This window comes from Clostridium subterminale (genome assembly GCF_039521425.1).
GTDB classification, from domain to species: domain Bacteria; phylum Bacillota; class Clostridia; order Clostridiales; family Clostridiaceae; genus Clostridium_J; species Clostridium_J subterminale.
The window spans coordinates 115,343-173,013 of sequence record NZ_BAAACI010000005.1; the positions used below are offsets into that span (position 1 = coordinate 115,343).

Genomic DNA, 57,671 nt, shown 5'->3' on the forward strand with positions numbered 1-57,671 from the left:
ATATTAGGTTGCCAATAATCACAATGAATGGGGCAGCTATATATAATTTTAGTGAGAAGAGTTATGTTTACTATAAAGGAATAAATCATGAAATAGCTCAAAGAATTTTAAACATATGTGATGAATTATCTATAAACACCTTTATTCATACTATAATTAATGATGTTATGCATATTTATTATGGTGATTTTACTAATGAAGAAGAAAAAAGATTTTATAATTTAGAAAAAGTTCTTCCATTAAAAAATTATATATATAGTAAATTACCACAAGGAAAAGATGTAATTTGTTTTATGGTTATTAATAAAATAGATAAAATAGAACTACTATATAATAGGCTTAAAGGCTGTAGCGACACTGAGAACATAAAGGTTATATATGAAAAATATAATGAAGATTACTTTATTTTAAAAGTGTATAGTAGTAAAACATCTAGAGGAAGTGCCTTAGTTAAATTAAGAGAGATGATTGAAAGTGAGAAGGTAGTTGTATTTGCTGGTGTAGAAGAGGATAGTTCTATGCTTGAAGTAGCAGATGAAGGGTATGTAGTAGAAAATGCATCTAATAAAGTTAAAGAAAATGCAACACAAATCATAGGAGATAGTGAAAGTGATTCTGTAGTAAAAACTATTAAAAAAATATTTTATTCAAAAGTAATTATCAGGTAAAAAATATATTAAATTTAAAACTTCATTATTTTTATTTATCTATAAAAGAAAAACACAGTAAATTACTAAAAGATTAGAAATTTTACTGTGTTTTTCTTTTCATATAGGGGACTTTGACTTTATATTCTATAGTTACAATTAAATTGGTTAATTATATATTTTAAGTTAAATTATTTAGTGTAAAAATTCTTGAATAATCATCTAATTATTACTATGAATTTTAATCAAATTAAATATAAGAAGTAGTATTACACAGATACCTAAAAATGCAGTTGTAGTAGGGTCAGATTTTTTTATTAATCTAGGTACTGAAAATAAGAAAATCATTATAGCTATAATTGAAGCTATTAAATCTATTTTTAAATCTTCCCTTATAGATTTCATCAAAAGCACCTCTCGATAAAAGATTTAAGTATAAGTTTAGTATGAAATTAATATAGAGGGGTTTTATATATTAATGAAAGGGAATTTATATTATCATTTCTATTAATAATTTACTGGTGTTGTAAGTAAACCACCTCTATATAAGTGTGTTATCCATATATGATTATAACTGAAAAGAATCTTATAGTGTGGTTTTTGGAACGAAAGGTCAAATATCGAACATGTAAGTTAAATGCTAATGTAAAATTAAGTTTTAATGTGAAAAATAAGTTTTAATGAGTAAAATAAGTAATTTCAGGTATGGAATAAGTAATTTCATGAAAATTCAAAATAAAACATGTGAAAATGGTGTATAATTTTGTTAAAACTTGAATCTAAGAAGGGGTTTTATGATTAGTATTATAGTAAAAAAGATTATGAATTTTATAGCCACAGAATCTAATATAGGAGATATATATTATCTTGATAGAATTAGATATGGGTTAGAGGTTTTTATAAGTGAGGGGATCAAATTAATCATAATACTTTTAATATCTCTTATACTTAATAGATTACCTGAATTTCTCATTATCACAGTATTAATTTTAGGGGTTAGAACTAAACTTGGAGGTGGGCATTGCAAAAGCTTTGCAAGATGCTTTATAAAAACTATAGGGATATATTTAATTATGTATTTTTTATCTTCTATAATAATAATAATACCGAGATTCATAAGAATTTTAATATTAGTATCTGTTATAGCTACAATTTTTACAGCTAAATATAGAACTAGGATTAAAGAGATAGAGGCTCCCAATGTAATTTTAAAGTTAAAATTAAGGACGAGCTTCATATATTTATTCACATATACTTTAGTAAGAGTAATAAATAATTCCGTATACATAAATCTTGTATTATTATTTGGAACATATATGATTTATGAATATTATATGAATAACAGGGGGAAAACTATAATGAAAAATTTAACAAAAAAATTCGATTTAAGAAAACTTATGAGTGGTATATTAACTACTGCTAGTATAGGAGTAGGGGATGCAGCATTAAAGGCGTCTTCTATATTCTTTTGGGGAGAAGTTGAATTACCATTAGAAATAAGAGAAAAAAGCAAATAATAATTATGTAAAATGTGCTATAATTGTTAGGGGTGATGAAGATGCAATTATTGTTAATAGAAGATGATATTATTCAAAGTGATAATTTGTCTAATCTAATTAAAGAAAGCTATAATAATGTGGAGCTCCTAAAGGCACATTCTGTTAATGAATCATTAAAAATCATTAGTGAAAAAAGTATTGACTTATTCTTTATTGATATCAATCTACCAGATGGTTCTGGAATAGATTTAGCTAAAAACATTAGATCCATGGAAGGTTATGAATTAAGAGGAATAGTATTTATAACAAGTCAAGGCTTTCAGATGGTAGATGCATTTAAAAACATACACTGTTATGATTTTTTAATAAAGCCTTATAGTAAGGAAGATATTATAAGAATCATAGATGTGTTTACGAAAGAAAATGTTAAGAAGAATGACAATCGAAAGTATAGCATTATATCCATAGAAAATAAGATAACATATAAACTATATCATGACGATATAGTTTTTGTTGAGTATATACCGAGGAAGTGCAAAATTGTGACAGCTAAGAATGGAGTAATTTACGCAAAATTATCCCTAGCAAAACTTTTAAGTATGATAGAATCAAATAGTATAGTGCAATGTCATAAATCCTTTATTGTAAATACTAAATACATAAAAAAAATAGACAAGCTATACACTAAACTATGGAAAATATATTTTATTAACATTAGTGAAGTTATTGACTTATCCATAAGTTATAGTGATAAAGTGTTTGAAATTTTAGGGTATGAAAATGAGTATAAATAATTTTTTAGAATTGTTTACGTTAGGTATGATTTGCAATATTTTATTTGATAAAATTAATGTTAAAAATATTTTAGTTTCTATTGTATTAGCATATGTTTTTGGTATTATTATAAAAATACCAGTGGTTACTATAGGAGCTTTAACTATAATATATGCACTTATAAATAAATTTTTATATAATGATACTTTTTACAAAGCTATAATAAAGATAACTATATCTTTATTAGTTTTGATGATAGCAGAAAGTATTGTTGGAATTATAGTAGGTATATTAAATATTAATCCAGACAGTATGAATTTAACCATAGTATTATTAGGTGTATTTAGTATTACATTAGTTTTTGTATATTATTTTACTAAATATATAAAGGTGAATATTTCAACTATACCTAAGCTTAATACCAAAATTATAATAATAGGGATAGTAAATTTATTTCTAATATTAACTATATTAATATTTATAAATGATAGTCATTTCATAGGTAATGGATTAAGAATTGGGTTATTTTCAGCCTTATTAGTATTTATTATAATAACTATGATTTTATGTAAGGATATATATAAAATAATGAAGGAAAATGAGATATTAGAAATTCAAAATAAATATAATTTAATTTTAAATGAGTATATTGAGAAGTTAAGAGCTAGTGAACATGAATATAAAAATCATTTAGATGTAATATACTCTACCCTTCAAGTAGGAGATTATAGTGAAGTTAATAAAGTCATAAAGAAGTATATAGAAGATATAACTTATAAGGATACTTTAACAAAACTAATGACTATAGATAATATAATTTTAAGAGCTCTTATTTATAGTAAAATTTGTGAAGCAGAAAAAGCAGATGTAAATATAAGGTACAATATTAATAATAGCTTGAATGATATAAAGATTAGTCAATCTGATATGGTAATTATCCTGACCAATTTATTAAATAATGCTATAGAATCAGCTAAGGAGAGTTCAAGTAAATCAGTCGAGATATATATAGATGAAGATTACTCAACTAATGGTAAGTATATTATTACTGTAAAAAACACTGTGAAGGATATGAATGAGATAAATATATCTTCAATGTTTAAAGAAGGATATTCAACGAAGAGTTCAGGTAGAGGATATGGACTACATAATGTGCAAAAAATAGTGAGTAGTAATAAAGGTAATATTTTAATAGATACAGACAATGATATGCTTTCTGTTGAAGTACATATTTAAATATTTATGAAAAATAGATATCAATAAATTTTGATATCTATTTTTTATATAAGCTATTAAATTTGTGTGATATAACATTAAAAATATGTATAAATATTAAGGTAGTCATTAAAATAAGTTTCAAACTTAACTTAGTTATGGGGGAGATATAATCATGGAATTATGGGATGTTTATGATAAATATAGGTATAAAGTTGGAAGAATACATGAAAGAGGTAATCCTATGAAAGAAGGGGATTATCATATGGTAGTTCATGTTTGGATTATCAATGACAAAGGAGAGATACTAATCCAAAGAAGGCAATCCTTTAAAGCTGGATGGCCTAATATGTGGGATGCTGCAGCAGCTGGCTCTGCAATAAAAGGAGACGATAGTATATCTGCCGCTACAAGAGAAACTAAGGAAGAGTTAGGAATTGATTTAGATGTAGATAGAGCAGAACACTTATTTACAGTTAAGTTTTCTTGTGGATTTGATGATGTTTGGTTTGTTAAACAAAATGTTAATATAAGTGATTTAAAGCTTCAACATGAAGAGGTAGCAGAAGCTAAGTGGGCTACTTTTAAAGAGATAGAAGAAATGGTAAGAAAGGGAGAGTTTATAGACTATAAGTATTTAGACAAGTTACTCCAATTAATAGATTCAAATATTTCCCTTAAGAAGGCAACTAAAGATGATGCTGAAGAGTTATTAGCTATGCAAAAAAAGGTTTTTATGCCTTTATATAAAAAATATGAAGATCATGAGATAAGTCCAGTGATGCAAACTTTAGATAGGTTCCTAAAAAGATTTTACATAGGAGATTTCTATAAGATTTTTTACAAAGGAAGTCTAGCTGGTAGTGTATTTGTCTATGAGAAAAAGCCTGGGCTAATGAGATTTCATATTATAAATATACTTGAAGATTATCAGAATATAGGAATTGCTCAGATAGTTATGGAGAGACTTGAACTTATGTATCCGCAGGCAGAAGGATGGGAACTAGATACCATAAAAGCTGAGAGTAGAAATTGTCATCTCTATGAAAAGATGGGCTATGTGAAAGTAGGAGAAGAAAAGAAGATTAATGATAAACTAACTCTTGTATCTTATAGGAAAAATGATAATATAGCTAGGCTTGAAGGTGTATAGAGGAAAGGGTTTTATATCTGTTTGAAGGTATAAAATCCTTTAATTTTTATATGATACCTAACAATTGTAATCAGTTAAAACTCTATTAAGTAGAAATAACAGCACTATGATCCGAGATAAATAAAATTTAACTAAATTTTAATGAAAGATCAAATTATCTTAGAAATTTTATATGATAAAAACTATTTAAATAAAGGCTTTAAAATGTTTTATAAAATGATATAATTAAATGGAGAATCATTATTACTTAATAAAATTATTATTCAATAGGGGTTAGATAAAACATAAGATTTTTAAGAAAAGTCTTATTTAAAAGCTACTAATCCAGGAGGTATAATGTTATGGATTATAATAGAGCTATAGAAATGGTAAAGAGAAATCCAATTATTATAAAAACTATAAAAGACCCATCAGAAGAAATGAAGCTTTTAGCTGTAGAGAAGGATGGTATGGCTTTACAGTATATAAAAAATCCAACAGAAGAAATGAAAGAAAAGGCACTTAGAAGTAGTGTAAATGCTATTGAATTTATAGATGAACCTACTCTACAGATGAAGGAGTACGTAGTTAAAGAAAGCTGGAATACATTAAAATTTATAGATAATCCTAGTGAGGCATTAGTAAGTTTAGGTATTGACCAAAAGGGCTGGGCTATTCAGTATTTAAAGAATCCTAGCTGTAAGATTCAGATGTTAGCTATAGAAAAAAACTATGATTCTATCAAATATATAGAGAATCCTTGTGAAGAAGTACAGGAAGTGGCTGTAAATATTAGCTATGATGCTTTAAGATATATGAATAATCCTAGTGAGAGAGCTGAAATTTCTGCAATTAGAAATAATGAGGCAGCTATTAAGTTTATTTCTAATTTAAGTAAGGAAAAAATGATAAGGTTTTTAAAAGAAAATATATTAGTAATTAAGTATCTGATAAAAGAAATATCTCTAGAAGAGCTTGAAGGAGTATTAAAAGAAAGATTATCAAGTGAAGATATAGAAGATAGCTATGTAAGAAATTTTATTAATTGTGAAAGCATAAATAAGAAATATAATAATATTTCCATAGATAAGATTATATTTATTCATAAGTATGGAAGTAGTAGAGCAAAGAGAATTGCTATAGATGAAAAGCTAAAGATGATGTAGGGGGATATGATAAATGAACTTTAATGATACATTAAAAAGCGTAGAGCTAGTAATAGAAACTAATGAAGTACCTCTTATTGTAGGAGAGAGTGGAATAGGTAAAACTGCTCTTGCTAAGGCTCTAGCAAGAAAGCATGAGTGGAGCCTTGTTGTTATAGATGGAAACCTTTTAAAGGAAGGTGAAATAGGGGGATTACCCACTGTTGAAGAATATAGTATTAAAGATAATGATGGAAGACTTATTAATAAAAAAGCAACTATATATGCTATTCATACCAAGCTTAGAGAAATAGATAATCTTATCTTAGAGGGTAAGGAAGTACTTTTATTTATAGATGAAATAAATCGTTGCGAGCATAGTGTACAACAAGAGCTTATGAACTTAATATTAAATAGGGAGATAAACGGATATAAGCTTCATGATAAAGTTAAAATATTAGCTGCAATGAACCCATCTAGTAAATATGGATCAGACTTTGATTATCAAGTAGTAGATATGGATGCTGCTCAGGAGAATAGATTTGTGTGGCTTAATATGGAAAGCGATGCAAGGGGCTGGATTAAATGGGCCACAGAAAATGAAGTTGATAGAAAAATTATAGAATTTATATCTACTTTTCCAGAGCATCTCCATAGTATTAATGAGGATGATATAAGAGCCACACCAAGAAGTTTTGAAAGAGTGTCTAAAAGTTACAAGTTGTATAAAGAAAATAAGGACAGTATACCAAGAAGAGTATTTTTAAATGTTTTGAAAGGAAATCTTGGAAGAATTATTGCAGAGCAGCTTATGGATTTCATAGAGTCAGACAAGACAGCTTTAATTTCTCCAGAAGAAGTATTTGAAAAAGCAAATTTATCAGAAGAGATTAAGACAAAAATATCAAAGGAAAGTCATACCAGATTATATTTAACAGCAAATAATATGATAAATTACATTAATAGAAAAAGCCAAGAGGCAGAAGGCAAAGATGTAAGCAAAGTTATAGATAGATTTGTTGAGTTTTTAAACTTATATCCAATAGATTTAATGATTGGAATCATGCAAGATATGAGGGAAAGTCAAAAAAATGTATATAACTTTGTATTAAAAAATGAAGACTTTGTAGAGGCTTATTTTGCTGCTTATACAGAGATAAAGGAATAGATAATCATGATCAAGAATTTTGAACAGTTAAGGGTTAATCTTTATAATAGAGTAACTAATATAGTAAATAGTGGAGAGATGTTTAAAGCTAAAAGAGATGGTAAAAAATTTGAAGTTGATATGCCAGAAGATTTAACGATAGAGTTTTATAAATTAGTGGATAAGGTAAACTTAGCCCTTATGGAGGATAAAGAAAATTTTTATGGATACTTTTTATTTCAAGTTGGACGAGAAATAAGATATGATATAGCTACACCTACAGCTATAAATTTTAAAGGTGCTAAATATGTAATTTATTTTAATCCTCTTATATTTTTACAACTTAATATAAGTCAGATGCAAGGAAGTATAAAACATGAAATTCACCATGTTTTAGCACTACATTTAATAAGATCAAAAGAGTTAAAAAGAAGGTATAGTACCTTAGCTGTTAATATGGCTATGGATATAGTTGCTAACCAATATATAGAGCATTTGCCATCCTATGCAACCACCTTAGAGTGTGTAAATACAAAGTATAATTTAAAGCTAGAACCATATAACTCTATGAATTACTATGTGAGAGAAATTCAAGGAGAGTTAGATTTGTTAGAAGAAGATAAAGAGGGAGAAGAGGACGATTATAAAGGAGATATAAAGGATGAATATGATCCTAAGGAGACTCATGATACTTGGGATGAATCTGATGATATAGACGATAAAACCATGAAGTCTTTTACAGAAAAGTTTGCAGAGTTATCTAGTAAAGGAAAGATTCCAATACAGGTAGAATCTATGTTAAAAACTTTAAGAGGTAACGAGAATGAAATTCCATGGAATGTATATTTGAAAAAATTAATGGGAATTTTAGAGAGTAGTAAGAAGAAAACTGTTACAAGGAGAAGTAGAAGACAGCCTAATAGATTAGATTTAAAAGGTGAATTAAGAGGTCATAGAGCTAAAATTGCTGTAGCTATTGATATAAGTGGAAGTATAAGCGATGCTGAGTTTAAGCAGGCCATGAAAGAAGTACTTTCTATAGTGAAAAATTATAATAGCGAAGTAACTATAATAGAATGTGATAGTAATATTAAGAGAGCATATAAGGTTAAGTCTATAAAGGATATAAGGGAAAGAGTAGCTACAGGGGGAGGAACGCAGTTTACTCCTGTATTCGAATACATCAATAATAGTGATACTAACTTACTTATATACTTTACTGATGGTAAAGGTGAAGATAAATTAAAGGTTACTCCTAAGGGTTATAGAATTCTATGGGTAATATCAGGTAGGGGAGATAAATTATCTCTAAAAGAGCCTTATGGAATAGTAAAGAGACTTAAAGCTATAGACGAGAAGGATGAGTTTATAGATATACATGACGTAAGAAATGATGGATGGTCAATGAATAATGTTGAACCTACTATATAGAAAATTATATAATATACTAATAAATTTAAATAACTCTTTAAATAAGCACTTATGGATAGTATGTGCTTATTTTTTATAGCTAATAATATATTAATGTTTTTTTATGTGTATACATAATATATGCTCATTTAGACCAACATATAAAGGATATAAGAATAACATTTCATATGTTACTTAGCTTTATGTTTACTAAATGGATTTTATAAAGCTATGAGAGTTTATTATGGCATTAGACATCTGTCTAAATATTGTCATCATTAATATATTCAAACTGTAAGAAAAGAGGTAATAAAATGAGAAAAATGAAGACTATGGATGGTAATACAGCAGCAGCGCATATATCCTACGCCTTTACAGAAGTAGCTGCTATATTCCCAATTACACCATCTACACCTATGGCTGAACTTGTAGATGAATGGTCTGCTAAGGGCAGAAAAAATATCTTTGGTCAGCCTGTTAAAGTAGTGGAGATGCAATCAGAAGCAGGAGCAGCAGGAGCATTACATGGATCATTGCAGGCAGGAGCTCTATCAACTACATATACAGCATCTCAAGGATTACTACTTATGATTCCTAACATGTATAGAATGGTAGGAGAAAGATTACCTGCTGTTATACATGTCGCTGCTAGAGCAGTATCTACTTCATCATTAAGTATATTTGGTGATCATCAGGATGTTATGGCCACAAGGCAAACTGGATTTGCTATGCTGGCAGAAGGCTCAGTTCAAGAAGTTATGGACTTAGCTGCAGTAGCACATTTAAGCGCCATAAAGGCTAAAATGCCATTCCTCAGCTTTTTTGATGGTTTTAGAATTTCTCATGAAATACAAAAAATTGAGGTTATAGAGCAAGATGAATTAGCTAAACTAGTAGATTATAATGCCATTGAAGATTTCAGAAAGAATGCATTAAATCCAGACCATCCAGTTACAAGAGGAACTGCTCAAAATCCTGATTTATATTTCCAAATGTGTGAATCACTTAATAGATACTATGAAGATATTCCTACTTTAGTAGAAAATTATATGAATGAAATAACTAAGCTAACTGGAAGAGAATATCATTGCTTTGATTACTATGGGGCGCCAGATGCAGATAGAATAATAATATCTATGGGTTCTGTATCAGAGGTGGTTGAGGAAACTATAGATTATTTAATGACTAAAGGAGAAAAGGTAGGACTTGTAAAAGTAAGGCTTTATAGACCATTCTCTATTGAGAGATTTATAAAGGCTATACCAAGTACAGTTAAGAAGATAGCAGTACTTGATAGAACTAAGGAGCCAGGTTCTATAGGAGAACCTCTTTATCTAGATGTAGTAAGAGCCCTATTTGGAAAAGAAAATGCTCCAATAGTAGTAGGTGGAAGATTTGGGCTTGGTTCAAAGGATCCAATTCCATCACATATTGCTGCTGTATTTGAAAACTTAAAAGCTGATAAACCTAAGGATAGATTTACTATAGGAATAATTGATGATGTTACAAATTCATCTTTAATACCAAAAGAGGATATAGATGCTACACCAGAAGGTACAACTTCATGTAAGTTCTGGGGATTAGGTTCTGATGGTACTGTTGGAGCTAATAAGAGTGCTATAAAAATTATTGGGGATCATACAGATATGTATGCTCAAGGATACTTTTCTTATGACTCTAAAAAATCAGGTGGTATAACTGTATCTCACTTAAGATTTGGGAATAAGCCAATCAAGTCTCATTATACTATTGATAAGGCTGATTTTATTGCTTGTCATAATCAAGCCTATGTTTATAGCTACAATTTATTACAGGGATTAAAGAAGAAAGGAAAATTCCTTTTAAATACTCAATGGACGGAAAAAGACTTAGAGGATAGATTACCAGCAGATTTAAAAAGATATATTACAGAAAATGATATAGATTTTTATACTATAAACGCAGTTAAAATAGCTCAAGATATTGGTTTAGGTGGAAGAATAAACATGATAATGCAAGCTGCCTTCTTTAAGATAGCGGATATTATACCAATTGAAGATGCAGTTAAATATTTAAAAGATGCAGTTATAACATCCTATGGTAAGAAGGGTGATCAAGTAGTAAATATGAACCATGCTGCTATTGATTCAGGAATAAATTCCATAGTTAAAATAGAAGTTCCAAGTAAATGGAAGGATTCTAAGGATGATAAGTTAGATATAATAAAGGAATATCCTGAATTTATTAAAGACATTGTTGAACCTATGAATAGAATGGAAGGAGACGCTATTCCAATTTCTACTTTAGTCAGAGAAGGAGTGGACGATGGTACCTTCATGGCTGGTACTACTGCATTTGAAAAGAGAGGAATAGCAGTAAATGTACCACAGTGGATACCAGAAAACTGTATTCAATGTAATCAATGCTCTTACGTATGTCCGCATGCAACTATTAGAGCCTTCTTACTAGATGAAAAAGAAAAGGAAAATGCTCCAAAGGATATGAAACTTTTAGATGCTAAAGGGCTTAAAGCTGAAAATCCTATGTTCTTCCATATAGGAGTTACACCTTTAGATTGTACTGGATGTGGAAACTGTGCAGAAGTTTGTCCAGCTAAGGAAAAAGCTTTAGTTATGAAGCCACAGGATAGTCAACATGATCAGATAGAAGTTTGGAATTATGCTGTAGAAAAAGTTGTAAACAAGAAGACTTCAATTAATAAGAATACTGTTAAGGGTAGTCAATTTCAGCAACCATTACTTGAATTCTCAGGTGCATGTGCAGGATGTGGAGAAACTCCATATGCTAAGCTTGTAACCCAACTATTTGGAGATACAATGATGATAGCTAATGCTACTGGTTGTTCATCAATTTGGGCAGCAGGAGGACCTTCAACAGCGTATAGACCTAATCAACAAGGTTACGGTCCAGCATGGGCTAACTCATTGTTTGAAGATAATGCAGAGTATGGTTTTGGAATGTATGTAGCTGTTCAGACTATAAGAGAAAGAATTGCACAAAATATAAGAGAAGCTCTTAGTAGCAATGATATTTCAGAGGCAGCTAAACCTGTATTACAAGATTGGTTAGATAACATAGATAATGGTGAAGGCACAAGGGATAGAGCAGCTAAGTTAACACAAGTTCTTGAGAAGGAAAATAGTGAAATAGCTAAGAAGATACTAGAGGATAAAGAGTTCTTCGTTAGAAGATCACAATGGCTATTTGGAGGAGACGGCTGGGCTTATGATATAGGATATGGTGGTCTTGACCATGTATTAGCATCTGGAGAAAATATAAATGTACTAATATTTGATACAGAAATTTATTCTAATACGGGTGGTCAATCTTCAAAATCAACTCCAACAGCTGCAGTAGCTAAATTTGCAGCTTCAGGAAAGAGAACTAAGAAGAAGGATTTAGGGATGATGGCTATGAGCTATGGTTATGTATATGTAGCTCAAGTGTCAATGGGAGCAGACAAAAACCAAACTGTTAAAGCTATTGCTGAGGCAGAAGCTTATGACGGACCATCTCTAATAATAGCTTACTCTACATGTATTAGTCATGGTATTAAGGGTGGTATGGCTAATTCACAAGAAGAAGAAAAGAGAGCTGTGGAATGTGGATATTGGAGCCTTTATAGATATAACCCTGACTTGAAAGGAACTAAAAACCCATTCTCATTAGATTCAAAAGCACCAAATGGAAGCTTTAAAGACTTCTTATTAGGTGAGGTTAGATATGCATCCTTAGCTAAGGTATTCCCAGAGGTAGCAGAAGAACTATTTGCAAAAACAGAAGCAGATGCTATGGAAAGATATAATAACTATAAGAAGTTATCAATTCAAGAATAAAAAGCCAGAAAAATAAGCTAAATTCTAAATTAATGTTGAGCTTGCTCTTATATTAAAGTGCAAGCTCAACATTTTATAAAGACTAGCAAATAATTCAAAAACAGAAGCTCATATAATAGGAAGTAATTATGAGTTTTTATTGATATATATTTTTAAAGCTTTAATTATAAGTATAAGTACATAAATGCATAAACCCCAAAATAATAAAATTATTGGTAAAATAATTAACATAGGAACAAACGCTAATAAAGTATCCATAAAAGTCTCCTTATAATAAATTTAATTTACTTTTTATTTACAAAATCCCTTCAAACCCGCATGGTCGCAACAACTAGTTAAATAGTTATATAGTTATATAGGGATATATAAAAGTAGTAATATAGTTCCATATATAACTATTTCATGATTTTTATATAGTTTCATTTAAAATGATTAACTAGATGATGTAGAAATAGATTTTTTAGGAATAAATACTACAAGCAATGTAGATATAATTAATACAATTGTACAAGCAAGTCCGCCCTCAGCTCCAAAGGCACCACCAGAAAGTAAAGATTCACTAAAGTTATTAACTTTAAATATAGAAGGGCCTATGTTCATTCCACTAACAAGAATTCCATATATATTACCTTGAGCAAAGTTCCACATGGAGTGAATTGCACATGCTCCAATAATATTATCTGTACGATAAGCATAAACAGAAAAGAATATACCAACTAAAATAATATTAATCAGTGGTAGTATAGAAAATCCTGCATTGAAAAGATGAAGAAGTCCAAATAGACAAGAATTTAAAATAATACCGAGAATAATTCCATTTTTAGCAGCAATGGAAGTTAATAAAAAGCCTCTACATAAAAATTCTTCACTGGCACCTTGTATCATAAATCCAATAAAGTAAAGAATAATTATAGGAAGAGAAGAAAGGGTGACACTAACAAAGGATAATTGACCAGAGAGCATTAAAATTAATACAATGGAACTAAACATAATAAGTCCTATTATTAACCCAATACCATATTCTTTAAAGGCACTTTTTTTTATTAATCCCATAGAACGAAGATTTCTTTTTTCACTAAATTTGCAGTATAGAATACAAATTATAATTAAAAATCCAGTGCTAAATAAATTTATAAGATTTAATGCTGGGTTATCCATTATTCTTAACTGCAATTATAATCCCTATTATAGCCATAGGTAAGATAAGTATAATCTGACTTACCAGAATAAGGATTATAGATATAAGTAAGTTAAGAAACGGATTATGTTTGTGTTCAGCTTTTTTAGCTTCCTCAATCATAACAGAAGATGTGTTAAAAAATTTCATAAAAAATCCCCCAATTTAAATTATAAAATATATACAGGAATGTATATGTAATACTATATTATATTTTACACTATTTATATTAATGCACAATGTACATGATGTAAAAGAAGTAATATATTACATAAGTTTCTATTTGTGAATTCATATATGAAAAAATAATTGATTAATGTATAATAATTAGTAATAAATATTTTATAATAACAGTAAAGAAACTATTTAAAATAAAAGGAGAGAAGATATATGAGCATATTATTTATTCAGTATCCAAAGTGTACTACATGTATTAAAGCAAAGAAGTTTCTTGTTGAGAATAATATAGATTTTGAGGATAGACATATAGTGGAGAATAATCCAACTAAGGAAGAGTTAGCTTTATGGCTTGAGCAAAGTGGACTTGAAATTAAAAAATTCTTTAATACCTCAGGAAAGCTTTACAAGGAAATGAATTTAAAGGATAGGATTAAAGATATGTCAAAAGAGGAAGCCATAGAACTTCTTGCTACAAATGGAATGTTAGTAAAAAGACCTATACTTATAGATGGAGATAAAGTATTAGTAGGGTTTAAAGAAGATAATTATAGGGAATTTATTAAGTTCTAATTCAACAAAACTGTCTCAAAATTAAGTTTTTGAGACAGTTTTTATTATAGATGAAATACTAGCCTTAGGATATAATTTAATATATGAATTAATTTTAAGAGTTAAGTGTTTTAACTTTTAATGGAAAGGAAGAAGTATGAAAAAGTTAGAAATAAACCTTCCAGATAATAATTATGAAATTCTTATTAAATCAAAAATTATAAATAATATAGGTGAAGAAGTTTCAAAGATATATAAAGGAAATAAAATAGCTATAATTACTGATGAAAATGTAGATAGATTTTATGGAGATATAACTATTAGGTCTTTAGAGGATAATAACTTTAATGTTTTAAAAGTAGTTTTGAAACCCGGAGAAGGTAGTAAATCAGTAGAATCCCTAGTAGGACTTTATAATGAGCTTTTAGATTTTAGATTAAATAGAGGAAACTTAATTATAGCTTTAGGTGGAGGCGTAATTGGGGATTTAGCTGGTTTTTGTGCAGCTACTCTTTTAAGGGGAATTCCTTTTGTTCAAATTCCAACATCACTACTTGCTCAAATAGATTCTTCTATAGGGGGAAAGGTAGCTGTTGATTTACCTAGGGGAAAAAATTTAATAGGCAGTTTTTATCATCCTAAGGCAGTTTACATAGATCCTCAGGTGCTTAAAACTTTAGAGAAGAGATATGTAAATGATGGATTAGGAGAAGCTATAAAATATGGGTTAATAAAGGATAAAGAGCTCTTTGAAAAGTTTGAAAGTATAGAAAGCTATGAAGCTTTATTTGAAAATATGGAGGATATCATATATAGATGCTGTAGTATAAAAAAACATGTAGTAGAGCAGGATGAAAAGGACAATGGAGAGAGGATGATTTTAAATTTTGGCCATACCATAGGTCATGCTATAGAAAAGCTTCAAAATTATAAGGGAGTTTCTCATGGAGAAGCTGTAGCTATAGGAATGTATTACATAGCTCTTAGATGTGAAGAGTTAAATATATGTAAGAATGGAGTAGCTAATAGAATAAAAACGCTACTAGACAAATTTAATTTGCCCTACAATTTGCAAGGGGAAAGTAGAGAAGATATTATTGATGCTATTTCAGTAGATAAAAAGACAATAGGAAATTTTATAAACTTGATTCTTATTAAAGATATAGGTCAAGCTTTTATTAATAGTGTCAATGATGAGGAATTAGAAAAATTCATTTAGGAGGGAAAAGGTGGATAAAATTATAATAAAACCTAAATTACTAAAAGGAAATATAGTTGTTCCTCCTTCTAAGAGTTTAGGTCATAGAGGGATAATTGCAGCTACTTTAAGCAGGGGTATATCTAGAGTGGATAATATACAATTTTCTAAGGATATTGAAGCTACAATGGATATAATGAAGGAGTTAGGAGCAGTTCTTAATACAGAGTATCATAGTTTGCACATTGATGGAAGTAATATATTTTCCTATGATAAGAGCCTTGATTTAAAGTGCAATGAATCTGGGTCTACCCTAAGGTTCCTTATTCCACTAGCTTTAACTAAAAAAGGAGACTATGTATTTCATGGAGAAGGGAAGTTAATTTCAAGACCACTAGATCCATATTATGATATTTTTAGGGAAAAGGGCATAGAATACTCAACGAAAGGGGAAGGATTGCCTTTGAAGGTAAGTGGAAAACTAACTAGTGGTACATATAGAGTCAGGGGAGATATTAGTTCACAATTTATAACAGGATTACTATTTTCACTCCCTCTTATAAAAGGCAATTCTAAAATTGAGATAACTACAAAATTAGAATCTAAAGGATATATAGATCTTACTTTGGAAGTATTAAAGGATTTTGGCATAGAAATAGAAAATAATAATTATAAAGAATTTAATATTAGGGGAGCTCAAAGATATCATAGTAGAGACTATTACATAGAGGGAGATTATTCTCAAGGGGCCTTCTTTCTAGTAGCAGGAGCATTGGGTTCTCCCATAATATGTTCTGAATTAAATAAAAACTCTCTTCAAGGGGATAAGGTCATATTAGATATTTTAGAGGCAATGGGATGTAGTATAGATGAAAGTGAAGAAGGTATAAAAGTAAATCCGTCTAGGACTAAAGGGATAGAAATAGATGCTTCTAATTGTCCAGATTTAGTTCCAATTCTTACGGTGCTTGCTAGTCTTTCAGAGGGGGAAACTAGAATAATAAATGCTAAAAGGCTTAGAATTAAAGAGTGTGATAGATTACATGCTATAACTACAGAGTTAAGTAAACTAGGAGCAAATATAATAGAGTTAGAAGACTCTTTAATAATATCAGGAGTTAGTGAATTAAAGGGTGGAGAAGTTAATTCTCACAATGATCATAGAATAGTAATGGCTTTGGCAATAGCAGCTACAAGGGCTACAGAAGAGGTAATTATAAATAATCCTAGTGCTGTAGAGAAATCTTATCCTAATTTCTTTAAGGATTATTTAAAATTAGGGGGTGAATGTGATGAGTTCCATTATAGGAAATAAAATAAAGGTATCAATTTTTGGGGAATCCCATGGTGAGGCCATAGGAGTTGTAATTGATGGATTGCCCGTAGGTCATAGAATAGACTTTGACTTTGTTTATGAAGAAATGCGAAGAAGAGCCCCAGGCCAAGATTCCCTATCTACACAGAGGGTGGAGGAGGATATACCTAAAGTGTTAAGTGGAATTTTTCAAGAAAGAACTACGGGAGCACCACTGTCAGCCATAATTGAAAATAATAATATTAAGTCAAGGGATTATTCGGAGCTCAAGGTGAAGCTGAGACCTAGCCACTGTGATTATCCAGCCATGATTAAATATGGAGGATATAATGACTATAGAGGTGGTGGACATTTTTCTGGGAGACTAACAGCTCTTCTAGTTTTTGCAGGAGCAATATGTAAGGATATATTAAAGGAACATAGTGTATATATAGGTGCGCATATAAAGTCCATTGGAAAGATAAAGGATGATGGTTTTGATAAAATAAATATAACAAAAGAATTATTAGAAGAATTGAGGAAAGATAGATTTCCTACTTTGAATAAAATTATTTCCAAAGAAATGAAAGAAGAAATTTTAACAGTTAAAGCCATAGGAGATTCTATTGGAGGGGTCATAGAGGGAGCTGTTATTAACTTACCAGTGGGACTTGGAAATCCAATGTTTCACTCTGTAGAAAGTGTATTATCCCATATGCTATTTTCTATTCCAGCAGTTAAGGGAGTAGAATTTGGAGAAGGATTCAACATTGCAGCCTTAAGGGGTAGTGAGGCAAATGATGAATACTATATAGACGGTAATGATGTAAGGACTTATTCAAATAATAATGGAGGTGTTCTAGGGGGAATAACAACTGGAATGCCAGTTACATTTTCAGTAGCATTTAAACCAACACCATCTATAGCTTTACCACAGAAAACTGTAAATATGGAGACAAAAGCTGATGATGTTTTAGAAATTAAGGGAAGGCACGATCCTTGTATAGTACAAAGAGCAGTACCAGTAGTGGAGTGTGTCACTGCCATTGCTATCTTAGATATGATGCTTTAGGCATCTTCAAAAAATAAATAAGTCAGAATGCTTGTCTATTTTGTGTTATACTGCGTCAACAGAACCCTTAGATAGTGCTACTATCTGCAGAACCTGTTTCCTTGTCTAACTCAAAATATACTTTCCATCTTTGACTTATTATTTATTTTCAGATGCCTTAGTAGAATAATATATAGGTATTCTAGAAGGGAGAAGAGTTTTGAATAATATCATATTAATAGGTCTATCAGGATGTGGGAAAACATGTTTAGGTAGCATAATTAGTAAAGAAGAAGAAATAAGGTTTATTGACTTAGATGAATATATAGAAGAAAAAAATAATATGACCATAAAGGAAATGTTTAATATTAGCGAAGAATTCTTTAGAGATAGGGAAATGGAAGCTGTTAAAGAGGCTTCTAAATTAGAAAATACTCTTATTGCCACTGGTGGTGGAGTTATAAAGAGAAAAGAGAACATGGATACTTTAGGGGAAAGTGGATGTATAATATTTATAGACAGAAAACCAGAAAATATAATAGAAACCTTGGATACTTCAAATAGACCTCTTTTAAAAGGCAGAAAAGAAAAGTTATATGACTTACATAAAGAAAGGTATGAGCTTTATAAAAAATATGCTTATATTACTATAGATAATAATGATAATAAGGAGAAGGCTATTAATACTTTAAAGAATGTAATCAAAACTAAGCTCAATAAGGATTAGTATTATTAGATATATTCGTTAAATCTTATATATTTATAAAGTCATATATATGTCCTTTTTAATACTATATTAATATAGGGAATTGAGGTGAGGTAATGGATACTAAGAAAATAATGTCTATCATAAAACGGCAAGAAGGGTTAAAGTTAGATTTTAAACAAAAGCTTTCTTTAGATTTTGAAAGTGGAAAAAAGGAACTTGCTAAAGACATTTGTGCAATTGCTAATTCAAAGGGTGGAAGAGGATATATTGTTGTAGGTGTTGAGGACAAAACAAAAGAGTTAATAGGCTTAGATGAAAGTGAAGTTTTCACAGAAGAACAAGTACAGCAAATAATATCTTCTAGATGTGAACCACCAATTCCAATATCTGTAGATGAGTATAATATAAGAGAAAAAAGGATTTGTATAATAACAATATATGATGGAGAGCAAAAGCCATACCAACTTAAGGAGAATGGAGCATTTTATATTAGAAGAGGCTCTACCACTGATACTATGAGGAAACAGGAGCTAGTAGAAGCCTTTGAGGAGAATTTAGATTTTTATATTGAAACTTCCCAAGTCGTGAGAAGTGACATAAGTCTTATAAACATGGAAATAGTAAAAAAATATTTTCAGAATAAAGGCATAGTTATAAATAGTTCTAATGAGAAATTTCTTATGAGAAGTGCGGGAATAGCATATACAGATAAGGATATTGGAGAAGATAAGTGTACATTAGGAGGACTTTTAGTATTCTCTGATAATAATAGCCTTTGTATACCTCAAAATATGATTAGAATAACTAATAATTTAGGGAAGGTAAAAGAACGAGTAAATATTGTACAAGGTAATCTCTTATCTATGATAGAGAAAAGTGAAGATATACTAAGAAAGATATTACCCAAGAATTATCCTATAGGAGCTATAGTGGAGGCAATAAATAATGCAGTACTTTACAGAGAATATTCTTCCATAGATAGAGTAATAGAAGTAGTAATATCTAGAAACAGTATAATTATTAATAGCCCAGGACAAATGATTCAGAATAATTCCACAGGAAAAAGAATTAACTATAATAGAAGAAACATGTGGCTTTATGAGAAACTAGTAACACTAGATGAAAACAAAAGATTTTTAAATAATGAAGGTGGGTTTGGAAGAATAAAAAGTCCTTTCAAGAAAAATGTGACTTTTATAAACTCTAGGGCAGAAGATTGTTTTAAGGTAATATTACCAGGAACAAAACTCTATGAAGGCAAAAAATAATTATGTTAAGTTTATTTAATATTAAGTTTATTAATTTTATAAATAAAAGATTAGCCGATAAAGTAAGAATTAGAATTTATCGGCTAATCTTTTTATTATTAATTTTATCTTCTTCTACAAACCTCATTGTAAAGTAAAACTAAAGTTTTAATATGAACTTCTTCATCCTTTATTATTCTTTCAAGTGTTTCCCTGACTTTTTCATCTTTAATTAATTTTATTGTTTCTTTGTATTGTCTAATGGTTGCTTTTTCACCATCTACATCTTCACGAAGCATGGAGGCTAAATTTGAGCCATATTCAATAAATTTAGGTGACCAATGTCTTTTATTAATTTCAAATCTAGGATTTCCACCAAGAGCAATGATAAGCTTCCCCAAGATTTCTAGGTGTTCCATTTCTACACTAGCTATGTGCTTTAAGCAATGGGATACATCTTCAAATTTATCAGACATAGCTAGGCTATGATACATATATTGATTTACGGAGGTTAATTCTGAAATAGCACCGGCATAGTTAATTTGTATTAAGCTAGCATAAGATTTATTTTTATCCTGGCAACTTATTTTTGGATAAGGTAAATCTGCTTTATATATATTCTTAGCTTCCATAGCATGTCTCCTTAAAAATTTTTACTATATATATTATGAGGGAGTTCATACTTTTGTGAGAATTGTTTGTCATTGAAATTTAACTGAATTGACAAAAAAAATTAAACATGTAATAATTAAAAAAACATGTTAAAACAGTTCCGAAAAGGAGTTATGTATGGATTTGATAAAGTTATTAGAGGAAAATCCTATAATAGCAGCAGTTAAGAATGAGAGAGAGCTAGATATAGCACTAGATTCAGATGTTCAGGTAATATTTGTTCTATTTGGTGATATACTTAATATTAAAGATACAAGTGAAAAGATTAATTCTAAAAATAAGATAGGTATAGTTCATATTGATTTAGTAGATGGTATTACGAATAGAGAAGTTGGAATAAAATACTTAAGAAAAGAAACTCAGTTTAAAGGTGTAATAAGTACAAAACCTCAGGTAATTAAATATGCCAAGGCTTATGATTTATTAGCAATACAAAGAGTATTTATATTTGATACTCTTTCACTGAATAATGCAATAAAGCATCTTGGAGAAGCTTGCGATGCTATAGAGGTATTGCCAGGGGTTATACCAAAGGTTATAGAAAAACTTGCAGAAAAGTCTAATAAACCTATCGTTGCTGGAGGACTTATTGAAAGTAAAGAAGAGATAATAACAGCTTTAAAATCAGGGGCAACCTGTGTATCTACTACAAAGGAAGAAATTTGGGCTATGTAGGCGAAGAGTGATGAGAGAGGCTACATAAGACTAGAATGCTAGTTTTATGTGCCTTTTTATTTTATTATTGATGATAATAATTTTATATGATGACTATCAGCTCTAATACTCCCATCTTCTTCAAAGTGGGAGTAAAGGGCTGCTACGTCCCTGGATAACGATTTCTAAGCTTCAGTGGGAGTAAAAACTCCCTCTGAAGCAAAGAATTCTGTTTATACATAAATATTTAAGTAATTTATGGATGGAGGATTAAAATGGCAGATTATATAATTGCATTAGACCAAGGGACTACAAGTTCTAGGGCTATAATTTTTGATAAGGAACAAAACATATTAGGAGTGAGCCAGAAGGAATTTATACAAATATATCCTAAGGAAGGATGGGTAGAACATGATCCTATGGAGATATGGAGTAGTCAGTACTCTATGCTTCAAGAGGTTATGGCAAAATGTAATATATCACAAAAGGATGTAGCAGCCATTGGAATAACTAATCAGAGGGAAACTACTATTGTATGGGATAAAAATACAGGGATGCCTATATATAATGCAATTGTATGGCAATGTAGAAGAACAGCTCATATATGCGATGAGTTAGTAAATGAAGGCTTTAGTGAATATATAAAAGAAAATACAGGATTATTGATTGATGCATATTTTTCGGGAACTAAGATTAAGTGGATTTTAGATAATGTGGATGGAGCTAGAGAAAGGGCTGAAAGAGGAGAGCTTTTATTTGGAACTGTAGATACTTGGCTAGTATGGAAACTTACTAATGGAAGAGTTCACGTAACAGATTATACTAATGCTTCAAGGACTATGCTGTATAATATTAAGGAATTAAAGTGGGATGAAAAAATACTAGACATATTGCAAATTCCTAAATCAATGTTACCTGAAGTTAAAAATTCCTCAGAGGTATATGGTCACACTAACCTAGGTGGAAATGGAGGAATTAGAGTTCCTATAGCTGGAATAGCAGGAGATCAACAGGCTGCTTTATTTGGGCAAGCTTGTTTTGAAAAAGGAAGTGCTAAGAATACTTATGGTACAGGATGCTTCTTATTAATGAATACAGGAGATGAGATAATTAGAAGTAAAAATGGATTAATAACCACCATTGCAATAGGTATAGATGGAAAGGTTCAATACGCTCTTGAAGGTTCTGTATTTGTTGGAGGTGCAGTTATTCAATGGCTTCGTGATGAATTAAGAATGATAACTGATGCTGTTGATACTGAGTATTTTGCTAATAAGGTAGAGGATAATGGTGGAGTATATGTAGTTCCTGCCTTTGTAGGACTTGGAGCACCGTACTGGGACATGTATGCAAGGGGAGCTATCTTTGGATTAACCCGTGGAGCTAATAGAAATCATATTATAAGAGCAGCTTTAGAATCGATAGCATATCAATCAAAGGCTGTTATTGATGCTATGTCTGAGGATGCTGGATATAGAATTGAAAAGCTAAAGGTAGATGGAGGAGCAAGTAGAAATGGATTCTTAATGCAATTTCAATCAGATATTATATGTCAAGAGGTTACTAGACCGATAATATCTGAAACTACAGCCTTAGGGGCTGCATATTTAGCTGGTCTTGCAGTAGGTTTTTGGAAGAGTAAAGAAGAAATTGCAGAGAAGTGGTTTGCTAGTAAGACTTACATGCCAAACTGTGATAAAGAGACTTCGGAGAAACTTTATGCTGGATGGGAAAAGGCTGTTGCCAGGACTAGACAATGGGAAGAAGATTAGTTAAATTTATTTTATGGAGGTAGGCTATGGAATTTAAAGTAAAGAAATTTAATGAATTAACTACAGAAGAATTGTATAAGATTTTAAGAGTAAGGAATGAAGTATTCGTAGTAGAGCAAACTTGTATTTATCAAGATTGTGATAATAAAGACTATAATTCATATCACTTGTATGTAGAAGAAGAAAATGAAGTAGTTGGGTATTTGAGGATAGTTAATAAGGGAATCTCTTATGATGAGATATCTATTGGAAGAGTATTAGTTAAGGAGACCCATAGAAATAAAGGACTAAGTAGAAGAATGATGTTAGAAGGAATTAAGTTTATAGAAGAAAATCTTAATTCTACTGAAATTAGATTATCTGGCCAGGTTTATATAAAGAGGTTCTATGAAAGTCTTGGATTTAAACAAGTATCAGAGGAATACTTAGAAGATAACATTCCTCACGTAGAAATGCTATATAAAAAGTAAATTAGACCTTTAAGTTTAATAACTTAGAGGTAGTTTCATGGACACTTTTTTAAAAAAGTGATATAGTATTAGTATAAATGAAATATTAGTGCTGATTAGAGATTTAGAGACAAGCACAAAATAAGGAGTTATATCCTTGTTTTGGCTTGTCTTTTTTGCGATTTAAGGAGGAAATTTTAATGTATGATATAGCTATAATAGGTGCTGGAGTAATTGGAGCTTCGATATTTAGAGAACTTATGAAATATGATTTAAAAGTGGTGATAATAGATAAGGAAAATGATGTTTCAATGGGGACGACTAAGGCAAATTCAGCCATTGTCCATGCAGGTTACGATCCTAAGGTAGGAACTTTAATGGCAAAGTATAACGTTAAGGGTAATGAGATGTTTGAAGAAATTTGTAATGAGTTATCAGTACCTTTTAAAAGAAATGGATCTTTAGTAATTGGCTTTGATGAAGAAGATATGGAAACCATAAAAGAGTTATATGACAATGGAAATAAAATTGGTGTTAAAGGGCTAAAAATTTTAAATAAAGAAGAAGTCATTGAAAAAGAGGCTAATTTAAGTGATAAGGTTATGGGTGCACTATATGCACCGACAGGAGGAATTGTTGGTCCATTTGAATACACAATAGCTCTTGTGGAAAATGGAGTAGAAAATGGGGGAGAAGTTAAATTAAATAGACAAGTAATGGGTATAGAAAAGAAAGAACATTTTATTATAAATACAGCTGAAGGGGAAGTTATAGAAAGCAAATATGTAATTAATGCAGCAGGAGTTTATGCTGATAAAGTGCACAACTTAGTATGTAAAGAAATCTTTAAGATAAATCCTATTAAGGGAGAATACTTTGTTATGGACAAAAGCCAAGGCAGTGTAGTTAGCCATACCATATTCCAATGCCCTTCTAAATTTGGTAAAGGCATATTGGTTACTCCTACAGTTCATGGAAATCTGTTATTTGGGCCAGATGCGGAAAGTGTAGATGATAAAGATAATGTGGCAACTACAGTTGAAAATTTAGAGTTTATTAAAAATACTGCTATGAGAACCACAGATAAAATTAATTATAGAGAAAGTATAAGAAATTTTGCGGGACTTAGAGCAAATCCTGATTGTGGAGATTTTATTGTAGGAGAAGCTGAAGATGTAAAGGGCTTTATAGATGCCGCAGGAATGAAGTCACCAGGGCTATCTTCAGCACCAGCAGTGGCTTTAGATGTAGTGGAGATTCTCAAAAACTCTGGACTTAAGGCTGAGTTAAAGAAAAGCTTTAAAAATACTAGAGAGCAAATTAATTTCATGGAATTATCTATTGAAGAAAAAGCAGAACTTATTAAAAAGGACAGTAGATATGGAAAGATAATTTGTAGATGTGAGGACATAACAGAAGGGGAAATTATAGATAGTATAAAGAGATCCTTCGGACAAGTAAGCCTGGATGGAGTAAAGAGAAGATGTAGACCAGGTATGGGAAGATGTCAAGGTGGATTCTGTGGTCCTAGAGTTCAAGAAATAATTGCAAGAGAACTAGGTGTTCCAATGGAAGATATAGTTCAAGAAAGTGATGGCTCATATATTTTAATCGGAAGAACTAAATAGGAGGAAACATTTATGTATGATTTAATAGTAATAGGTGGAGGTCCAGCGGGACTTGCAGCAGCTTGTGAAGCTTATAATAATGGAGTAGAGAAAATACTAATAATAGAAAGAGATAGAGAACTTGGAGGAATACTAAATCAATGTATTCATAATGGATTTGGACTTCATACCTTTAAAGAAGAGCTTACAGGTCCTGAGTATGCTCAAAGATTTATTGATATGATAAATGACACCAGAGTTGAGGTTAAACTTAATACTATGGTATTAGAAATAAAAGAAAATAAAGAAATTCATATGATAAATGAGGAAGATGGATATTTAGTTCTAAATGGAAAAGCTATTATTCTTGCTATGGGATGCAGGGAAAGAACTAGAGGAGCTATAAATATGCCAGGGGATAGACCTTCAGGGGTGTTTACTGCAGGAGCAGCTCAAAGATATATCAATATGGAAGGATATATGCCAGGAAAGGAAGTTGTGATTTTAGGTTCTGGTGATATAGGTCTTATTATGGCAAGAAGAATGACTTTAGAAGGTGCAAAAGTTAAGGCTGTAGTAGAGCTTATGCCTTATTCTAATGGGCTTAATAGAAATATAGTTCAGTGCCTAAATGACTATGATATACCACTTTACTTATCTCATACTGTAACTAAGGTTGTAGGAAGAAAGAGGCTAGAAAAGGTGGTAATCGCTAAGGTAGATGAAAATAAAAAGCCAATAAAGGGCTCTGAAATAGAGTTTGATTGTGATACCTTATTATTATCTGTAGGGCTAATACCTGAAAATGAATTATCTTCTAAGGCTGGCATCGATAAGGATAGAAGAACCAATGGACTTATAGTGAATGAAAGCATGGAAACTTCTGTAGAAGGAATCTTTGCCTGTGGAAATGTAGTCCATGTTCATGACTTAGTAGACTTTGTTAGTGCAGAATCTAAACATGCTGGAATTTGTGCGGCTAAATATATTAAAGGTAAAGAGGTTAAAGGAAACTATGTAAATATAATAAATGGTGATAGAGTTAATTATACAGTTCCTCAAAGATTAAATGTAGAGGCTGTAGAAGATAAGCTAACCATATTTATGAGAGTAAATAATATATATCATAATAAGAGTCTTGTGGTTAGATGTGGAGATGATAAAATCGCCAGCTTTAAAAGAAATCACTTAGCACCATCAGAGATGGAAAAGATTTTGCTTAACAAAACTCAATTAGAAAAGATTACAGGAGATATAACAATTTCTCTAGAGGATGGTGAATAATATGATAAAAAAATTAATTTGTATAAGTTGTCCTATGGGATGTCATCTAAAAATAAATACTGAAACAAAAGAGGTTACAGGAAATACTTGCAAAAGAGGTGAAATTTATGGGATAAATGAAGTAACTAATCCTGTAAGAGTTATAACAACTACAGTAAAAGTTAAAGATGGTGAACTCTCAGTTATACCAGTAAAAACAAAGGCACCTATTCCAAAGGAGTTAAATTTCAAAGCTATGGAAGTATTAAATTCTATAGAATTACAAGCCCCAATTTCTATTGGAGATATTATAGTAAAGGATATTTTAGGGACTGGAGTAGACGTGGTAGCTACTAGAAACTTAAAGAAGAATGTATAAGGCATCTGAAAATAAATAATAAGTCAAGGATGGTAAGTATATTTTGAGTTAGACAAGGAAACGGGTTTCGCAGATAGTAGCACTATCTAAGGGTCCTAATAGAAAAGTGAATATATTTTTTAAATAATGGAGAATTAGAATAATAATTTGTAGAGTGGAATAATATATTTACAATGAAGCATTTTTAAGGTAGGAGTTTATGGCGCAGAGAAGAGTTATTGAAAGTTATGGAAGAGACCTAGGTTTTACTATAGAGCAGTTATGTAAACTGGTAGGTTCCTATAAAATCTTAGTTGATACAGCAAGCAGTGTAAACTGCATTACCATTGCTAATAAAAGGGATATTAAAGATGCCCTTAAAAGAGCACAAGAAGTTGGTTGCTTAATAGATGAACTTATTGATGTTTTAGATTGTAGTATATGTACCTGGGGCAGCTATATGAAATTAAAAACTCAGTATATAAACTCTAGATTAGATTTATGCACTATAGAAACTGAAATAGAAGAAGAAATTAGATTGCAACCAGGACCTTAATTAAATAAAATATGTTATAAAATAATTGAGAAGATGTTAATATATATATTAACATCTTTTAATTTTATCCGATGACTACCAGCTCTAATACTCCCACTTCTTTTAAAGTGGAGTAAAGAGCTGATACGTCCATGGATAACGATTTCACCTAAAGGACAACGAATTCTAAGTATCAAAAATACTGATACTTAGAATTATGCTAGTAAAGCTTAAAAGAAGCTAAGAATTCTGTTTATAACGAAAGTGAGGGAACTTTATGTGGTATGATTACTTTGATTCTATTATAGGAACTATATATGTGGTTATGGATGAAAAGGGTATAGTGAAGATAGAACTTTTTCAAGATGGATGGAGAGAATACTATGAATTGAATAAGGCAAATTTAGAACATAATAGGGATAGGTGCTTAACTGCTATAACTCAGTTAAAAGAATATTTTAATGGACAAAGAGAAGTATTTAATTTGCCATTGTCAGTAAGTACTACAGAATTTAGAAGTAAAGTTTGGGAGGAACTTATAAATATACCCTATGGAGAAACTAGAAGTTATAGCGATATTGCTATAGCAATTGGTAATCCTAAAGGTGTAAGAGCGATAGGTGGAGCTAATAGAGCTAATGAGTTTCCTATAATAGTTCCATGTCATAGGGTTATTGGTAAGAATGGCAAATTGGTAGGATATGCAGGGAATCATACAGATATTAAAAGTAGACTTTTAGAATTTGAAAATAAAAATAAAGATAATTTTATTAAAAAAACTCATTAATTTACCAGTCATAAATAATTGTATATTTACACAAAATAGGCTAAAGGATACCTTTAACCTATTTTTTATTTTGAATAAGATCATAAGATCAATTTTTGTGTAAGTTATTTGCTAGGAGGATATATATGAAAAAGTTATTTTTATTTGGAGCTATAATTTTAACGATATTACTTACTTTAGTTAATAATATGACAGTATTTGCAGATGATATAGAAGGAAATAATGATACAAATTACAATATTACAATGAAACAAGATATTCTCACTTTAATGATGGCATATCCAGAGTACATAACTGGAGTTGAAAAAAGTGAAGAAGGAGGGGTATTTATCATAACTGTTTCAGGAAAGAAAATACTATATGATGATAAGCAATCTAAGGACTTTAATGGAAAAATGGATAATGCCGACATTCAAGATATACTAGAAGATACTTATCCTCTTAGTATGCCTGATAAGCTTTTAGATATAAATAGAGATCCAGGTAGATTTAGAAATTATAATTTGCTAAATGAAGTTTATGGAGGTAGTGAAAGGGAAGTATCATCAAACCTTATAGGTGTTCCATCACCGTATAAAAACTACCAATTTAATAAAAACAATGGAGCAGCAGAAAGTTTAAAGAAGGCTATGGAAGAGTTAAAACAATTATCTTTAGGAAATGCAGCTGTATCATCCCTCCTAAATCCGGTTAATGGAACTTTTAATTATAGAGTTATATCAGGTACAGGAAAGCTAAGTCCTCATGCTTATGGTATAGCCATTGATATTAATAGTAATCCAAGTGACTATTGGAAGTGGGCATCTAGAGAGGCTGGAGAAAAGAGGATGTTATCCTATCCTAAGGAATTGATAGATGTTTTTGAAAAAAATAACTTTGTATGGGGAGGAAAATGGGGGCATTTTGATATTCTTCATTTTGAATATAGACCAGAGATACTAATAAAGGCAAGATATTTTGGAGAAACTTTTAAGGAAGAGATGGATTGGTTTGGTGAAGTGCCAAGAGATGAAAAAGTAGATAAATATATTAGCATTATTGAAGGAACTTTAAATTAATATTTAACTAAAGATCTAAAATGAGGAGGACCTTTATGAACATTATAAGATCCATAAAAAAGATACTTACATGGAAGTTGATATTTGGAATATTACTAGCTATTATTATTGCAAATATTCTTTTATCTAGAGCTAATGCTGAAGAGGTAGATGAAGAAGTAAAGCTAGAAATTGGGAAGTTTATTGAAGAGACCATTTCTAAACGTAACAGAGCTATTGTAACTGGAGAAGAGGAAAGCATTAAGTCTGTTTATGATATGGGAACTAAGTACGGTAGATGGGCTTATGAAAATGAAGAGAAAAAAATGATTTATCTTCACAACTGGGAGCAAAAGCAGGGGGTAAAAATTACTGAAATACTTCCTAAGGTAGTTGTAAATCGTATAAGTGAAAAGGATAATGGATTCAAAGTTAACTTTACATGTTCTACAGAATATAGGTATGTTTATGAAGATAGACCAGAAGAGGTTAATGCTGCTAGGATAGGGACTTATCATGTGCTTACTTTAATCAATAAAGGTGACGATTTCTTGATAAACAAGGAGTGGTATACAGATCCTTTTGCAGACTCTTTAAACTTAGAGAAATTAAAGGTAGATGATGTAAAGGAATTTATCTTAGCCCAAGAGCGGAAAGACTTTTCAACTTTAGATGAAAGGAGAAAAGCATCTGTAGAATACGCTAATAAATATTGTGGGGCAGCTACAGAAGAGGAGTTTGGGTATAAATACAATAAAGAGTACAGAAACTTTAATCCAGAAGGTGGAGATTGTGCAAATTTTGCTTCGCAGATACTGCATGAAGGTGGTAAGTTTAAAGTAAACTCAGCGTGGAATTATTGTAAAGGAGAAGCTTCTGCATCCTGGGTAAATGCAGATAAATTTAAGGCGTATTGGGTACATAGCGGTAGGGCGTCAGTAATAGCCTACGGAACTTATGATAAGGTATATAAAGCCTCTTATCAACTTATGCCAGGAGATTTTGTTGCTTATGAAAGAAAAGGAGATATTAAACATATATCCACTGTAACCAATGCGGATTCTAGAGGCTATGCATTAGTTACTTGTCATAATACTGATAGAAATGATGTACCCTGGGATTTGGGATGGAGTGATAAAAATATTAAGTTTTGGCTTATAAGAGTTCATTATTAAAAAATATTTAATTAACCTTATTAGGATACATAGCATACCTTAAAATATAAACATTTATATTAGAGGGCAATATGTATCCTATTAAATTTGAAAATTTATATTATGAAAAGATTTGGGGAGGAAGAAAACTAGAAGAATATAGAATAAATCTTCCTAAAGGAAACATAGGAGAAAGCTGGGAGATTGCCTGTCATAAAAATGGAATGAGTATTGTTAGCAATGGAAAATATAAAGGAAAAGCACTTATTGAAATAATTAAGGAATACAAAAACTTAATTGTAGGAGATAAGATATATACAGATAAATTTATAGATAAAGATTTTCCATTACTTATAAAGATTATAGATTCTAGTGATAATCTATCTGTTCAGGTTCATCCCAATGATAAGTATGCTCATAGATTAGAAAATGATAATGGTAAGGTTGAGGCCTGGTATATTATAGATTGTGAAGAAGGAGCAGAAATAATTGTCGGTACAAAAGGATGCACAAAGGAAGAATTTAAGAGAAGTTGTGAGGATGGAACTGTGGAAGATTGCATGAATAAAATATCAGTTAAACCTGGAGAATTATTTTTAATAGAAACTGGATTACTTCATTCCATAGGAAAGGGCATATTGTTGGCAGAAATACAACAAAATAGTGATATTACCTATAGGGTCTATGATTATAATAGAGGAAGAAAACTTCATGTTGATAAGGCATTGGATGCAATTAATTTTAATGGCGAACCTAAGATTATATGTATAAAAAATAATCTAGTCATAGAAAACTATACTAATTTAGAAAAATTCAATATAGATATATATAATATAAAAGGTAGCTATAATGAAAGTAGTGATAAAAATAAGTTTTTTATATTTACCTGTGTAGAAGGTAAAGGAAAAATTAGTTTTATAGATGAAGGGGTTAGACAATGTATTGATATATCCACCTTGGAAAGTTTTCTAATACCGGCATACTTAGGTGATTATATTTTAATAGGCAATATGAAGTTGATAAAGAGCTATATATTTTAAAGTAAAAATAGCCCTAGACTTAAATAGAGCAATCTATATAAGTTCAGGGCTAAAATTTTGCAATAAATAGTAAACAATTACATAAGTGGTTATTAATAAATGGACAAGTCAATATTAATATAATAATATACGAGTAACAATGAATTTATCTAAGGGGGATTTTAATATTGGAACATGTTATTACTACAATGATAATACCTACAATTATTTCAATGCTAGAATTAATGGGAACCACAGTAATCCTAGTAGCTGGGATAAAGGCTTTTTATAGATATATTCTAAGCTTATTTAAACCAGTTAACTATTCTATAAAGGTAGATTTTGCACAAGCACTGGCTCTTGCACTGGAGTTTAAACTAGCGGCTGAGATTTTAAAAACTGTAATAGTAAGGAACTTTGATGAGATGTATATACTTGCTGCAATAATATTACTCAGAGCTATATTAACCTTTGTTATTCATTGGGAAATAAAAAGTGATGGACATTAGGGATTTTTGAGTTATATTGTAATTGACTTAAGTTTAGACTTATTTTGAGACTAGATTAATATCAAATAAAGAGGACTATATAATACTACTAAATTTAGCTTATTTAGTAGTATCACATAGTCCTTTTGTATTTTATTAATTCAATGCTATTCATTATATTTTAATCTACCTAGTAAACTTATAGGAAGAGCAGTTTCTATATTATCATCACAGTATCTTGAAAGAGTAACAGGCCTTGGCTCTATAACTATAGGGGTGGCAAGTTGATCCTGTTGAGCATAAATTCCCCTAATAGCATCAAACACTCCAACCATATCAAGAATACCATAACCCCAAAATTGATTAGGATAGGCCTCATTAGGCCTTTTTCTAGTTCCTCTAATTAAAAAAGTTTTTATGCTTTCAGAGGACAATACAGGAATATTTCCATCGGTTACAGCCCATTGGTAAAATAGGGTTATAGCACCAGTTAATACTGCTGTGGCTGCACTGGAACCTGAGATAGTTGTGATGGTATTGTTTAAGCCAGTGGTCAATACATTTACTCCACCACAGGTTAAGTCAGGTTTTATTCTATAATTTGCTGTGAATCCAACTCCAGAACTTGAACCTATAGTATTGGTATTTTGGTTATAAAATGCAGTAGTAATAGCTAGATTACTAGTAGAAGGTATGGTAAGAGTTGTAAAATTATCAGGATTTAGTAGCGCTGTACCAGGCTTAGATAAAGGCCTTTGATCAAGCCAAACGTTAAAAGAACCATTTACTATATAATCACCAAACAGATTTATAGTCCATATACCAGCAGCAATATTAGAAAATGACAAAAATATTAGCTGATTGCCAGATATGATTTCAGGGAAATAGTAAACTAGTCTAGCAGTAGTGTTTTCATATAAAAAATTAAGGGTTGTAGTTAGACCAATTTTCACAGGAACTCTAGAAATTACTTGCCCACTAGGAGACGTTAGCCCCAAAGATAGTTTATCCGGATAGGAGCACCATATAGATATATTTAAATCTTCTTGATTTGGGCCCGCTGAGAACTCAACAGATGAAGTTTCACCAGTATTACTTATATAACCAGAGGCGTGAGTTTCAGAGTTACCCTGGTTACCAGTACCTACGGCAAAGGAAACATTATTAGAAAAAGAGTAGTAGTCAATGAGCTCTTCGAGAGCACTACTACCATTATGAGCACCTTGATTACTACTAATAGGTAAAAATATTGCCATGGGTTTTTGATATATATAACGTTGTTGTAAGAGATAAAGCATAGCTGTAGCTATATCAGGGCTACGATAAACTGGAATGCCAGGTAGTGACGGATCTATTGCATCTGTTAACTCCCTTGTAGGCAGTAGTTTAACTACTATAAAATCACAGTTAGGTGCTGCTCCCTTAATTTCACCATAACCTCTAGCTCCAATTATACCTGCACACTGAGTTCCATGTCCATTAGTATCTATCCTTGGGACTATGGAATAGGGATCACCACCTTCCCTATTTAATTTAATAGCTGCATTTATTTGTTCTTGTGAATATACGCTACCATAATTAATTCCAGGTGGAGCGGTTCCAGTATTATCAGTTTGATCCCAAATGGATAATATTCTAGAGGTTCCGTCTTCTCTAGTAAACTCTACATTTAAGTAATCGATACCCGTATCTATGGTACCGACAATTACACCAGTTCCAGTTAAGTATATAGGGTTGCCTTCGGTGAATTGAAGTATGTTAGAAGTTTCTAAGGGTGATAGTTGTGTAAGTATATAGTTATTGAAAGGTTCAATTACATTAATATTAGGTATAGTTACAAGTAAATTTTCATATCCAGGCTCTACAAATATAGCTGCCAGATATGGAGTTAGTACTACAACGTTGATTTGAGGAATGGAGGCGGTAGCGCTAATTATATCTCCACTATAGTAAACTGTATATCTGCTGTATTGTGATGGAATATCTACTTGTGGAGTTGTTTCCCTTAAGTCCTTAAGATTCATAAATTACACATCCTCCTTATATATCATCTATTCTTCTATATAATTGTTTAGGAACTTTTATTGAAAAATTAAATGGAAGGTGATTTTCTCCTGGGGTAATGAATTCATTAGAACTTGTAATCAGGGAAGAGGATCTAAGATTTTCAAAAGAACCTTGAAGATTTAATATTCCATAGCCCCATTGAGGATTCGGATATATATCACCAGATCTTTTGCTAGTACCTCTAGTGAAATAAGAAATAACAGTAGGCCCATATATATTAGGGTCATTTCCAAGGACAATTCCCCACTCTAGCAGAAGAAGAGTAGCACCACACAACACGGCACCAGCTACTGAACCTCCTGTAAGTAAAATGGTTTCATTGTTAAGTCCAGTAGTTAAGGCCATAACACCACCAGTAGTTAAGTTAGGCTTAATTCTATTGTCAGCAGTAAATCCTCTACCAGATTCTACAGCTACGGTGTTATTATTTTGGTCGTAGAAGGAGGTTGTTATAGCTTTTTTAGCATTGGCAGGGGCTTGCAATGTAGTATAAGGGCTAGGATTTATTACTCTAGTGGTTAACTGAATAAGGGGCCTTTGAGGTAGCCACATGTTGTAGACCCCATTAACTATATAGTCTCCCTTAAGCCTTATTTGCCAAAGCCCATCTTTAGGATTGGTTATAGTTATATATACAGATTCATTTCCACTAGCAAATTCAGCACTTGTAAAGGCGATATTAATTACACTGCTTTCAAGAATTAGGTTAACTTGTTCAAACTCTGTGCCTACTAGTTCAGGTTGTACTGGTTCGGCGATTTCTCCACTAGGAGAAATTATAGCTATAGATACTTTATCGGGCCTTTGAATCCAGAGCATAAGAACTAAGTTATCTTCATTTAAGCCTACAATAAACTCGATAATCTGTAGAGAGTTACTTTTTAAAAACCTACCAGTGGCGTGTGTTAAACTAGCACCTTGATTTCCAGTATTAGTTACGAACACGAGGCCCTTTCTAGTGGAAAAAAAGTCGATATCCTGTTCTATGGAAGTTAAGCCTTCATGGCCCCCCCAATTTGTTCCAGCAGATAATAAAATACTCATAGGTTCTAATAAGTTCACATCATTATAATTTATTACAAATCTTGAGGCAAGATAAATATCGATACCTTCAAAAATTGGAGTACTTCTTCTATTATTGATTCCTATTAACTTAAGATTGCTAGTTTTAGCTTCTTTAAGCTTTACAATTAGAAATTCACAGTCAGGAGCACCACCTATTACATTATTTAATCCTCTTGCCCCAACTAAACCAGCCATATTCGTACCATGACCTAACTCATCTCTTGAAGGAACTATATCATAAGGATTTCCACCTTGAATAGATGCCTGAATAGCTCTATTGATATCTTCACGGCTGTAAATTGTACCAAAAAAGGCTATAGGATCATTATTAGTTACATTACTTTCAATGGTTTGATCCCATATTGCCACAATTCTTGTAGTACCATCAGGATTTTGAAATTGAGGATTTAAATAATCTATTCCAGTATCTATAATTGCAGCTACTGTACCTTTTCCTGTAAGATTTAAAAAGGTTTCTCCGTGAAATTGTGTTATATTAGCAGCATCTACTGGTTGTACAGCCGATAAGGTATAAGGAAAACTTGTATCTATGGTAAATTTATTCTTAAAGCTACGGATAAAGTCATCAAAATTAGTAGTTCTTACAGACACAATATAGTCTATATCAGATACTCTAAAAGCACAGGCATATTCTACGGCTTCGAGCTCACTAATGAGGTCCCTATCATATTGAACAAATAGACTGATATAATCTTCACTAAGATAGGCATCTTTACATGGGTTAGCCTGCCTAGATATATTTATGTTATCCATTAATAAACTTACATCTCCCAAAAATTGTTTATCTATTTATAGTATTCTATAGTATTAAAAGTAGTTACATTATTTATTATATTTTAATCTGCCTAATAAGCTTACAGGAAGTACAGTATCTATGTTATCATCACATTTTCTCAAAAGTATAGCAGGTTTTGGGTTAATAGTAATAGGTGGTGCTATTTGATCCTGCTGATAGTAAATTCCTCTAATGGCATCGAATACTCCAAGCATGTCAAGAGTACCATAACCCCAATACGGGCTAGGATACGCTTCATTTGGCCTCTTCCTAGTTCCTCTAATTAAAAGTGTTTTTATAGTTTCGGAAGACATATTGGGTAGATTATTATCTATTATACCCCATTGGTATAATAGAGCTATAGCACCAGTTAATACTGCGGTGGCGGCACTGGAACCTGATATAGTAGTTGTAGTATTATTTAGAGAAGTCGTTAATACATTTACACCTCCACAAGTTATTTCAGGTTTAATTTCATTGGTTGATGTAAAACCAACTCCAGATTCTGAGCCTATGGTATCAGTATTTTGGTTATAGAATGCAGTAGTAATAGCAGTGGCACTAGTAGAAGGAATGGCAAGGGTTACAAAGTTATCTGGATTTAATAAAGCAGTACCTGGTCTAGATAGTGGGCGTTGATCAATCCAGACATTGAATAAGCCATTTACAATATAATCACCAAATAAAGTTACAGTCCATATACCGGGAGCAATATTAGAAAAGGATAAGAATATTAATTCGTTGCCAGATATAACTTCAGGAAAAAAGTATGTTACCTCAGTGGTAGTATTTTCATATAAAAAGTTAATCGCTACGCGTTGACGTATTTTAACGGGTATTCTAGAAACTACTTGACCACTAGGAGAAGTTATTCCCAAGGATATTTTATCAGGATACCTACACCATATAGATACATTTAAATTACCTTGATTTGGACCTACTGAAAGTTCTACAGATACAGTTTCTCCAGTATTATTTATATAACCTGAACTATGGGTTTCAGAATTACCTTGATTACCAGTACCTAAAGCAAAGGTTACCGTTGCAGCAAAAGAGTAATAGTCTATAAGCTCCTCAATAGCGGAAGTACCATCATGACCGCCTAGATTACTACTCATTGGTAAAAATATTACTATAGGCCTTTGATATTTAGCTTTTTCTTGTATAAGGTAAAGCATAGCTGTAGCTATATCAGTATTATGGTAAATTGGTATACTAGTTGATGAGATCTCCGATATTTCGGAGAATTCTCTTGTAGGTCTTACCTTTACTACTATAAAATCACAGTTAGGAGCAGCACCTCTCACATTGTTGTAACCTCTAGCACCTATTATACCTGCACACTGGGTTCCATGTCCGTTGGTATCTCTTTCAGGAACAATAGAGTATGGATCACCACCATCTTTACTTAATTTAATAGCTGAATTTATTTGCTCATTTGAATATACGCTACCGTAACGAATATTTTCTGGTGGAACTCCACTACTATCAGTTTGATCCCAAATAGACAAGATTCTAGTAGTTTCATCTTCTCTAGTAAATTCTACATTTAAATAGTCTATACCAGTATCTATAGTACCTATGATTACTCCAGTACCAGTTAAATCTATGGGCTTACCCTCAGTAAATTGTATTATATTAGAAGTTTCTAGAGGGGATAGTTGTGTAAGAATATATTCATTTGGAGGTTCTATTATGCTAACATTAGAAATAGAAGCAATTAAATTTTCATAACCAGTTTCTACAAATATAACAGCCATATAAGGGGTTAATATTATAACGCTGGCTTGAGGTATTTCAGCAATAGAGCTAACTATACTACCACTATAATAAACTATATAACTGGTATATTGTGGAGAGGTAGGAATCTGATTAGTTATTTCTCTTAAATTATTTAAATTCATAAGTTAATCCTCCTAATGAATATCGTCTATTCTTCTATATAATTCTTTTGGGGTTTTTATATAACATTTATAAGGAAGAGAATGTTCTTTACTATAATTATCAGAAATTCTAAGTAAATTAGAAGACCTAAGGTTCTCAAAGGAACCTTGAAGATTTAGCATGCCATAGCCCCATTCAGGATTTGGATATATGTCTCCAGTTCTTTTATTAGTACCTCTTGTGAGATAAGAAATAATAGTAGGACCATACATGTTAATATCATTTCCAAGGACAATTCCCCACTGTAACATAAGTAACGTAGCACTACAGAGTACAGCTCCAGCCACAGAACCGCCAGAAAGTACAGTATTTTCATTATTTAATCCTGTGGTTAATGCTTCAATACCACCAGTAGTTAGATTAGGTTTAATTCTATTATCGGCAGTAAATCCTCGGCCAGATTCTACAGATATAGTATTATTGTTTTGATCATAGAAGGATGTAGTAATTGCATTTCTAGCATTTGCAGGAGCTTGCAATGTTGTATATGGGTTAGGATTTATAACTCTAGTGGTTGGCTGTATAATAGGTCTTTGTGGTAGCCACATATGATAAACACCATTAACTATATAATCTCCCTTAAGCCTTAATTGCCAAAGTCCATTCTTAGGATTTTGGACAGTTATATATACAGATTCATTACCAGTTGCAAATTCAGAACTGATAAACGAAATATTTATTATACTATTTTCAAGTATGAGATTAGCCTGCTCAAATTCTCCATACGGTGGCCTAGATTGAATAAGTTCTACAATTTCACCACTAGGAGAAATTATAGCTATAGATATTTTATCAGGTTTTTGTATCCATAGCATAAGAACTAAATTATCTTCATTTTCACCAACAATAAACTCTATAACTTGTAAAGTATTACTTTTTAAAAATCTGCCTAATATATGTGTTAAGCTAGCACCTTGATTTCCTGTATTAGTTACAAAGATAAGACCTCGTCTAGAAGAAAAACGATCAATGTCTATCTCTATGGAAGAAAGGCCTTCATGTCCTCCCCAGTTTGTTCCGGCGGATAATAAGACACTCATAGGGGTTCTTAGATTTAAGTGGTATGCAGCTACAAATTGTATTGCAAAATAAATATCAATGCCTTCATAAATAAGAAGATTTTTTCTGTTATTAATTCCTATTAATTTAAGATTACTTGTTTTTGCTTCTTTGAGTTTTATAATTAGAAATTTACACTTTGGAGCTCCGCCGATTACTCCATTTAAACCCTTTGCGCCAACTAACCCAGCCATACCTGTACCATGACCGACCTCATCTCGTGAAGGGACTATATCATAGGGATTTCCACCTTCCAAAGAGGTGTGTATAGCTCTATTAATTTCTTCACGACTATAAATAGTGCCAAAAATGGGGGCATTTGCATTGTTAGATGGAGGACTTTGAATGGTTTGATCCCATATAGCCACTATTCTTGTAGTGCCATCATCATTTTGAAATTGAGGGTTTAAGTAGTCTATACCTGTATCTATAATTGTAGCTATGGTGCTTTCTCCTGTAAGATTTAAAAAACTTTCTCCATGAAATAGAGTTATGTTAGCAGCATCTACCGGTTCGATAGCTGATAAAGTGTAAGGAAAGCTAACATCTATATTTAATATATTTCTGAATTTATGGAGAAAATCATCATACTTATCAGCACGCACGGAGACTATATATGTTGAAGGTGATATATTATAAGTACAGACATAATCTATGTCTTTAAGCTTTTTAGCAAGATCTTCATCATACTGAATAAAAAGACTAACATAATCTTCACTAAGATAAGCTTCTCTACAGGTGTTAATTTCTCTAGATGTATTTAAAGTATTCATTAATAAATTTACATCTCCAAAACTTACTTATCTATCTATATTATTCAATATGTCATAAAGTAGTTACAAAATAGACGAGCATTCTGACTTATTTATTTTTTGAAGATACCTTAATTGCAGTAACAAGACAAAAATATATAAAGGTGTTATAATATCAAGGTAAGTTTATAGATAAAAAAATATTAAATATATTATAAAATATACGAGGTGAAATAAATGAGTGGTGTAGCAGGAGAAGGCTGTGAGATACTAGTCCCTTTTAATGAAAGAAAGCCTTTAGAAGAAATAGAAAGAAGTTTAATAAAAAAATATAGAAAATCAGTATGGTCTAAGTTTATAAAGGCTATTAGAGAATACAACCTAGTAGAAGATGGAGATAGGATAGCTGTTGGAATATCAGGAGGTAAGGATAGTATAATAATGGCTAAATTATTTCAAGAGTTAAAGCGTCATGGACAAGTAAATTTTGAATTAGAGTTTATTGCTATGGACCCAGGGTATCATCCACAGATTAAAGAGCTTTTACTGGATAATTGTAATTACCTGAATATACCGATACATACCTTTGATTCTAAAATATTTGATATTATAGATGAGATAGCAAAGGACTATCCATGTTATATGTGTGCTAGGATGAGAAGGGGGGCATTGTATTCTGAAGCTGAAAGACTTGGATGTAATAAGCTTGCCTTAGGACATCACTTTAATGATGTTATTGAAACTACTATGTTAAATGTGCTTTATGGGGGAACTTTTAAAACTATGCTTCCAAAACTTAAAGCAACTAACTTTAAAGGATTGGAGCTTATACGCCCTCTTTATTATGTTGAAGAAAGTTATATAGAAAACTTTATACAAAGTAGTGGTATATGGCCTCTTAACTGTGCATGTATGGTAGCAGCAAAGAAGATAGGTAACAAAAGACATGAAATAAAAGATATGATAAAAGAAATGAAAAAGAATTTTAAGGATGTAGATAAGTCTATATTTAAGGCTGCTGAAAATGTAAATATGGATGCAATACTTGGATGGCAAAAGGACGGACAAAAACATTCTTTCTTAGAAGAATATGGTGGAGAATTTTTAGATTAAAAATCAAGGTATTTAATTAATCAAAGATGATATAGTGCCTAGATGTGAGATAAAAGCTATATATAAAAACCTCTTATTCTAGAATTATAATTCTAGAATAAGAGGTTTAATATTTTAACTTATAATTAGATTTCTATAAAAGTCCACCTATTGAAACAAATAGTGAAGCAAAAACTAAAGAAACAATTGTCATAAGTTTTATTAATATGTTGATTGATGGACCTGATGTATCCTTGAATGGATCTCCAACAGTATCTCCAACAACAGCAGCTTTATGAGCATCGCTACCTTTACCACCGTGAGTGCCTTCTTCAATGTATTTCTTAGCGTTATCCCATGCACCACCAGAGTTAGACATGAAGATAGCAAGCATAACTCCAGAAACAAGAGATCCTACTAGAAGTCCACCTAAAGCTTCAGTACCAAGTAAGATACCAATTACTAATGGCGCAGCTACAGCCATAACTCCAGGAAGCATCATTTCTTTTAATGCTGCAGCTGTTGAAATTTCAACACATCTTTTATAGTCAGGTTTTCCTGTACCTTCTAAAATACCAGGAATAGTTTTAAATTGATTACGAACTTCAACAATCATTTTGTTAGCTGTTTTACCAACTGATTCCATTGTAAATGCTGAGAATAAGAATGGAAGCATACCTCCAATTAATAATCCAACAATTACTTTAGGATTTAAACAATCTATAGTAGTTAATCCAACTGCTTGAGAGTAAGAAGCAAATAATGCTAATGCAGTAAGAGCTGCAGAACCAATAGCAAATCCTTTACCCATAGCAGCAGTAGTGTTACCTACAGAGTCTAATTTATCTGTAATTTTACGAACTGATGAATCAAGTCCGGACATTTCTGCAATACCACCAGCGTTATCAGCAATTGGGCCGTAAGCATCAACTGCAACAGTAATACCAGTAGTTGATAACATTCCAACGGCTGCAAGAGCTATACCGTATAATCCAGAGAAATAATAAGCAACTAATATAGCAATAGCAATTAATACTATAGGTAGAGCTGTTGATTCCATTCCAACAGCAAGTCCAGATATAATTGTAGTTGCAGAACCAGTTTCAGATTGATCAGCAATCTTCTTTACTGATCTAAAATCACTTGAAGTGTATACTTCTGTTAACTTACCAATTAATAAACCAACTATAATTCCTGAAATTATAGCAAAGAATGGTAAGAAATCTCCGAAGAATCTTTTACTAAGTACTGCAGCAGATATAACAACTAATATGCTAGCTAAGTAAGTTCCACTATTTAAAGCTTTGTGTGGATTTTGGCTTTTGCTATTATTTACAAGCACAACACCTATTATAGAACAGAAAATTCCTGCTGCAGATATTATAAGTGGGAAAATAGCTCCTTTTACTCCGAAAGCAACTACACCTAGTGTAATAGCAGATATTATAGAACCAACATATGATTCAAATAAGTCTGCACCCATACCAGCAACGTCACCAACGTTATCGCCAACGTTATCAGCAATTACTGCAGGGTTACGAGGATCATCTTCAGGTATACCAGCTTCTACCTTACCAACAAGGTCAGCTCCAACGTCAGCAGCTTTAGTGTATATTCCACCACCAACACGTCCAAAAAGAGCTAGAGTAGAAGCTCCTAAACTAAATCCAGTAAGTACTTCTACATTACTTGTAAAAAAGTAAACTACACTTACTCCTAGAAGTCCAAGACCTACAACACATAGTCCCATAACAGCTCCACCAGAGAATGCAATTGATAGTGCTTTACTCATACCAGATGTTCTAGCACCTTCAGCAGTTCTTACATTAGCTTTAGTTGCTGTATGCATACCAACATAACCTGCTAGAGTTGAGAATAACGCTCCAACTAAGAAGCAAACTGCTGTAACCCAGCTGCCTATTCCTACACCTATTAATACGAAAATAACAGCACAGAAAATGATTAATACTTTGTACTCTGCCTTTAAGAAAGCAGTAGCACCTTCACTGATAGCTGAAGCGATTTCTTTCATTCTATCTGTACCTTCACTACTTTTATTAATTTTTGATAGTAGTAAAAAGGCAGAGATTAAAGCAAGCAATCCAGCAGCTATACAAACGTAGATAAGATTGTTCATAATAAAATCCCCCTATATGTTCTTATTTAGTTTTATTAAACAATTGAAGTGAAGGGTTTAACCTATACCCCAATTGGATTTGTCCTTTGTATTAACGTTGTATATGATACAAAAATAATTATGATATATCAAGCTGAATAATTAGCCATTTTAGAGTAAAAATGGTTAATTAATATATGAATTTATGTGATTAATAATCCCTAGACAGATAAGCAGAGTTAATTAATATTTCATAATTAATATGTATTTAAATACAATTAAAATCTTATTAGTACTAATAAATGTTATCATCATAATAATTTTATGTCAAATATAAGTTAAATTTTATTTAAATATATTTGAATATATTAAAAGAAAATATAGAATTATTTTAATATACTAAATTGTGATACATTTTATATGTAGAAAGAAAGTATTAATGCCACGTTATAACTGTCAATTATGATTAATAATTATAGTTAATTTATATAAAAAGGATATCTTAAATTTTACTTAAGATATCCTTTCAATGTTGATAAATATATCATATTTATGAATTATGGGTTATTAATCTACTTTACCAACTGGAGCTACATAGACTACAAACTCATTTTCACCATCTAATGCAAGAAATTTATCTATAAGTTTTTGATCATAGGCTCCTACAGCACAAGTACCGCAATCTATAGCTTCGCAAGCGAGATAAAGGTTTTGGCATACATGACCTGCATCAAGGAGCATAACTTTATGGGCAGCATCTAGATATCTCCATTCTCCTCTATAGGGAATACAACTCCATATAAATGTTACTGCACTATCACCAACAAATGTTTGTCCACAAGCTATATCAGAAATTTGGGCTGATAAAGTAGAATCTTCTAACATTATAAGCAATTTATGACTTAAAGGAAGGTATCTGTATAAGCCTTTCTTAACACCAGTTACATGATTTATTATTAAGTATGTCTCAAAGGAATGACGAGCGCCACCAGAAGGGACAGTTCTTAAGGTTGCATAGTTATTAGCAGTAACTTTTTTTACACCTTGTGTACACCAAAGAAGGAAGGAAAGTTCCTCCAAACTTAGATTATCATCAGTAAATTTTCTATGACTTTCCCTTTGATTGATAATGTCTAGGATATTAGATCTAACTAAAATTTTATCTGTTACCTCAGGTAAGTCTATAGTTTTATCATGTTCATTATAAGGTTTTTCTAAAGGTGGCTGAGGTAATTTCTTTTGTTGATCAGATAATTCATATTCATCTTCATCATCGTTTGTTGAAAAGCTAGACTTCATAAAGTTTCGAAATTTCTCTAAATTCTCCATTTAATACAACTCCTTAAACAGTAAAGTAATGTGTTCATAAATAAACTTAGTCCAGATTTATTATTCATTCTAAGTTATTACTTAGAAAGTAATAATATAAAAATAACCTTTATCCGATGACTACCAGCTCTAATACTCTCATCGCACTCTGTGAAAGCGATTCGCACCAAATCAGAGATTTGGGCTCTCTGCTTCTCTTCAAAGTGGGAATAAAGAGCTGCTACGTCCCTGGATAACGATTTTCACTAAAGGACAACGACTTCTAAGTATCAAAAATACTGATACTTAGAAGTATGTTAGTAAAGCTTCACAGAATTTAAGAACTCTGTTTATATTATTATTTCATAATAAGCCTTAGTTTTAAATAGATAATTTGTAAAATATGTGATTTAATAGTTAATGAGGATATATGAAAAATTTTTTCTAGGGAAATATATAAATATTTATATATAAAACTAGTTAACTATTTAAATAGTTGTTCTGTTCATAAGGGTTTGAAGAAGATTAGGGGGAGAAAAGTGGAGTTAATATTAAAGGATATAGAAAAGAGTTTTGAAAATAAAATGGTCTTAAAAGGGGCATCTTTTACCTTTGAAAAAGGAAAGATATATGGACTTTTGGGAAGAAATGGTGCTGGTAAAACTACCTTATTCAATTGTATAAGTGGAGAAATAGAAAATGAAGGTGGACAAGTTACTCTACAGAATAGTACGAATGATGAGAGCAGGTTAGATTACTCTAATATAGGGTATGTTTTTGCAGACCCAGTACTACCAGAATTTTTAACTGGATATGAGTTCATTAAGTTTTACATTGATATAAACAAGAATAAAATTAAAGATTTAAAAACAATAGAAGAATATTTAGACATTATCAAAATAGCTAAAGAAGATAGTCATAGATTAATAAAAGGCTATTCTCATGGAATGAAAAATAAGATTCAAATGTTATGCTTTTTAATATCAAGACCACCAGTAATTTTATTAGATGAGCCATTGAGTTCTTTTGATGTAATTGTAGCCTTAGAGATTAAGAATTTATTAAAGGAAATAAAAAGTGACCATATAATTATATTTTCAACTCATATATTACAGCTTGCTACAGATTTATGTGATGAAATTGTAGTATTAAATAATGGTATATTAGAGCAAGTTCCAAGTGATATATTACGAAGTGGAGAGTTTGAAGAACGTATTATGGAAATCTTGAGGGAGGAAAGCAATGATTAGAATTTTCACTAGTACATATAAATTTGCTTTTGCCCAAAGAGCAAATACATTTATATATTTCATTAAGAAGATTCCTATAATAGGAAAGAAAATCCCAGAAAATCTTTATGGAAAAACAAATATTAAAATGACTCTTGGAATTATATTTGAAATATTGTCTTTTTTATTTGGATTTATTAGAAAAGCTATCTATATAGGGGTGATGGTGCTAATTCCAGCCATGTACTTTTCAAGTGATATTGGCAACACAAAGGATATTGCAGTTCAGACATTCTTTTTCTTAAGTTTTATACTTGGACCTCTTGAAGATACTGTTGTACTTTCTGATATATTAAAATCTTTTAATATGATTAGGCTAATGAGAGTTAATTCTAGAAAATATTTTATTGGGCAAATAGTATATAAGAGAATATTAGATTTCATACATTTTATTCCTATAATGATTATAGTATTTTCGCCTTTAAAAGGAATGATTTTATCCATAGAATTTATTGCAATTAGATTTATAGGAGAGTTAGTACACTTATTTATATATGATAAGCTTAAAATATTACTTCCTTCTAAGGCTATATATAATGTAATAATTATAGTTTTAGGTATGGTATTAGCTTATCTGCTTCCATTCTTGAAGATTAATATAAGTATTGGTAACTGGCTATATGATTATAGAGTTCTAGCATTATTGATAATTTTATCAGGAATATCACTTAAATATATATTTAAATATAAAAAGTTTAAGGAGATTGATAAAATTATATGTACTAAGGCTATGGCCTTTAATGGTCAAAATATAATGGCCGAGGCTACCTTTGCAGATGTAAAAATAGATGAAAAAAAGATGAAAAGTGAAGAGTTAAACTCTAATATATATGAGAGTAAAAAAGGATATGAATATTTAAATGCCATATTTTTTAGGAGACATAGGAAGTTGCTATCTAGAGCTACAAGAAATATAGTTATAGCAATTATAATTATATCTTTAGCTATCATTGGTTTTGTATTATGGAAGCCAGAAGCTGGGGAAGATGTTATAAAGGTTTTATATAAAAAAGCGCCACTATGGATATTCATAATGTACTCTATATGTACTAGTCAAAAGATTTGTAAGGCAATGTTCTATAATTGTGATGTAAGTTTACTAAGATATGGATACTATAGGGAAGGTAATGTTATAATTGCTAATTTTAGAGCAAGACTTAAGAGAATAATTATTTTTAATGTTATACCTGCATTAGCAATTTGTATGGGCATAATTGGTATTATATTATCTGTAGGTAGGTTTCCTATGATGTTTGAAATGATACCGATGTTTTTAAGTATTATATGCTTATCATGCTTCTTTTCAATCCATCACTTAGTATTATATTATGTAATTCAGCCTTATACTGCGGCGTTAAAAATTAAAAGTCCGTTATTTAGTATAATAAATTCACTTATGTATATAGGTTGTTATATATGCTTAAATCTTGATGTTACTTCATATTTATTTAGTGTAGGAATTATTATTTTCACTGTAATTTATATGATTATTGCTTTAATAGTAGTTTATAAGGTGGCACCTAAAACCTTCAAGCTTAGATAGATAACAAATAAAATACTAATTAATTAGGTGATTCGTTGACTATGAAGTGAAAAGTAAATACAATTGAGGTAGCATATAGTATATATTAATATAAATAGGAGATGTTTTTAACTATGATATATTTTGATAATGGAAGTACTTCATTTCCTAAGGCTCCTAATGTTGGTGAAGCTATGGCAGAGATGATAGAAAAGGGTGCGTTTAACATTAATCGTGGAGGATACGAGGGGGCTTATGACTTAGAAGGTATGGTTTATGATACTAGAGAACTAATTTGTGAACTATTTAAATTTCCTAAGTCTAGTAATGTTATTTTTACTCCAAGTGTTACCTACTCATTAAATTTTTTTATAAAAGGATACCTTAAGCCAGGGGATCATGTCATTGTAAGTAGTATGGAACATAATGCAGTTATGAGGCCATTAGTTCAGATGGAAAAGGTAGGGGTTGAGTTCGATATTGCAGAAGGTGATAGAGAAGGTAATATTACAGTAGAGGATTTTGAATCATTAATAAAAGAAACCACAAAGGCTATTATTACAATACATGGATCAAATGTATGCGGTACTATTATCCCAATAGAAAAAATTGGACAACTATGTAGAAGAAATAATATTGTATTTGTAGTAGATGCAGCTCAGACTGCAGGAGTTTTAGATATAGATATGGAAGAATATAACATTGATTTTTTAGCATTTACAGGACATAAGAGTCTGTTAGGGCCTCAAGGTATAGGTGGATTTATTGTAAGGGATGAGATAGCTAGTAAGATTTCACCTACCATTGTTGGAGGGACAGGCAGTATATCAGATTCTGAAGAACCTCCAACATTCTTACCAGATAGATTTGAGAGTGGTACATTAAATTTACCAGGTATCATTGGATTGTATACTGCCCTAAAATATATTAAATCTGTAGGGAAGGATAAAATTAAAGAGAAAGAACTTCGGTTAACAGAATATTTTATTGAAGGAGTTCAAAAATTAAATAACGTAGAAATTATAGGAAAAAAGACCATGGAAAATCGATTAGGAATCGTATCTATAGATTTTAAATCTATGGATAATGCCCAAGTGGCCTTTTTATTAGATAGTATTTATGGTATTTCAACTAGAGTTGGATTACATTGTGCACCACGTGCACACAAGACTCTTGGTACTTATCCTCAAGGTACAGTTAGATTTTCATTTAGTCATAGCAATACTAAAGAGGAAATTGATACGTGTATCAATGCATTGAGCAATATAGTATAGCTAAGCAAATTTATCTTGGGAAATTAATGCAGCTCCTAGAGCTCCAGCATATCGACCTCTTGGAGTTGCAACTATAGATTTCTTTAACTTAGTTCCAAGTAAATGAGTAAAATATTGATTTCCGCTTAAGCCTCCCGTAAGAATTAGAGTTTCTGATAGACCATGACGATTGCAAAGCAAGGATACTTTAGTAACTACAGAATCAATAACTCCTGCAGCAATATCAGATCTATCTCTACCTTCACCTATATAATTTATAATTTCAGATTCGGCAAAGACTGTACAAATAGAGCTAATGGGAAGGGCATTTCCATAAGTAGCTAATTTAAATAATTCTTCAATGGTTACTCCTAATCTATTTGCCATAACTTCAATAAACTTACCGGTACCTGCTGAACATTTATCATTCATAAGAAAATCTACCACAATACCCTTTTGTAGGGTGATTATTTTCGTGTCTTGTCCACCGATATCTATAATAGTACAGTCATTTTGAGCCAATTCTTTTCCACCACGGCCATGACAAGTTATCTCTGTAATAATTTTATCAGCATAGTCTACTGATATACGTCCATAGCCAGTAGCAATAACTTTTACTTCATTAGAAGACACATCTATATTTTCTTTAAGGAGTTTTTCTTTAATAAGTTGGGAAGTCTCCTTACTGTTCCATCCTGTAGGAAGTACAAATTCCAACTGAGTATCCCCAAGTACAACAACCTTAGAGGCTGTAGAACCAATATCAATTCCTATAAAATACATATTAAATTACCGCCTTTTATATAAATTAAAACAAGGAGTAAGAAATATTCCTTGCAGACTATTTCTCACCCCCAATTTAGTAAAATTTATCCCTTAAGGGATTTGATATTTTAGGAAGAGCTACAATATCAATGATATCAATATTTTCTGTTTTTATATATTCATTGACTGCATCAATAGCTTCCTTTGGTATTAACAGTGAAATACCACAACAGGAACTTGCCCTTCTAGGTGTAGGCACAATAGTAGCCTTAATTTGTGCATTTTTTAAGCTACGGTATAAATGTAATCCATTATTATGATTTGGAAATAGTACATAATATTCCATAACTGTTAGCTCTTCATGTTGGGATTTATTTGATGAATTACAAGTCATAATTAACTATTAAGAATTTCAACAAAGGCACCGATTCTAGTACGTAATTGTTGAGAATCTTGGTCATTATAATCAGTTTCGATTCCAAGCACAGGAATACCTGCTTCTTTTAGTGCTTTTTCTACTGTATATCCTTCAATATCATATAGGCTACAGAATTTTAAGTTAATGTCAATTACACCATCTGCTTTATATTCTTCTACTAAACGTTTAATATCATCGATTCTTCCATTGTTTGGTGTAAAGCATGCACAATTAATACTCATATAACGCTCAGCTAATGCCATGATCATATCATCAATGGTTGTTTTTGTTTCATCTACTAAGTTTTCAAAGTATCTAGTACCTGTACATGTTTCTTCAGCAACTACAGCAGCACCACTTGTTTCTACAATGTGATGTAATTTCCAGTTCGGAACTGCCATTGGTGTACCTGTAAATAGAATTCTCTTTGTGCCTTCTTTAAATATTCCAATTCCTTGTTTTACACGTTCATCTAATTCATCACAAAGCTTGTTTACCATCTGTGTAAAACGAATTGGATCATCATAAAATGCAATTTGAGAAATTAGTAATACGTCCTTACCACTAATTGGTGGATTAGGTTGCTTTCTTAATTCATATAGTCTAGCTAGAGCACGTCTCTTATTATTAATTAATTTAATACTTGCAGAAAGAGATTCAGCTGTTATTTTGTTACCAGTAAATTCTTCAATTTTAGACATAAGTGTTTTGATTTCTTCAGCCCAACCTTCCACGTCTTTTCTACGTTTCATTTGTGGTAAGTCCATAACATGCATAGGTACATCTTCACCTAGGATTTCCCATGCCTTTTTCTTTCCATCACAAGTGGTTTCACCAATATACATATCAGCAATTCTAAAGAATGGACAAGTTCTATCCAAACGAGCACCAACAGAAGCTTTTATTAGTGGGCAAGTACCTGATGGTAATACCTTTTCTCCACCTGGAACCCAAAACTGAGAACCGCCACAAAGACCAGTAGCAATAGCACCTGCTGCAAATATTATTTCATCAGGAACATAAACACAAAAAGTACCAAATACTTTACCACCTTTTTTTTGATGTTCAATAAGTTCTGCTGGTCTTACTCCATGAATTTCTGCAATTACAAAGTTAAAGTAATCCATTGATTCTGGACGATTTTCTTGAGTTAAATATACATCTTCAAACATAGATGGTAATACCTCGCATAGCTGGTCATGAGTTTCTAAATCCATGTTTAAGCTTTCCCACATTTTATGATAGTCTGCCATTACAAATCCCCCTTTTATACTTTGGTGTCATATTATTTTATGACATTTTAATTAAACCTAACTTTACATATAAAATATGATTGAACTAATATATTCAATCTATAACACATTATAACATTGGAAAATGGACACATACAACGAGTATCCATACTGTTACTATTGTGTTTTATGATATATAAAGTCGAAGCTATAGAAATAATAAATACATAGTAAATAAAAGGAAAAGGGTGCTGTAAATTTGGATTAAAGCTCCACAAGCTTAAGGATTATTAATATAAATTTGTAAAATTAACAAAAAACTATCTATTATTTTCTATAATTATAATATATAATATATAGGCAACTCATAAATAGAGAAGTATTTTATTATGATAAGTTCTTAGAAAACTATACAATTAATGCAAAAATAATATTACATTATAAGCAAAGAGGAAGAATCCAAAGGATTTTTCCTCTATATTTTTTCAAAAATATAAGAAGTGAGAGGTGAAAAATAATGACAATTAATAGAGAAGAGACTTTGAAGGAAGAAATGAAATTCAATAGCACCAAGGAGTGGATAGGAGAACAACTTTTAAAGACTGAAAAAAAATGTGAAGAGTATGAAACTAAAATAGCAGCTCTTAAGAAATCTGCAGGGGGTACTTTTAGTACAGAACTAATTTTAGCCCAAAACATTCAAGACTTCGCTAATAAGGATTTGCACAAATATAATGAAAGTAAAGATAATCCATACTTTGCAAGAATTGATTTCAAAGAAAAGATAAGAGATATGGAAAGCTTTTATATTGGTAAGTTTGGACTTATAGATGAAGTTAAGAACGAGGAGGTTGTCATTGATTGGAGAGCACCTCTTGCTAACTTATATTATAGTGGAACTTTTGGACCAGCATCCTATACTGCCCCCATGGGAGAAATTCAAGGAGAGCTATTATTAAAAAGAAAATTTCAAGTTAAGGATGGAAAAATAATAAATATCTTTGATGAGGGAGTAAATGAGTTAATAGTTCCAGTATCAGAAGATGGAGAAGAACTAGTAGATGAGTTTTTAAAGATAAATCTAGAAGAAAATATGAGTAAAAAGTTGAAGGATGTAGTTAATACCATTCAAAGAGAACAAAATGAAATTATTAGGGCATATAAAAATAAGCCTATAATTATTCAAGGTTCTGCGGGTTCGGGAAAGACTACTGTAGCATTACATAGATTAGCCTACCTAGTGTATACCTATGGAGATGAAATGAATAATAGGAATATACTAGTGGTTGCACCAAACCAGTTATTTTTAGACTATATATCAGATATTTTACCAAACTTAGGAGTTAGTAATGTAAAACAGTCAACCTTTGAGGAGCTTTGTGGTACAATTTTAAACACTAAACATAAAATAATAACTAAGGATAAAAAGCTTGCACATATAATGGAATGTAAAGATGAAGAAGAGATTAAATACATTACTGCATCAAGCAAGATAAAAGGTACAATGACCTATAAAACTATTATGGATAGGTTTATAAAATATTTAGAAAGAAGAAGTTCTGAAGTAGACGATATATTAGTAGATGAGTATGTTTTATTTACATCAAAGGAAATAAAAAGGCTTTATATAAAGGATTTAGGGAATTTACCTATTAACAAAAGAAAAGATGAAATAAATAGATATTTTAAAAGTAAGTTGAAAAATAGAATAGAAGAAATTAAAGAAAAGATAGAAAATATATACTTCTTTAAGATAAAAGATATAAAGGATAGAAAAGATATATCAGAAGAAGATAAGAGAAAAAAAATAATTAGAACCTATGATGAGCGAGATGAACTTATAGGAGGACTAAAAACTAAAGGTAGTAAATCGTTAAAGGAATTTTTTGTAGGTTGGAAGAAGATAAGTGTAGTAGATAGTTATATAAATTTATATAATGATGAAGAAGCTTTTTCATCTGTAACAGATAATTGCATACCTAAAAAGTTAGCTGATTATATGAAAGATGAAATAAATGAAAATATTGCTAAAAAAAATATAGACTGTGATGATTTAACGGCTTTGACATACTTGCAACTAAAACTAGAGGGTGTAGGGGAAGAGAATTATATTCATACTGTCATTGATGAAGCACAAGATTATAGCCTTATGCAGTTTAATGTATTAAAGGAAATATCAAAGAATAACTCCATGACTATAGTAGGAGATTTAGGTCAAGGAATCTATAACTATAAAGGAATTAATTCATGGGAAGGCTTAATAGAAAAGGTATTTAACGAAGATGCCACTTATATAACTTTATCTCAAAGCTATAGGTCTACAGTAGAAATAATAGAATTTGCTAACAAGGTATTAGCAAAGCAAGAGTTAAATATAAAACCAGCGCTTCCTATATTAAGACATGGAGATAAACCTAGAGTTATTTATGCTGAAGAACATGAAGAAATAAGAATTATTGATTCTTTATTAGAAGAGATATATAGTAAAAATAAAAAAACTGTAGCTATAATTTGCAAAACCTATAAGGAGTGCAAAGAACTACATAAAATACTTAAAAAACAATCAAAATATAAATGGGAAATGATAGAAGAGAGTCAAAATAAATTAGATATAAATAACGTGGTTATACCTAGCTATATGACTAAGGGATTAGAATTTGATGCAACTATTGTTTATAATTGCAATGAGAATATATATAAGGACGAGGTTCTAGATAAAAAGTTACTCTATGTAGCTTTAACAAGAGCGTTACATCTTCAATATGTAATGTATAATGGATCATTTTCTTCTTTACTTATGGATGAATAATAGGTATAAGCCTATTTGCAATAAGGAATAATAGGGTATAGTTTAGAATGAAAGTTATGGTGCTGTAATTTTAAAGATAATAGAAAAAAAGTACAAATTATGATATATTTAAGGGTGTGTAAGTCAAAATAATTAGATAATTTATTGATAATATGAATTATGTTTCGATAATGAAGGTATATGAATACTATGATATTGTTAGATTATTTGATAACAACCTAAATAAAATATAATAAGAGGAAGTGATTATTATGGGAGAAAATATAGGAAATACATCTTCAAATTTTATTAAAAGAATAGTGGTGGATGACTTACAGAGTGGCAAGCATGACAATATAATTACTCGTTTTCCGCCAGAACCAAATGGATATTTACATATAGGACATGCAAAATCTATAGTTTTAAACTTTGAGTTAGCAGATGAGTTTAATGGAAAAACTAACCTAAGATTTGACGATACAAATCCTACTAAAGAGGATACAGAATATGTTGAATCTATAAAGGATGATATAAAATGGCTTGGGTTTAACTGGGACGATTTATACTTTGCATCAGATTACTTTGAGGAAATGTATAATAGAGCAGTACTTTTAATTAAAAAAGGATTAGCCTTTGTATGTGATTTAGCTCCTGATGAAATAAGAGAATATAGAGGAAGCTTAAAGGAGCCAGGAAAAGAAAGTCCTTACAGAAATAGAACCGTTGAAGAAAATTTAGACTTATTTGATCGTATGAGAAAAGGTGAGTTTAAGGATGGAGAGAAGGTTTTAAGAGCCAAAATTGATATGAGCTCTCCTAATATAAATATGAGAGATCCTATAATCTATCGTATATCTCATACAGTTCATCACAACACAGGAGATAAATGGTGTGTATATCCAATGTATGATTTTGCACATCCAATAGAAGATGCTATTGAAGGAATAACTCACTCAATCTGTACTTTAGAATTTGAGGATCATAGACCTCTTTATGATTGGGTGGTAGAAGCTTGTGAAATGGAAAGCACTCCAAGACAAATAGAATTTGCAAGACTTAACATTACTAATACAGTGATGAGTAAAAGAAAGCTTAAGGCTTTAGTAGATGAAGGTATTGCTGATGGGTGGGATGATCCAAGAATGCCAACTATAGCTGGATTAAGAAGACGTGGTTATACTCCTGAGTCTATAAGAAACTTCTGTAGAGAAATAGGGGTAGCAAAAAATGATAGTACTGTAGATGAACAATTATTAGAACATTTTATTAGAGAAGATTTAAATGTTAAAGCCCCAAGAACTATGGGGGTTATTAGACCTTTAAAGGTGGTTATAACAAATTATCCAGAAGATGAAGTTGAAATGCTAGAGATTGAAAATAATCAAGATGACCCATCTATGGGGAAAAGAATGGTACAATTCTCTAGAGAAATATATATTGAAGAAGAAGATTTTATGGAAGAGCCGCCTAAAAAGTACTTCAGATTATTCCCAGGAAATGAAGTTAGACTTAAGGGAGCATATTTTATAAAATGTAATGATTTTATAAAAGATGAATCTGGAAAAGTTGTTGAGATTCATTGTACTTATGATAAGGAAACTAAGAGTGGAACAGGATTTACAGGTAGAAAAGTAAAGGGTACAATACATTGGGTAGATGCTAGCTCTGCTATACCAGCAGAATTTAGACTATATGAGCCTTTAATAAAGGATGAAGAAATTGATGAAAATAAAACTTTCTTAGAATGTGTTAATCCAAACTCTTTAGAAGTGTTACAAGGGTATGTTGAAGATAATATGAAGGGTGTAAAACCAGGTGAAAGCTTTCAGTTCTTTAGACATGGATATTTTAATGTAGATTCCAAATATTCTACAGAGAATAAACCTGTATTTAACAGAATAGTATCTTTAAAAAGTTCTTTTAGAATAAAATAAAAAGCTTACCTCTTAATTTGAAAAAATTAAGAGGTAATATTTTTTGGATAAACAGAGTTCTTTGCTTCAGAGGGAGTTTTTACTCCCACTGAAGCTTATTAACAGAATTCTTAGTATCAGTATTTTCAATACTTAGAACTCGTTGTCCTTTAGGGGAAATCGTTATCCAGGGACGTAGCAGCTTTTTACTCCACTTTGAAGAAGATAGGGGTATTAGAGCTGGTAGTCATCGGATAAAATATAATAATAACTTTACTCAGATATTTACTATATATGAATTATCTGTTGCATTTATGGATTAAATATAAACTTTAAGGGTATAAGGGCGTTAATAATAATATTATGGACAAGCTACAACCAGCAGGACTAAATAGTGTTACAAAGGGGCTATTGTAAAACTAATATGAAAATGTTAGAGGAGCAATTGCTCCTTTTTTGTGTGGCTCTGTTGAAAGTTACAGTAATAAAATATACAAGCTATGAGAATATTGGTGGACGTCCTATACAGCTAGGCTTAATTATAATATTCTTCTTACTATCTAAGGATGTAAGTACACATACTTGTGCTTTAGATATCCATCTAAATTTAGCAGCAGTACCTGTGATTAAAAATTAGTTGGGAGTTTAGTTTAAAAATTAAAAATAAATAAAATAATATTAACAAATTGTAATAATTTAGTTAATTAAACAATATATTTCTACTAATAAATTAAAGGAGGTAATTGTATGAAAAAGAAGTTAATAGCATCTATTTTAGCTGGAGCTATGCTTCTAGGGGTAGTAGGTTGCACACCGAAAGACCCTACATCTGGTGGGAAAACAGAGGGAAAATCATATAAAATCGGAATAATTACAGGCACGGTTTCACAAGGAGAAGAGGAATACAGAGCAGCGGAAAATATGAAGAAAAAATATGGAGATATGATAGTATTGCAAACATATCCAGATAGTTTTATGAAAGAACAAGAAACAACAATAGCGAATACACTTAGTTTAGCAGCAGATCCAGATGTAAAGGCTATAATATTTGTACAGGCAGTACCAGGAGCTTCAGCAGCTATCGATAAAGTAAGAGAAAAAAATCCAGACATGTTATTTATAGCGGGAGTACCAGGTGAAGACCCTGCAATGATAGGTGCAAAAGCAGATGTGATTTTACAAGCAGATGAGCTTGGAATGGGAAAAACTATAGTAGAACAAGCTAAGAAGCAAGGAGCTAAAACTTTAGTACACTATTCATTCCCAAGACATATGTCCTATGAAATGTTAGCAAAGAGAAGAGAGTTATTGAAAGAATCTTGTAATGATTTAGGACTAAAATTCGTTGATGCTACAGCTCCAGATCCAACAGGAGATGCAGGAGTTCCAGGAGCACAACAATTTATATTAGAAGATGTACCTAGAAAAGTTGAAGAATTTGGAAAAGAGACAGCCTTCTTCTCAACTAACTGTGCGATGCAAGAGCCACTTATAAAATCAACTTTAAGTGAAGGAGCTATTATGCCGCAACAATGTTGTCCTTCACCTTATCATGCATACCCAGGTGCTTTAGGAATAGAAATTCCAGAAGATAAAAAAGGAGACGTTGATTTTATAGTTAAAGAAATTGGAGAAAAAATTAAAGAAAAGGGTGGAGAAGGTAGATTTTCTACTTGGCCAGTACCAGTAAATATGCTATTTGTAGAAGCTGGAACAGAATATGCTATGGCTTATTTAGACGGAAAAACTAATGGAAAGAATGATAAAGAAAAGCTTTCTGAAATATTAAATAGTAAAATAGATGGAAAAATTAATATTACCCAATATAAAGATTCTGGAACAGGGAAAACTTATGATAATTACCACTTAATCTTGTCTGATTATATAGACTTCTAAAAAACTTTAATCTTCAAGAGGTTAACCCTCTTGAAGATTTTTAAAAAATAGCTATCTAAAAAGTTAAAATCTCATTTACTAACTTAAATAAATTAAGATATTTGTATAGAAGGTAGGAGAAACTTGCTATTAAAATGGGGGGATATAGTTTGAATGAAGAATATGTACTTCGTATGGAAAATATAAGGAAAGAGTATTTTGGTAATTTAGTTTTAAAGGGGATAAATCTAAAAATAAAACCGGGTGAGATTCATGCTTTACTTGGAGAAAATGGAGCGGGGAAATCTACCTTAATGAATATATTATTTGGTATGCCTGTAATACATAGCACAGGTGGGTTTCAAGGTGAAGTTTTGCTAAATGGAGAAATAATGAATATAAAATCGCCGAA

The 57,671-nt window shown here is 31.0% G+C and carries 49 protein-coding genes (2 of these 49 running past the window's edge); 36 read left to right on the forward strand and 13 right to left on the reverse strand.

What is annotated here, in order from left to right; genetic code table 11:
• On the forward strand, positions 1 to 668 hold the 3' portion of the coding sequence (locus tag ABDZ93_RS08100; RefSeq protein ID WP_343825348.1) for an HAD hydrolase family protein. The gene continues 649 nt to the left of window position 1, outside the view; only the last 668 of its 1,317 coding nucleotides appear in the window; the start codon falls outside the window, past its left edge; the stop codon is at positions 666 to 668.
• A 201-nt stretch (positions 669 to 869) separates the two neighbouring features.
• On the opposite strand, the gene ABDZ93_RS08105 is transcribed toward ABDZ93_RS08100, so the two are convergent.
• Positions 870 to 1,052 carry a hypothetical protein gene (locus ABDZ93_RS08105; RefSeq protein WP_343825350.1) on the reverse strand — a complete coding sequence of 61 codons (183 nt, stop codon included), beginning with the start codon at positions 1,050 to 1,052 and terminating at the stop codon, positions 870 to 872.
• 389 nt (positions 1,053 to 1,441) lie between these two features.
• Here ABDZ93_RS08105 and ABDZ93_RS08110 point away from each other — a divergent pair, with 389 nt between their 5' ends.
• The 8 genes from ABDZ93_RS08110 (at position 1,442) to nifJ (ending at position 12,805) form a co-directional block, all read left to right on the forward strand.
• A complete protein-coding gene (locus ABDZ93_RS08110; protein WP_343825352.1) occupies positions 1,442 to 2,164 on the forward strand; it encodes an accessory gene regulator B family protein in 723 nt (240 codons plus the stop codon).
• A 41-nt stretch (positions 2,165 to 2,205) separates the two neighbouring features.
• Complete coding sequence (locus ABDZ93_RS08115; protein ID WP_343825354.1) at positions 2,206 to 2,940, forward strand: LytR/AlgR family response regulator transcription factor; 735 nt, start codon at positions 2,206 to 2,208, stop codon at positions 2,938 to 2,940.
• Entirely contained in the window at positions 2,927 to 4,156 is a 1,230-nt protein-coding gene (locus ABDZ93_RS08120; RefSeq protein ID WP_343825356.1) for a sensor histidine kinase, read from the forward strand. The genes ABDZ93_RS08115 and ABDZ93_RS08120 overlap by 14 nt, the downstream gene beginning before the upstream one ends.
• Before the next feature lie 154 nt (positions 4,157 to 4,310).
• Positions 4,311 to 5,288, forward strand: a complete 978-nt coding sequence (locus tag ABDZ93_RS08125) for a GNAT family N-acetyltransferase (RefSeq protein WP_343825358.1) — start codon at positions 4,311 to 4,313, stop codon at positions 5,286 to 5,288.
• A gap of 341 nt (positions 5,289 to 5,629) precedes the next feature.
• Positions 5,630 to 6,433, forward strand: a complete 804-nt coding sequence (locus ABDZ93_RS08130; RefSeq protein WP_343825361.1) for a hypothetical protein — start codon at positions 5,630 to 5,632, stop codon at positions 6,431 to 6,433.
• Between the two features lie 13 nt (positions 6,434 to 6,446).
• Positions 6,447 to 7,580, forward strand: a complete 1,134-nt coding sequence (locus ABDZ93_RS08135) for an ATP-binding protein (RefSeq protein WP_343825363.1) — start codon at positions 6,447 to 6,449, stop codon at positions 7,578 to 7,580.
• Between the two features lie 6 nt (positions 7,581 to 7,586).
• Positions 7,587 to 8,990, forward strand: a complete 1,404-nt coding sequence (locus ABDZ93_RS08140) for a vWA domain-containing protein (RefSeq protein ID WP_343825365.1) — start codon at positions 7,587 to 7,589, stop codon at positions 8,988 to 8,990.
• Positions 8,991 to 9,283: 293 nt separating this feature from the next.
• A complete protein-coding gene (gene nifJ / locus ABDZ93_RS08145) occupies positions 9,284 to 12,805 on the forward strand; it encodes a pyruvate:ferredoxin (flavodoxin) oxidoreductase (RefSeq protein ID WP_343825367.1) in 3,522 nt (1,173 codons plus the stop codon).
• Positions 12,806 to 13,237: 432 nt separating this feature from the next.
• Here the strand turns inward: nifJ and ABDZ93_RS08150 are convergent, their stop codons facing one another.
• Positions 13,238 to 13,963, reverse strand: coding sequence for a CPBP family intramembrane glutamic endopeptidase (locus tag ABDZ93_RS08150; RefSeq protein ID WP_343825369.1), 726 nt, complete (start codon positions 13,961 to 13,963; stop codon positions 13,238 to 13,240).
• Positions 13,956 to 14,132, reverse strand: coding sequence for a hypothetical protein (locus ABDZ93_RS08155; RefSeq protein ID WP_343825371.1), 177 nt, complete (start codon positions 14,130 to 14,132; stop codon positions 13,956 to 13,958). The genes ABDZ93_RS08150 and ABDZ93_RS08155 overlap by 8 nt, the downstream gene beginning before the upstream one ends.
• Positions 14,133 to 14,372: 240 nt before the next feature.
• Here ABDZ93_RS08155 and ABDZ93_RS08160 point away from each other — a divergent pair, with 240 nt between their 5' ends.
• From ABDZ93_RS08160 to ABDZ93_RS08185, 6 genes are all read left to right on the forward strand, one after another.
• Positions 14,373 to 14,732 (forward strand): arsenate reductase family protein, encoded by a 360-nt coding sequence (locus ABDZ93_RS08160; protein ID WP_343825373.1) that lies wholly within the window; start codon positions 14,373 to 14,375, stop codon positions 14,730 to 14,732.
• Positions 14,733 to 14,868: 136 nt separating this feature from the next.
• Positions 14,869 to 15,930: a 3-dehydroquinate synthase gene (aroB, locus tag ABDZ93_RS08165; RefSeq protein WP_343825375.1), complete on the forward strand. Its 1,062-nt coding sequence runs from the start codon at positions 14,869 to 14,871 to the stop codon at positions 15,928 to 15,930.
• Between the two features lie 10 nt (positions 15,931 to 15,940).
• Positions 15,941 to 17,224 (forward strand): 3-phosphoshikimate 1-carboxyvinyltransferase, encoded by a 1,284-nt coding sequence (aroA, locus tag ABDZ93_RS08170; protein ID WP_343825377.1) that lies wholly within the window; start codon positions 15,941 to 15,943, stop codon positions 17,222 to 17,224.
• Positions 17,202 to 18,275, forward strand: coding sequence for a chorismate synthase (gene aroC / locus ABDZ93_RS08175; protein ID WP_343825379.1), 1,074 nt, complete (start codon positions 17,202 to 17,204; stop codon positions 18,273 to 18,275). Before aroA ends, aroC begins: the two co-directional genes overlap by 23 nt.
• A 199-nt stretch (positions 18,276 to 18,474) precedes the next feature.
• Entirely contained in the window at positions 18,475 to 18,981 is a 507-nt protein-coding gene (locus tag ABDZ93_RS08180) for a shikimate kinase (protein WP_343825381.1), read from the forward strand.
• Between the two features lie 95 nt (positions 18,982 to 19,076).
• Positions 19,077 to 20,231, forward strand: a complete 1,155-nt coding sequence (locus tag ABDZ93_RS08185) for an AlbA family DNA-binding domain-containing protein (protein WP_343825383.1) — start codon at positions 19,077 to 19,079, stop codon at positions 20,229 to 20,231.
• Between the two features lie 104 nt (positions 20,232 to 20,335).
• Here the strand turns inward: ABDZ93_RS08185 and ABDZ93_RS08190 are convergent, their stop codons facing one another.
• Positions 20,336 to 20,842, reverse strand: coding sequence for a ferritin-like domain-containing protein (locus ABDZ93_RS08190; protein WP_343825385.1), 507 nt, complete (start codon positions 20,840 to 20,842; stop codon positions 20,336 to 20,338).
• Between the two features lie 157 nt (positions 20,843 to 20,999).
• On the opposite strand from ABDZ93_RS08190, the gene ABDZ93_RS08195 reads away from it, so the two are divergent.
• The 12 genes from ABDZ93_RS08195 to ABDZ93_RS08250 all read left to right on the forward strand — a co-directional run bounded on the left by ABDZ93_RS08195 (position 21,000) and on the right by ABDZ93_RS08250 (position 32,026).
• Positions 21,000 to 21,557: a glycerol-3-phosphate responsive antiterminator gene (locus ABDZ93_RS08195; RefSeq protein WP_343825387.1), complete on the forward strand. Its 558-nt coding sequence runs from the start codon at positions 21,000 to 21,002 to the stop codon at positions 21,555 to 21,557.
• A gap of 254 nt (positions 21,558 to 21,811) precedes the next feature.
• Entirely contained in the window at positions 21,812 to 23,308 is a 1,497-nt protein-coding gene (gene glpK / locus ABDZ93_RS08200; protein WP_343825389.1) for a glycerol kinase GlpK, read from the forward strand.
• Between the two features lie 26 nt (positions 23,309 to 23,334).
• Complete coding sequence (locus tag ABDZ93_RS08205; protein ID WP_343825391.1) at positions 23,335 to 23,778, forward strand: GNAT family N-acetyltransferase; 444 nt, start codon at positions 23,335 to 23,337, stop codon at positions 23,776 to 23,778.
• Positions 23,779 to 23,957: 179 nt separating this feature from the next.
• Positions 23,958 to 25,385 (forward strand): NAD(P)/FAD-dependent oxidoreductase, encoded by a 1,428-nt coding sequence (locus ABDZ93_RS08210; protein WP_343825392.1) that lies wholly within the window; start codon positions 23,958 to 23,960, stop codon positions 25,383 to 25,385.
• A gap of 12 nt (positions 25,386 to 25,397) precedes the next feature.
• On the forward strand, positions 25,398 to 26,648 hold the full coding sequence (locus tag ABDZ93_RS08215) for an NAD(P)/FAD-dependent oxidoreductase (RefSeq protein WP_343825395.1): 1,251 nt from the start codon (positions 25,398 to 25,400) through the stop codon (positions 26,646 to 26,648).
• A 1-nt stretch (position 26,649) separates the two neighbouring features.
• Entirely contained in the window at positions 26,650 to 27,006 is a 357-nt protein-coding gene (locus ABDZ93_RS08220) for a DUF1667 domain-containing protein (protein ID WP_343825396.1), read from the forward strand.
• A gap of 199 nt (positions 27,007 to 27,205) precedes the next feature.
• A complete protein-coding gene (locus ABDZ93_RS08225; protein WP_343825398.1) occupies positions 27,206 to 27,541 on the forward strand; it encodes a hypothetical protein in 336 nt (111 codons plus the stop codon).
• A 256-nt stretch (positions 27,542 to 27,797) separates the two neighbouring features.
• A complete protein-coding gene (locus ABDZ93_RS08230; protein WP_343825399.1) occupies positions 27,798 to 28,307 on the forward strand; it encodes a methylated-DNA--[protein]-cysteine S-methyltransferase in 510 nt (169 codons plus the stop codon).
• A 125-nt stretch (positions 28,308 to 28,432) separates the two neighbouring features.
• On the forward strand, positions 28,433 to 29,365 hold the full coding sequence (locus ABDZ93_RS08235; RefSeq protein WP_343825401.1) for a M15 family metallopeptidase: 933 nt from the start codon (positions 28,433 to 28,435) through the stop codon (positions 29,363 to 29,365).
• 35 nt (positions 29,366 to 29,400) lie between these two features.
• Positions 29,401 to 30,519 (forward strand): amidase domain-containing protein, encoded by a 1,119-nt coding sequence (locus ABDZ93_RS08240; RefSeq protein WP_343825403.1) that lies wholly within the window; start codon positions 29,401 to 29,403, stop codon positions 30,517 to 30,519.
• Positions 30,520 to 30,590: 71 nt separating this feature from the next.
• On the forward strand, positions 30,591 to 31,538 hold the full coding sequence (locus ABDZ93_RS08245) for a type I phosphomannose isomerase catalytic subunit (RefSeq protein ID WP_343825405.1): 948 nt from the start codon (positions 30,591 to 30,593) through the stop codon (positions 31,536 to 31,538).
• A gap of 164 nt (positions 31,539 to 31,702) precedes the next feature.
• Positions 31,703 to 32,026: a DUF1622 domain-containing protein gene (locus tag ABDZ93_RS08250; protein ID WP_425544766.1), complete on the forward strand. Its 324-nt coding sequence runs from the start codon at positions 31,703 to 31,705 to the stop codon at positions 32,024 to 32,026.
• Positions 32,027 to 32,172: 146 nt separating this feature from the next.
• Here the strand turns inward: ABDZ93_RS08250 and ABDZ93_RS08255 are convergent, their stop codons facing one another.
• From ABDZ93_RS08255 to ABDZ93_RS08270, 4 genes are all read right to left on the reverse strand, one after another.
• Entirely contained in the window at positions 32,173 to 34,029 is a 1,857-nt protein-coding gene (locus ABDZ93_RS08255; protein ID WP_343825409.1) for a S8 family peptidase, read from the reverse strand.
• 16 nt (positions 34,030 to 34,045) lie between these two features.
• Positions 34,046 to 35,911, reverse strand: coding sequence for a S8 family peptidase (locus tag ABDZ93_RS08260; RefSeq protein WP_343825411.1), 1,866 nt, complete (start codon positions 35,909 to 35,911; stop codon positions 34,046 to 34,048).
• A 69-nt stretch (positions 35,912 to 35,980) separates the two neighbouring features.
• A complete protein-coding gene (locus tag ABDZ93_RS08265; RefSeq protein ID WP_343825413.1) occupies positions 35,981 to 37,837 on the reverse strand; it encodes a S8 family peptidase in 1,857 nt (618 codons plus the stop codon).
• A 12-nt stretch (positions 37,838 to 37,849) separates the two neighbouring features.
• Positions 37,850 to 39,709: a S8 family peptidase gene (locus ABDZ93_RS08270; RefSeq protein ID WP_343825415.1), complete on the reverse strand. Its 1,860-nt coding sequence runs from the start codon at positions 39,707 to 39,709 to the stop codon at positions 37,850 to 37,852.
• A gap of 216 nt (positions 39,710 to 39,925) precedes the next feature.
• Here ABDZ93_RS08270 and ABDZ93_RS08275 point away from each other — a divergent pair, with 216 nt between their 5' ends.
• Positions 39,926 to 40,801 carry a tRNA 2-thiocytidine biosynthesis TtcA family protein gene (locus ABDZ93_RS08275; RefSeq protein WP_343825417.1) on the forward strand — a complete coding sequence of 292 codons (876 nt, stop codon included), beginning with the start codon at positions 39,926 to 39,928 and terminating at the stop codon, positions 40,799 to 40,801.
• Positions 40,802 to 40,934: 133 nt separating this feature from the next.
• Here ABDZ93_RS08275 and ABDZ93_RS08280 read toward each other — a convergent pair whose 3' ends face one another.
• Together ABDZ93_RS08280 and ABDZ93_RS08285 are read right to left on the reverse strand one after the other, a co-directional pair.
• Positions 40,935 to 42,917 carry a sodium-translocating pyrophosphatase gene (locus ABDZ93_RS08280; protein ID WP_343825419.1) on the reverse strand — a complete coding sequence of 661 codons (1,983 nt, stop codon included), beginning with the start codon at positions 42,915 to 42,917 and terminating at the stop codon, positions 40,935 to 40,937.
• 546 nt (positions 42,918 to 43,463) lie between these two features.
• Positions 43,464 to 44,225: a SagB/ThcOx family dehydrogenase gene (locus tag ABDZ93_RS08285; RefSeq protein WP_343825420.1), complete on the reverse strand. Its 762-nt coding sequence runs from the start codon at positions 44,223 to 44,225 to the stop codon at positions 43,464 to 43,466.
• A 518-nt stretch (positions 44,226 to 44,743) separates the two neighbouring features.
• Between ABDZ93_RS08285 and ABDZ93_RS08290 the strand changes: the two genes are divergently transcribed.
• The 3 genes from ABDZ93_RS08290 to ABDZ93_RS08300 all read left to right on the forward strand — a co-directional run bounded on the left by ABDZ93_RS08290 (position 44,744) and on the right by ABDZ93_RS08300 (position 48,289).
• Positions 44,744 to 45,454 carry an ABC transporter ATP-binding protein gene (locus tag ABDZ93_RS08290; RefSeq protein ID WP_343825422.1) on the forward strand — a complete coding sequence of 237 codons (711 nt, stop codon included), beginning with the start codon at positions 44,744 to 44,746 and terminating at the stop codon, positions 45,452 to 45,454.
• Positions 45,447 to 47,036 carry a hypothetical protein gene (locus ABDZ93_RS08295; protein ID WP_343825424.1) on the forward strand — a complete coding sequence of 530 codons (1,590 nt, stop codon included), beginning with the start codon at positions 45,447 to 45,449 and terminating at the stop codon, positions 47,034 to 47,036. The genes ABDZ93_RS08290 and ABDZ93_RS08295 overlap by 8 nt, the downstream gene beginning before the upstream one ends.
• 113 nt (positions 47,037 to 47,149) lie before the next feature.
• A complete protein-coding gene (locus ABDZ93_RS08300) occupies positions 47,150 to 48,289 on the forward strand; it encodes an aminotransferase class V-fold PLP-dependent enzyme (protein WP_343825426.1) in 1,140 nt (379 codons plus the stop codon).
• On the opposite strand, the gene ABDZ93_RS08305 is transcribed toward ABDZ93_RS08300, so the two are convergent.
• The 3 genes from ABDZ93_RS08305 to ABDZ93_RS08315 form a co-directional block, all read right to left on the reverse strand.
• Entirely contained in the window at positions 48,290 to 49,051 is a 762-nt protein-coding gene (locus tag ABDZ93_RS08305; protein WP_343825428.1) for an acyl-CoA dehydratase activase, read from the reverse strand. It abuts the gene before it with no gap.
• A gap of 76 nt (positions 49,052 to 49,127) precedes the next feature.
• Positions 49,128 to 49,427, reverse strand: a complete 300-nt coding sequence (locus ABDZ93_RS08310; protein ID WP_343825429.1) for a putative Se/S carrier protein — start codon at positions 49,425 to 49,427, stop codon at positions 49,128 to 49,130.
• Between the two features lie 2 nt (positions 49,428 to 49,429).
• Complete coding sequence (locus ABDZ93_RS08315) at positions 49,430 to 50,704, reverse strand: double-cubane-cluster-containing anaerobic reductase (RefSeq protein WP_343825431.1); 1,275 nt, start codon at positions 50,702 to 50,704, stop codon at positions 49,430 to 49,432.
• Between the two features lie 496 nt (positions 50,705 to 51,200).
• On the opposite strand from ABDZ93_RS08315, the gene helD reads away from it, so the two are divergent.
• From helD to ABDZ93_RS08340, 5 genes are all read left to right on the forward strand, one after another.
• On the forward strand, positions 51,201 to 53,492 hold the full coding sequence (helD, locus tag ABDZ93_RS08320; RefSeq protein WP_343825433.1) for an RNA polymerase recycling motor HelD: 2,292 nt from the start codon (positions 51,201 to 51,203) through the stop codon (positions 53,490 to 53,492).
• A 251-nt stretch (positions 53,493 to 53,743) separates the two neighbouring features.
• Positions 53,744 to 55,405: a glutamine--tRNA ligase/YqeY domain fusion protein gene (locus ABDZ93_RS08325; protein WP_343825435.1), complete on the forward strand. Its 1,662-nt coding sequence runs from the start codon at positions 53,744 to 53,746 to the stop codon at positions 55,403 to 55,405.
• A gap of 439 nt (positions 55,406 to 55,844) precedes the next feature.
• Positions 55,845 to 56,021 (forward strand): hypothetical protein, encoded by a 177-nt coding sequence (locus ABDZ93_RS08330; protein ID WP_343825437.1) that lies wholly within the window; start codon positions 55,845 to 55,847, stop codon positions 56,019 to 56,021.
• 110 nt (positions 56,022 to 56,131) lie between these two features.
• Positions 56,132 to 57,280, forward strand: a complete 1,149-nt coding sequence (locus tag ABDZ93_RS08335) for a DUF3798 domain-containing protein (RefSeq protein WP_343825439.1) — start codon at positions 56,132 to 56,134, stop codon at positions 57,278 to 57,280.
• Between the two features lie 149 nt (positions 57,281 to 57,429).
• Positions 57,430 to 57,671 carry the start of a sugar ABC transporter ATP-binding protein gene (locus tag ABDZ93_RS08340; RefSeq protein WP_343825441.1) on the forward strand. The gene runs 1,357 nt beyond the window's last position, so 242 of the gene's 1,599 nt are visible here — the first part of the coding sequence; its start codon is at positions 57,430 to 57,432; its stop codon lies beyond the right edge, outside the window.

What these genes read in the sequence shown, in the direction of transcription:
- ABDZ93_RS08310 (WP_343825429.1), bottom strand. Translation starts at nt 49,427, where the DNA reads ATGACTTGTAATTCATCAAATAAATCCCAACATGAAGAGCTAACAGTT.
- nifJ (WP_343825367.1), top strand. Translation starts at nt 9,284, where the DNA reads ATGAGAAAAATGAAGACTATGGATGGTAATACAGCAGCAGCGCATATA.
- aroC (WP_343825379.1), top strand. Translation starts at nt 17,202, where the DNA reads ATGAGTTCCATTATAGGAAATAAAATAAAGGTATCAATTTTTGGGGAA.
- ABDZ93_RS08155 (WP_343825371.1), bottom strand. Translation starts at nt 14,132, where the DNA reads ATGAAATTTTTTAACACATCTTCTGTTATGATTGAGGAAGCTAAAAAA.
- ABDZ93_RS08265 (WP_343825413.1), bottom strand. Translation starts at nt 37,837, where the DNA reads ATGAATTTAAATAATTTAAGAGAAATAACTAATCAGATTCCTACCTCT.
- ABDZ93_RS08225 (WP_343825398.1), top strand. Translation starts at nt 27,206, where the DNA reads ATGGCGCAGAGAAGAGTTATTGAAAGTTATGGAAGAGACCTAGGTTTT.
- ABDZ93_RS08275 (WP_343825417.1), top strand. Translation starts at nt 39,926, where the DNA reads ATGAGTGGTGTAGCAGGAGAAGGCTGTGAGATACTAGTCCCTTTTAAT.
- glpK (WP_343825389.1), top strand. Translation starts at nt 21,812, where the DNA reads ATGGCAGATTATATAATTGCATTAGACCAAGGGACTACAAGTTCTAGG.
- ABDZ93_RS08315 (WP_343825431.1), bottom strand. Translation starts at nt 50,704, where the DNA reads ATGGCAGACTATCATAAAATGTGGGAAAGCTTAAACATGGATTTAGAA.
- ABDZ93_RS08285 (WP_343825420.1), bottom strand. Translation starts at nt 44,225, where the DNA reads ATGGAGAATTTAGAGAAATTTCGAAACTTTATGAAGTCTAGCTTTTCA.
- ABDZ93_RS08125 (WP_343825358.1), top strand. Translation starts at nt 4,311, where the DNA reads ATGGAATTATGGGATGTTTATGATAAATATAGGTATAAAGTTGGAAGA.
- ABDZ93_RS08270 (WP_343825415.1), bottom strand. Translation starts at nt 39,709, where the DNA reads ATGAATACTTTAAATACATCTAGAGAAATTAACACCTGTAGAGAAGCT.
- ABDZ93_RS08215 (WP_343825395.1), top strand. Translation starts at nt 25,398, where the DNA reads ATGTATGATTTAATAGTAATAGGTGGAGGTCCAGCGGGACTTGCAGCA.
- ABDZ93_RS08335 (WP_343825439.1), top strand. Translation starts at nt 56,132, where the DNA reads ATGAAAAAGAAGTTAATAGCATCTATTTTAGCTGGAGCTATGCTTCTA.
- ABDZ93_RS08105 (WP_343825350.1), bottom strand. Translation starts at nt 1,052, where the DNA reads ATGAAATCTATAAGGGAAGATTTAAAAATAGATTTAATAGCTTCAATT.
- ABDZ93_RS08110 (WP_343825352.1), top strand. Translation starts at nt 1,442, where the DNA reads ATGATTAGTATTATAGTAAAAAAGATTATGAATTTTATAGCCACAGAA.
- ABDZ93_RS08325 (WP_343825435.1), top strand. Translation starts at nt 53,744, where the DNA reads ATGGGAGAAAATATAGGAAATACATCTTCAAATTTTATTAAAAGAATA.
- ABDZ93_RS08185 (WP_343825383.1), top strand. Translation starts at nt 19,077, where the DNA reads ATGGATACTAAGAAAATAATGTCTATCATAAAACGGCAAGAAGGGTTA.
- ABDZ93_RS08280 (WP_343825419.1), bottom strand. Translation starts at nt 42,917, where the DNA reads ATGAACAATCTTATCTACGTTTGTATAGCTGCTGGATTGCTTGCTTTA.
- ABDZ93_RS08120 (WP_343825356.1), top strand. Translation starts at nt 2,927, where the DNA reads ATGAGTATAAATAATTTTTTAGAATTGTTTACGTTAGGTATGATTTGC.
- ABDZ93_RS08245 (WP_343825405.1), top strand. Translation starts at nt 30,591, where the DNA reads ATGTATCCTATTAAATTTGAAAATTTATATTATGAAAAGATTTGGGGA.
- ABDZ93_RS08235 (WP_343825401.1), top strand. Translation starts at nt 28,433, where the DNA reads ATGAAAAAGTTATTTTTATTTGGAGCTATAATTTTAACGATATTACTT.
- ABDZ93_RS08210 (WP_343825392.1), top strand. Translation starts at nt 23,958, where the DNA reads ATGTATGATATAGCTATAATAGGTGCTGGAGTAATTGGAGCTTCGATA.
- ABDZ93_RS08240 (WP_343825403.1), top strand. Translation starts at nt 29,401, where the DNA reads ATGAACATTATAAGATCCATAAAAAAGATACTTACATGGAAGTTGATA.
- ABDZ93_RS08220 (WP_343825396.1), top strand. Translation starts at nt 26,650, where the DNA reads ATGATAAAAAAATTAATTTGTATAAGTTGTCCTATGGGATGTCATCTA.
- aroB (WP_343825375.1), top strand. Translation starts at nt 14,869, where the DNA reads ATGAAAAAGTTAGAAATAAACCTTCCAGATAATAATTATGAAATTCTT.
- ABDZ93_RS08260 (WP_343825411.1), bottom strand. Translation starts at nt 35,911, where the DNA reads ATGGATAACATAAATATATCTAGGCAGGCTAACCCATGTAAAGATGCC.
- ABDZ93_RS08150 (WP_343825369.1), bottom strand. Translation starts at nt 13,963, where the DNA reads ATGGATAACCCAGCATTAAATCTTATAAATTTATTTAGCACTGGATTT.
- ABDZ93_RS08195 (WP_343825387.1), top strand. Translation starts at nt 21,000, where the DNA reads ATGGATTTGATAAAGTTATTAGAGGAAAATCCTATAATAGCAGCAGTT.
- ABDZ93_RS08115 (WP_343825354.1), top strand. Translation starts at nt 2,206, where the DNA reads ATGCAATTATTGTTAATAGAAGATGATATTATTCAAAGTGATAATTTG.
- ABDZ93_RS08140 (WP_343825365.1), top strand. Translation starts at nt 7,587, where the DNA reads ATGATCAAGAATTTTGAACAGTTAAGGGTTAATCTTTATAATAGAGTA.
- ABDZ93_RS08305 (WP_343825428.1), bottom strand. Translation starts at nt 49,051, where the DNA reads ATGTATTTTATAGGAATTGATATTGGTTCTACAGCCTCTAAGGTTGTT.
- ABDZ93_RS08295 (WP_343825424.1), top strand. Translation starts at nt 45,447, where the DNA reads ATGATTAGAATTTTCACTAGTACATATAAATTTGCTTTTGCCCAAAGA.
- ABDZ93_RS08190 (WP_343825385.1), bottom strand. Translation starts at nt 20,842, where the DNA reads ATGGAAGCTAAGAATATATATAAAGCAGATTTACCTTATCCAAAAATA.
- ABDZ93_RS08130 (WP_343825361.1), top strand. Translation starts at nt 5,630, where the DNA reads ATGGATTATAATAGAGCTATAGAAATGGTAAAGAGAAATCCAATTATT.
- ABDZ93_RS08205 (WP_343825391.1), top strand. Translation starts at nt 23,335, where the DNA reads ATGGAATTTAAAGTAAAGAAATTTAATGAATTAACTACAGAAGAATTG.
- ABDZ93_RS08255 (WP_343825409.1), bottom strand. Translation starts at nt 34,029, where the DNA reads ATGAATCTTAAGGACTTAAGGGAAACAACTCCACAAGTAGATATTCCA.
- ABDZ93_RS08300 (WP_343825426.1), top strand. Translation starts at nt 47,150, where the DNA reads ATGATATATTTTGATAATGGAAGTACTTCATTTCCTAAGGCTCCTAAT.
- ABDZ93_RS08230 (WP_343825399.1), top strand. Translation starts at nt 27,798, where the DNA reads ATGTGGTATGATTACTTTGATTCTATTATAGGAACTATATATGTGGTT.
- ABDZ93_RS08135 (WP_343825363.1), top strand. Translation starts at nt 6,447, where the DNA reads ATGAACTTTAATGATACATTAAAAAGCGTAGAGCTAGTAATAGAAACT.
- helD (WP_343825433.1), top strand. Translation starts at nt 51,201, where the DNA reads ATGACAATTAATAGAGAAGAGACTTTGAAGGAAGAAATGAAATTCAAT.
- ABDZ93_RS08160 (WP_343825373.1), top strand. Translation starts at nt 14,373, where the DNA reads ATGAGCATATTATTTATTCAGTATCCAAAGTGTACTACATGTATTAAA.